Origin of the sequence: Lutimaribacter pacificus (assembly GCF_900142185.1) — a bacterium.
Taxonomy (GTDB): domain Bacteria; phylum Pseudomonadota; class Alphaproteobacteria; order Rhodobacterales; family Rhodobacteraceae; genus Lutimaribacter; species Lutimaribacter pacificus.
In genome coordinates this window covers 1-57,671 of sequence record NZ_FQZZ01000011.1, presented here as the reverse complement: position 1 = coordinate 57,671, position 57,671 = coordinate 1, and the positions used below count along the sequence as shown (strand labels likewise).

General features: G+C 64.3%; 45 protein-coding genes, 2 tRNA genes and 2 riboswitches (1 of these 49 running past the window's edge). Of the genes, 15 read left to right on the top strand and 32 right to left on the bottom strand.

Annotated features, from left to right (window positions below; genetic code table 11):
- The 9 genes from F3H87_RS19420 to F3H87_RS19375 all read right to left on the bottom strand — a co-directional run.
- Nucleotides 1-472: the 5' portion of an SMP-30/gluconolactonase/LRE family protein gene (locus tag F3H87_RS19420; RefSeq protein ID WP_149789578.1), read on the bottom strand. Its footprint begins 593 nt before the window's first position; the window shows 472 of its 1,065 coding nt (coding positions 1-472); it begins with the start codon at nucleotides 470-472; its stop codon lies off the left edge, out of view.
- Nucleotides 469-2,637, bottom strand: a complete 2,169-nt coding sequence (locus tag F3H87_RS19415; protein WP_149789579.1) for an ABC transporter permease — start codon at nucleotides 2,635-2,637, stop codon at nucleotides 469-471. Before F3H87_RS19415 ends, F3H87_RS19420 begins: the two co-directional genes overlap by 4 nt.
- Nucleotides 2,638-2,714: 77 nt before the next feature.
- Complete coding sequence (locus F3H87_RS19410) at nucleotides 2,715-3,725, bottom strand: sugar ABC transporter substrate-binding protein (RefSeq protein ID WP_149789580.1); 1,011 nt, start codon at nucleotides 3,723-3,725, stop codon at nucleotides 2,715-2,717.
- A 58-nt stretch (nucleotides 3,726-3,783) separates the two neighbouring features.
- On the bottom strand, nucleotides 3,784-4,842 hold the full coding sequence (locus tag F3H87_RS19405; protein ID WP_223228140.1) for an ABC transporter permease: 1,059 nt from the start codon (nucleotides 4,840-4,842) through the stop codon (nucleotides 3,784-3,786).
- A gap of 849 nt (nucleotides 4,843-5,691) precedes the next feature.
- Nucleotides 5,692-7,026 (bottom strand): TolC family protein, encoded by a 1,335-nt coding sequence (locus F3H87_RS19395; RefSeq protein WP_188129286.1) that lies wholly within the window; start codon nucleotides 7,024-7,026, stop codon nucleotides 5,692-5,694.
- A 13-nt stretch (nucleotides 7,027-7,039) separates the two neighbouring features.
- Nucleotides 7,040-7,465, bottom strand: a complete 426-nt coding sequence (locus F3H87_RS19390) for an outer membrane protein assembly factor BamE (RefSeq protein ID WP_149789582.1) — start codon at nucleotides 7,463-7,465, stop codon at nucleotides 7,040-7,042.
- 60 nt (nucleotides 7,466-7,525) lie between these two features.
- Nucleotides 7,526-8,701, bottom strand: coding sequence for an HlyD family efflux transporter periplasmic adaptor subunit (locus F3H87_RS19385; protein ID WP_149789583.1), 1,176 nt, complete (start codon nucleotides 8,699-8,701; stop codon nucleotides 7,526-7,528).
- Nucleotides 8,698-10,773, bottom strand: a complete 2,076-nt coding sequence (locus F3H87_RS19380) for a type I secretion system permease/ATPase (RefSeq protein ID WP_149789618.1) — start codon at nucleotides 10,771-10,773, stop codon at nucleotides 8,698-8,700. The genes F3H87_RS19385 and F3H87_RS19380 overlap by 4 nt, the downstream gene beginning before the upstream one ends.
- 67 nt (nucleotides 10,774-10,840) lie before the next feature.
- Nucleotides 10,841-21,094, bottom strand: coding sequence for a VCBS domain-containing protein (locus F3H87_RS19375; RefSeq protein ID WP_149789584.1), 10,254 nt, complete (start codon nucleotides 21,092-21,094; stop codon nucleotides 10,841-10,843).
- A 262-nt stretch (nucleotides 21,095-21,356) separates the two neighbouring features.
- On the opposite strand from F3H87_RS19375, the gene F3H87_RS19370 reads away from it, so the two are divergent.
- The gene (locus tag F3H87_RS19370; protein ID WP_149789585.1) at nucleotides 21,357-22,073 is read left to right on the top strand and encodes a helix-turn-helix transcriptional regulator; all 717 of its coding nucleotides are present in this window, start codon (nucleotides 21,357-21,359) and stop codon (nucleotides 22,071-22,073) included.
- Between the two features lie 999 nt (nucleotides 22,074-23,072).
- Here F3H87_RS19370 and F3H87_RS19365 read toward each other — a convergent pair.
- From F3H87_RS19365 to F3H87_RS21885, 3 genes are all read right to left on the bottom strand, one after another.
- Nucleotides 23,073-23,149 (bottom strand) — tRNA-Met (locus F3H87_RS19365).
- Nucleotides 23,150-23,237: 88 nt separating this feature from the next.
- Nucleotides 23,238-24,200, bottom strand: coding sequence for a hydroxymethylbilane synthase (gene hemC / locus F3H87_RS19360; protein WP_149789586.1), 963 nt, complete (start codon nucleotides 24,198-24,200; stop codon nucleotides 23,238-23,240).
- A 9-nt stretch (nucleotides 24,201-24,209) separates the two neighbouring features.
- On the bottom strand, nucleotides 24,210-24,383 hold the full coding sequence (locus F3H87_RS21885) for a hypothetical protein (protein WP_188129287.1): 174 nt from the start codon (nucleotides 24,381-24,383) through the stop codon (nucleotides 24,210-24,212).
- 108 nt (nucleotides 24,384-24,491) lie between these two features.
- Here F3H87_RS21885 and F3H87_RS19355 point away from each other — a divergent pair, with 108 nt between their 5' ends.
- Nucleotides 24,492-25,190, top strand: a complete 699-nt coding sequence (locus tag F3H87_RS19355; protein ID WP_149789587.1) for a helix-turn-helix transcriptional regulator — start codon at nucleotides 24,492-24,494, stop codon at nucleotides 25,188-25,190.
- 67 nt (nucleotides 25,191-25,257) lie between these two features.
- Nucleotides 25,258-26,292, top strand: a complete 1,035-nt coding sequence (gene hemE, locus F3H87_RS19350) for a uroporphyrinogen decarboxylase (protein ID WP_149789588.1) — start codon at nucleotides 25,258-25,260, stop codon at nucleotides 26,290-26,292.
- Nucleotides 26,293-26,302: 10 nt separating this feature from the next.
- Here the strand turns inward: hemE and F3H87_RS19345 are convergent, their stop codons facing one another.
- Entirely contained in the window at nucleotides 26,303-27,202 is a 900-nt protein-coding gene (locus F3H87_RS19345) for a DMT family transporter (protein ID WP_149789589.1), read from the bottom strand.
- Between the two features lie 170 nt (nucleotides 27,203-27,372).
- On the opposite strand from F3H87_RS19345, the gene F3H87_RS19340 reads away from it, so the two are divergent.
- The 4 genes from F3H87_RS19340 to F3H87_RS19325 all read left to right on the top strand — a co-directional run bounded on the left by F3H87_RS19340 (nucleotide 27,373) and on the right by F3H87_RS19325 (nucleotide 30,976).
- Complete coding sequence (locus F3H87_RS19340) at nucleotides 27,373-28,278, top strand: LysR family transcriptional regulator (RefSeq protein WP_149789590.1); 906 nt, start codon at nucleotides 27,373-27,375, stop codon at nucleotides 28,276-28,278.
- A gap of 119 nt (nucleotides 28,279-28,397) precedes the next feature.
- Nucleotides 28,398-28,871, top strand: coding sequence for an SsrA-binding protein SmpB (gene smpB, locus F3H87_RS19335; protein ID WP_149789591.1), 474 nt, complete (start codon nucleotides 28,398-28,400; stop codon nucleotides 28,869-28,871).
- A gap of 63 nt (nucleotides 28,872-28,934) precedes the next feature.
- Nucleotides 28,935-29,792, top strand: a complete 858-nt coding sequence (gene sseA, locus F3H87_RS19330) for a 3-mercaptopyruvate sulfurtransferase (RefSeq protein ID WP_149789592.1) — start codon at nucleotides 28,935-28,937, stop codon at nucleotides 29,790-29,792.
- Entirely contained in the window at nucleotides 29,792-30,976 is a 1,185-nt protein-coding gene (locus tag F3H87_RS19325; protein ID WP_149789619.1) for an amino acid aminotransferase, read from the top strand. Before sseA ends, F3H87_RS19325 begins: the two co-directional genes overlap by 1 nt.
- Before the next feature lie 74 nt (nucleotides 30,977-31,050).
- Here F3H87_RS19325 and dapA read toward each other — a convergent pair whose 3' ends face one another.
- A complete protein-coding gene (dapA, locus tag F3H87_RS19320) occupies nucleotides 31,051-31,926 on the bottom strand; it encodes a 4-hydroxy-tetrahydrodipicolinate synthase (protein WP_149789593.1) in 876 nt (291 codons plus the stop codon).
- A gap of 160 nt (nucleotides 31,927-32,086) precedes the next feature.
- On the opposite strand from dapA, the gene F3H87_RS19315 reads away from it, so the two are divergent.
- Nucleotides 32,087-34,039 carry a lytic transglycosylase domain-containing protein gene (locus tag F3H87_RS19315; protein ID WP_149789594.1) on the top strand — a complete coding sequence of 651 codons (1,953 nt, stop codon included), beginning with the start codon at nucleotides 32,087-32,089 and terminating at the stop codon, nucleotides 34,037-34,039.
- A 121-nt stretch (nucleotides 34,040-34,160) separates the two neighbouring features.
- Here the strand turns inward: F3H87_RS19315 and F3H87_RS19310 are convergent, their stop codons facing one another.
- Nucleotides 34,161-35,027: a DMT family transporter gene (locus F3H87_RS19310; protein ID WP_149789620.1), complete on the bottom strand. Its 867-nt coding sequence runs from the start codon at nucleotides 35,025-35,027 to the stop codon at nucleotides 34,161-34,163.
- A gap of 14 nt (nucleotides 35,028-35,041) precedes the next feature.
- Nucleotides 35,042-35,722: a tRNA (5-methylaminomethyl-2-thiouridine)(34)-methyltransferase MnmD gene (gene mnmD / locus F3H87_RS19305; protein WP_149789595.1), complete on the bottom strand. Its 681-nt coding sequence runs from the start codon at nucleotides 35,720-35,722 to the stop codon at nucleotides 35,042-35,044.
- 46 nt (nucleotides 35,723-35,768) lie between these two features.
- Between mnmD and F3H87_RS19300 the strand changes: the two genes are divergently transcribed.
- A complete protein-coding gene (locus F3H87_RS19300; RefSeq protein WP_223228138.1) occupies nucleotides 35,769-36,797 on the top strand; it encodes an NAD(P)/FAD-dependent oxidoreductase in 1,029 nt (342 codons plus the stop codon).
- 6 nt (nucleotides 36,798-36,803) lie between these two features.
- Here F3H87_RS19300 and F3H87_RS19295 read toward each other — a convergent pair whose 3' ends face one another.
- The 6 genes from F3H87_RS19295 to thiM form a co-directional block, all read right to left on the bottom strand.
- Nucleotides 36,804-37,748, bottom strand: a complete 945-nt coding sequence (locus tag F3H87_RS19295; protein ID WP_149789597.1) for an AEC family transporter — start codon at nucleotides 37,746-37,748, stop codon at nucleotides 36,804-36,806.
- Entirely contained in the window at nucleotides 37,741-38,406 is a 666-nt protein-coding gene (locus tag F3H87_RS19290) for an HD domain-containing protein (protein WP_223228137.1), read from the bottom strand. The genes F3H87_RS19295 and F3H87_RS19290 overlap by 8 nt, the downstream gene beginning before the upstream one ends.
- On the bottom strand, nucleotides 38,403-39,506 hold the full coding sequence (gene aroC, locus F3H87_RS19285) for a chorismate synthase (protein WP_149789598.1): 1,104 nt from the start codon (nucleotides 39,504-39,506) through the stop codon (nucleotides 38,403-38,405). The genes F3H87_RS19290 and aroC overlap by 4 nt, the downstream gene beginning before the upstream one ends.
- Before the next feature lie 84 nt (nucleotides 39,507-39,590).
- Nucleotides 39,591-40,385: a bifunctional hydroxymethylpyrimidine kinase/phosphomethylpyrimidine kinase gene (gene thiD / locus F3H87_RS19280; protein WP_149789599.1), complete on the bottom strand. Its 795-nt coding sequence runs from the start codon at nucleotides 40,383-40,385 to the stop codon at nucleotides 39,591-39,593.
- Nucleotides 40,382-40,987 carry a thiamine phosphate synthase gene (thiE, locus tag F3H87_RS19275; RefSeq protein WP_149789600.1) on the bottom strand — a complete coding sequence of 202 codons (606 nt, stop codon included), beginning with the start codon at nucleotides 40,985-40,987 and terminating at the stop codon, nucleotides 40,382-40,384. The genes thiD and thiE overlap by 4 nt, the downstream gene beginning before the upstream one ends.
- On the bottom strand, nucleotides 40,984-41,772 hold the full coding sequence (gene thiM, locus F3H87_RS19270; protein WP_149789601.1) for a hydroxyethylthiazole kinase: 789 nt from the start codon (nucleotides 41,770-41,772) through the stop codon (nucleotides 40,984-40,986). The genes thiE and thiM overlap by 4 nt, the downstream gene beginning before the upstream one ends.
- Before the next feature lie 46 nt (nucleotides 41,773-41,818).
- Nucleotides 41,819-41,915: riboswitch (TPP riboswitch) on the bottom strand.
- Nucleotides 41,916-41,980: 65 nt separating this feature from the next.
- A riboswitch (TPP riboswitch) is annotated at nucleotides 41,981-42,084 on the top strand.
- Nucleotides 42,085-42,124: 40 nt separating this feature from the next.
- On the opposite strand from thiM, the gene thiB reads away from it, so the two are divergent.
- The 3 genes from thiB to thiQ are packed head-to-tail and all read left to right on the top strand — an operon-like array spanning nucleotide 42,125 to nucleotide 45,339.
- Nucleotides 42,125-43,108, top strand: a complete 984-nt coding sequence (gene thiB / locus F3H87_RS19265) for a thiamine ABC transporter substrate binding subunit (RefSeq protein ID WP_149789602.1) — start codon at nucleotides 42,125-42,127, stop codon at nucleotides 43,106-43,108.
- Nucleotides 43,068-44,657, top strand: a complete 1,590-nt coding sequence (locus tag F3H87_RS19260) for a thiamine/thiamine pyrophosphate ABC transporter permease ThiP (RefSeq protein WP_394852179.1) — start codon at nucleotides 43,068-43,070, stop codon at nucleotides 44,655-44,657. Before thiB ends, F3H87_RS19260 begins: the two co-directional genes overlap by 41 nt.
- The gene (gene thiQ / locus F3H87_RS19255) at nucleotides 44,644-45,339 is read left to right on the top strand and encodes a thiamine ABC transporter ATP-binding protein (RefSeq protein WP_149789604.1); all 696 of its coding nucleotides are present in this window, start codon (nucleotides 44,644-44,646) and stop codon (nucleotides 45,337-45,339) included. The genes F3H87_RS19260 and thiQ overlap by 14 nt, the downstream gene beginning before the upstream one ends.
- Nucleotides 45,340-45,403: 64 nt before the next feature.
- Here thiQ and F3H87_RS19250 read toward each other — a convergent pair whose 3' ends face one another.
- The 7 genes from F3H87_RS19250 to dapF all read right to left on the bottom strand — a co-directional run bounded on the left by F3H87_RS19250 (nucleotide 45,404) and on the right by dapF (nucleotide 51,814).
- Nucleotides 45,404-46,192 (bottom strand): cytochrome c1, encoded by a 789-nt coding sequence (locus tag F3H87_RS19250; RefSeq protein ID WP_149789605.1) that lies wholly within the window; start codon nucleotides 46,190-46,192, stop codon nucleotides 45,404-45,406.
- Between the two features lie 16 nt (nucleotides 46,193-46,208).
- Nucleotides 46,209-47,531, bottom strand: coding sequence for a cytochrome b (petB, locus tag F3H87_RS19245; protein ID WP_149789606.1), 1,323 nt, complete (start codon nucleotides 47,529-47,531; stop codon nucleotides 46,209-46,211).
- 12 nt (nucleotides 47,532-47,543) lie between these two features.
- Nucleotides 47,544-48,107 carry a ubiquinol-cytochrome c reductase iron-sulfur subunit gene (gene petA, locus F3H87_RS19240; protein WP_149789607.1) on the bottom strand — a complete coding sequence of 188 codons (564 nt, stop codon included), beginning with the start codon at nucleotides 48,105-48,107 and terminating at the stop codon, nucleotides 47,544-47,546.
- Between the two features lie 294 nt (nucleotides 48,108-48,401).
- The gene (locus F3H87_RS19235) at nucleotides 48,402-49,007 is read right to left on the bottom strand and encodes a glutathione S-transferase (RefSeq protein ID WP_149789608.1); all 606 of its coding nucleotides are present in this window, start codon (nucleotides 49,005-49,007) and stop codon (nucleotides 48,402-48,404) included.
- A 51-nt stretch (nucleotides 49,008-49,058) separates the two neighbouring features.
- Nucleotides 49,059-49,679, bottom strand: a complete 621-nt coding sequence (locus F3H87_RS19230; protein ID WP_149789609.1) for an FMN-binding negative transcriptional regulator — start codon at nucleotides 49,677-49,679, stop codon at nucleotides 49,059-49,061.
- 86 nt (nucleotides 49,680-49,765) lie between these two features.
- Nucleotides 49,766-51,028, bottom strand: a complete 1,263-nt coding sequence (mtaB, locus tag F3H87_RS19225; protein ID WP_149789610.1) for a tRNA (N(6)-L-threonylcarbamoyladenosine(37)-C(2))-methylthiotransferase MtaB — start codon at nucleotides 51,026-51,028, stop codon at nucleotides 49,766-49,768.
- 3 nt (nucleotides 51,029-51,031) lie between these two features.
- Nucleotides 51,032-51,814, bottom strand: coding sequence for a diaminopimelate epimerase (dapF, locus tag F3H87_RS19220; RefSeq protein ID WP_394852180.1), 783 nt, complete (start codon nucleotides 51,812-51,814; stop codon nucleotides 51,032-51,034).
- Between the two features lie 136 nt (nucleotides 51,815-51,950).
- On the opposite strand from dapF, the gene F3H87_RS19215 reads away from it, so the two are divergent.
- The 3 genes from F3H87_RS19215 (at nucleotide 51,951) to F3H87_RS19205 (ending at nucleotide 54,474) form a co-directional block, all read left to right on the top strand.
- Nucleotides 51,951-52,026: transfer RNA gene (locus F3H87_RS19215), tRNA-Lys, on the top strand.
- A 448-nt stretch (nucleotides 52,027-52,474) separates the two neighbouring features.
- A complete protein-coding gene (locus tag F3H87_RS19210; RefSeq protein WP_149789612.1) occupies nucleotides 52,475-53,758 on the top strand; it encodes an AAA family ATPase in 1,284 nt (427 codons plus the stop codon).
- Nucleotides 53,758-54,474: a hypothetical protein gene (locus tag F3H87_RS19205; protein WP_149789613.1), complete on the top strand. Its 717-nt coding sequence runs from the start codon at nucleotides 53,758-53,760 to the stop codon at nucleotides 54,472-54,474. Before F3H87_RS19210 ends, F3H87_RS19205 begins: the two co-directional genes overlap by 1 nt.
- A gap of 437 nt (nucleotides 54,475-54,911) precedes the next feature.
- Here F3H87_RS19205 and F3H87_RS19200 read toward each other — a convergent pair whose 3' ends face one another.
- From F3H87_RS19200 to F3H87_RS19190, 3 genes are all read right to left on the bottom strand, one after another.
- Nucleotides 54,912-55,739, bottom strand: a complete 828-nt coding sequence (locus F3H87_RS19200; RefSeq protein ID WP_223228136.1) for a M48 family metalloprotease — start codon at nucleotides 55,737-55,739, stop codon at nucleotides 54,912-54,914.
- 152 nt (nucleotides 55,740-55,891) lie between these two features.
- On the bottom strand, nucleotides 55,892-57,253 hold the full coding sequence (locus tag F3H87_RS19195; protein WP_149789614.1) for a hypothetical protein: 1,362 nt from the start codon (nucleotides 57,251-57,253) through the stop codon (nucleotides 55,892-55,894).
- Nucleotides 57,240-57,461, bottom strand: coding sequence for a hypothetical protein (locus F3H87_RS19190; RefSeq protein WP_149789615.1), 222 nt, complete (start codon nucleotides 57,459-57,461; stop codon nucleotides 57,240-57,242). The genes F3H87_RS19195 and F3H87_RS19190 overlap by 14 nt, the downstream gene beginning before the upstream one ends.
- Between the last annotated feature and the right edge of the window lie 210 nt (nucleotides 57,462-57,671).

Genomic DNA, 57,671 nt, shown 5'->3' with positions numbered 1-57,671 from the left:
ACCCTGTTCCAAGACCGGCCCGTCCGCCTTCCATAAGATCGCGCTTCCAGTCGGCGTTGCGATTGTTCGCCGATCCGTTCGCAACGACCAGCGCATCATCGAGAAAAAGCAAGGCCGTCGGATTTTCCAGATGACTGCAAACCCGCGTCTCGGCCCCGTCCGGCGCAACGATCATGACGCCCGCCCCGTCCAGCCCGACGGCAAGCCGGTCATCGGGGGAAACGGCAAGCGCCGTAATCGCAGCCGGAGCTTCCAGAACGGTCTGCCCATCGCTTTTAAGGATTTTCGAACCCGACGAGAAAACCACCTCGCCGCGATAGGAAACCACGTTATCAGGCGCTTCCGCTTCGCAGACGGTATCTGCTTCTTCGATATCCTGGTTCGGCCGCAACGCCCCATCCAGCAGCGGCACCCGGACCGATGCGTCACCGCGCCCTGTCAGTTCATTGAACACCCGGCGAAAAACGCTCATTTCTTCCCCCAGTAGTGATCGCAAGAAGTCCAGTCGGGGTCGGCGTCTTTCAGGCGATAGCGTCCGATTCTGTTGTTGGACAGCCCCCCAAGAAACAACGAGCCCTTGTGCTCACGCATCGAGGTGATCATCGGGTGGTTGGCGCCCGCCTGATCCCACAGCGCCTCAAGGATGTTGCCCTCTTCGTCGAACTTCACCACGCAACCGGTGTTGATGTTCGGATAGATCCATTCATCCTGCGCCACACGCCGCGACATCCGCCGCCGAAAGCCGGGCATTTCGGCCGCCAGATCCATCGCGGGCGTGCGCATCCCGACCAGGGCAAGCCAGTAATTCCCGTCCGATGCCCGGTTGATATTGTCCGGGTGCCCCGGAAGCGCGCCGATAATGGTCTCGACCGTGCCGGCCTTCGGCCCCTCGATCCAGTAGCGTTTGATGGTGCAGCCGAAGGTTTCTGCATAAAGCACGGACTTGCCGTCGAACGAGACACAGACACCGTTGGCAAAGCGGATGTTCCGAACGACCGTCTTGGTCGATCCATCACGCGGATCGTAACAGAGAATACGGCCATTGCCCCTGGCCTCGATGGAATCCACCGGCCAGTCATGCATCTCGTAACGGATTGTCCCCTCCGAGAAAAACACCCGCCCGTCGGGCGCGATATCCAGATCGTCCGCCAGCCTCAGCCGGGAATCGTCGTTGATCGAGAAAGGTGTCCGATTGGTCTCATCGGTCGCCTTCACCACCTCCCTCTCGGGCGTGATGTAGTAGAGTCCCATACCGCCCACGCAAACGTACAGATTGTCGTCGCGGTCAAAGGCCAGACCCAGCGGCTGCCCGCCGATATGGGCGAAAATCTCTTTCTTCTTATAGTCCGGCGCAAGGAACCGGACGATGTCACCCTGACGCGACCCGCAATAAAGGTTGTCGTTGCGGTCCAGGATCACATCCTCGGGCGCCTCGATTTCGCCAAGCCCGATCAGTTCGACATCATGCAGCCGGTCATTGACCTCGTAGGCCGAGCCGGACCCCGCCTGCGTCGGCGGCGCCGGGGGAAGTTCGTTCACTACGGGTGAGACGTAGACACTGGCCAGCAGCTTGTAGCGGTTCTTCAGGAACCTCACATCGAGCGTCGCAGCCAGCAGCAGGACCGCCCCCAGGGCGATGGAGCCGACGCCGCTCGGCATCCCCATGCGAATGACGCTGTTGGTCACGACAAGAACCGTGATCGCCCCCATGATCGCTTTGGCCGAGGACGCCCGCCCGCCACCAAGCGCATTACCGCCCAGAACAGCGGCGGTCAGGGCCGCCAGTTCCAGCCCCATGCCGGCATCGGCGCCAGCGCTCGACAAACGTGCGGCATACATGAACCCCGCCATGCCAACCAGAACGCCCGCGCCCACATAGGTACCAAAGACGGTCCAGCGCACCGAAATGCCCGAGTTATGTGCCGAACGGCGCGATCCGCCGACAGCCATGATCCGCCAGCCCGGCCGTGTGCGCGTAAGCAGGACGTGAATGACCAGAGCAGCGACCAGCAGAACGATGGCGCTGAACGGAATACCGAAAACCGATCCCATCGCAATGAAATCCCAAACCAACGAGTCGGGAAACCCCGCCGAGATCGACACCGCATGCCGAAGCAGCAGCATATCCACCACGGCGCGCACGATGATAAGCGTGACCAACGTCGTCAGGAAGGCGCGGAGACGCAACAACCCCACAAGAAAACCGTTCAGCAGCCCGACGAACGCGCAGGCGGCCAATGTGGCCATCAGCGCAGCCCAGACCGGCCAGCCCAGAATGTGCATGGTCGCCAAGGCAACGAAATTCGCCAGTGCGAAATTGGACCCGACCGACAGGTCGATGCCCCCCGCTCCGATGACAAGCATCATCGCCAATACGATCAACCCGAACTCGCCAAGCTGGCGCACCATGTTGACAATGCTCGAAGGTGCGAAAAAGCCATCGATCAGGCTGCCGAACAACGCGATCGTCAACACCATGAAAAGGAATGGCGCTACATTCTCAACCCACTTCTTGGCCAGAATTTCACCCAGAAGGTGATCCGGTATCAGATCATAGCGCAGTCGGATCAGCTGGCTTGCCAGAGATTTCTTCCGTGCACCGATAGCCGCGCCCGGATTGGGAGTGTTCGCAGTCATATTCCTACCCAGAAAGAGGGGATGGCGAACCCGGCCACGAAGGTCATGAAAGCCGGGTTCTCACTCTACAAGACGGTTTACCGGCCTTCCGGCAGGCTCCAGCAGCTGTTGGCCTGCAGGCTGTCCTTTGTCAGGACCGTCAGCGGGGAATACTGAAGGATCTTTACCGAGCCCGCTTCGGGCTTGAGCTGGAGAAGGGTCTTGACCATCGTGTTCAGATCCCGGCCCTGCCCCATTGCGTCATAGTTGATCAGCGCGTCGAACACGTCACCGCTTACGGCATCGCAGGCCGACGTAGCGCCACCGCCCGAGGTGATGATATAGACATCGTCGGTCTTTCCGGCTTCCTTGATCGCCGCGGCCGAACCGGTGTCCATGCCATCCCAGAAACCGATCACGCCACAAAGGTCGGGATGCTGCTGCAAAACCGTCTGGGTGATGGCCTTGGCCTTCGAGGCATCCCAGTCGGCGGCCTGGTTCGAAACCACCTCGATTTCGGGATGCTCGGCGAAGACGCGCGACACCCCCTCGATCTGATAGACCGAAGCGCCGCCTGTCAGAACGCCCTGCACGATGGAAACCTTGCCCGATTTGCCGCTTCCCTCACCGCATTGCTCGACAATCCGTTCGGCGGCCATTTCCCCCAGGCGGTTGTAATCGCTGCCGACATAACCTTCTGTCAGGTAAGCGGATTTCATGTTGATCTGCAGAACGTAGATCCCTGCTCTCTCTGCCTGCTTCAGAAGACGCGCATAGGACTGGATGTCGGGGTTCTGTACCACGATCACGTCCGGCTTTTCCGAGATAAGTTGCGTCAGCGCCTGCGCACCGGCATCGGTGCTCCAGTTCGGGTCGCGCACCTCATAACCGTATCCAAGCTCGTTCGCCTGGGTTTCAAGCTGATGGCTCCAGGCCTGGCTCAGGTCGAACCCCATCGAGATCGGAAGAAAGGCGACTTTCCTGCCTTTGAACGTTTCCTGATACCCCGCGCGATCGGGGTCAACGATACCATCGGCTAAGGCCGCGGTTCCTGCTGCAAACGCGGCCAGTCCGATGGCCGTACAGATAGCTCTTGTGAATGAGCGCATAACGTCAAGTCCTCCCATTGGTTTGGTATTTCCACAAAATCCCGTTTTTCGCGGGAAATCAGATATCTCCTTGTTGCGCGGTCTGCTCGTCCCGGGGGTTAAGCAGGCTGTCAACGATGATTGCGATCAGCAGGATCATGCTCTTGATCACGTTCTGCACAGTGTACTGGATATCCATGATCGTCATTGCATTCAGCAACGTGCCGATCAGCAACGTCCCCACAAGAACGTTCCGCACGCCCCCCTTGCCGCCCGACAGCGAAATCCCCCCGATGACGACAACGAGAATGACATCGTAGAGCATGGTCGAGTTCACGATACGCGTGTTCATGCTGCCAACGCCCGTCGCCGTGATGATCCCTGCGCAATAGGCGATGGTCGACGACAGGATATAGGAAAGCACATAGAGCTTGCGCACCGGCAAACCGGTAATCCGTGCCGTGGACGGGTTGTCGCCGATCGCATGAATGAACCGGCCGATCCGCGCATATCGCAGGAAAAGCGCCACAAGCCCGGCAAACAAAAGCAGGAACAGAATCGAGACCGGAATGCCGAACACACGACCGGCACCAAGCCAGCTCAGGCTGCCCCCCTCTGGCGGGATCAGGACGATATCCTGGTTGAAGAACCCGAAGCGGCCCACCCCGTAGATGAACAACCCCATGGCCAGTGTGGCAAACAGTGCCGGAATCTCGACATAGGCGATCAGAATGCCCGAGACCGTGCCGACAAGAACGGCGAAAACAAAACCGGCCAGAAGCGCGACGGGAATACTGTAGCCCTGCTGAAGCAGCACGATCGCCCCAGCGACGGAAACCGCCATCGTCGCAACCATCGCCAGGTCGATCCCACGGCCGATCACAACGATGGCCATCCCGATCGCGAGAATTCCCAGAACCGAAACACTGCGTAACAGGCTAATCAGGTTCCCTTCGGTAAAGAAGTTCGGAAGCGCGACGGAAAGCGCAACGAAACTGATCGCCCAGATGATGAAAACGATAAGTTCCTGATGAATTTTCATGTCGACGCCATCGTCGGCAGGTTGATGCAAGTCATCATATGCAAAGTGAAACTCCCCCTTGGCGCCGCGATGTTTTATCGTCTGTTTGTCAGACATAACTGCAAAGAGCGTCGGCTAGTCAAACAGTTTGTGACGTACTCGGGGTTTTTTTATGCCTGCGCTTCCAGGGGACTTTGCCGGACGCCATCCTGTGATGTGCGGGCCGCGCTTTACGGGTGTTGGGCACGGATCTAACGCAGATCCACAACCTCGACCCATCACTGGCGCTGAAGCTGGTAGCGGAATGCGGCACGGACTTAGGCGCATTCTATCGACGCCTCTCGGCGCGGATCGGTAAGCAAAAGGCGGTGACGGCTACGGCGCGCAAGATTGCCGTTTTACTCTACAATGCAATCCGCCATGGCATGATATATCAAGATCAAGGAGCGGCGGCCTACGATGAGCGTCACAGGCACCGTATGCTGTCGAACCTCCGACGTCGGACCAAGACACTTGGTTGTGCGCCAGCACCTATCCCGAAGGCAGCCGTTATTTCTCAGGAAGGAAGCGCACCTCGTGAGGGCGCTTCAATATGGCGTTACTATGAGCTTGTGAACGACCCGGCCGCGTTGTGTCATCGGCACAAGGGCACTCGCGGTGGCAACCGAAGGCCGAACACTGCAGCCAACAATCAACAAGATAGCGATAAGGGAAGAAATGGTAGCGGAGGAGGGACTTGAACCCCCGACACGCAGATTATGATTTTCCCTGTGAGCAACGCAGTTCACATTTACGTTTCAGCAACGAAAGTGAGACGTACGGAACAATGCGTCAACTCGCTGTCACGGCGACGGGTTGTGATAGACACGTCAGTGGCCCGGCCGGGGATTCAATGCGAAAGACCTTAACCGAAATCGGGGACGTTTCCGGTGATCACACCAGCCTGCCTCCATCCTCCCATTTTAGTCAGATCGACCCTGCGCTCAGCGGAAAGCCATAGATACTGCTGCCCTCCAGCCCCAGTTCCCGGCGGAGCACGCGGCTTCGGACTGCGCAATTCAGGCGGTCCAGGGCAAGTTCGGAGCGTAGTTCGGCAAGTTCGGCCTGGCGTCCGTAATATTCCTCCTCGTTGTCGAGAAGTTCGGACAGTTGCCGCGTTCCCATGTCGAAATACTGGCTGCGATAGAGTTTGCGCGTTTCCGAAAGAAGCCCGATCTGCCGTTGCAGCATCTCGCTCTTTCGCTCTCCCGTCGCCAGCGAGCGAAGCAACCTCCGCTCGTTCAGGCTGTCCTCCAGGCCGGCATTCTCCAGCTTTGCCCGCGATGCGGAAAGGGCGTTGCGCGCCGCGTTTGCCCTGGCCTGAAGCGCACCGCCCTCCAGAAGGTCCGACCGGATATCGACATCGACCCCGGCCGGCAGCCTGCCGGCGCCAATTTCCCCGCGGATCACCGGCTTCAGGGAGATTCGGGGAACACGCGCCTTTTCCGCCTTTTCAAGCGCAAGCTGCGCCCGCGCCAGCTCCAGCCGCGCTATGCGCAGATCGTCGGTTTCGCCCGCGGCTTTGCAGCTTGCGGGCCGTATCCGAACCTGCCCGCCCCGCGACTGGCCCGTCAGCAGAACCAGCCGGTCCCGCGCCTCGGCCAGCGCCAGTTCCGTATCCGTCACCAGGAAGGCCGCGGATTGCACCCTCTTGCGGGTTTCCAGAAGGTCCGTGGACGAGGCGGCACCACTGTCGACGCGCCTTGCGACAAGAGCCTCCAACTCGCTCAGCGCCGTCAGCTGGTTCCCGTAGATTTCGAGCAGGTCGCCCTGCAACTGAACGGCATCATAGGCCGCCAGCAGGTCGATCAGGACCTCATCCACCGTTTTCTGAAAGGTGATATAGTCGATCTGCAGGTCGAAATCGGCCAGCTTGACGGCACGGCGGCTGTTACCCCCGTCAAAAAGCAGTTGCGAGGCTTGCAGCTCCAGGGCCGGATCTCCGCTGCCGGCATCACCGGCGCCCCCGACCATGGTCAGGGCAAGGCCCGGGAACAACGCCGCCCGCTGTACCCGGACCTCGTCCGCGCTGGCGGATACGAGACCCGCGCTTTCCCGAACCGAGGGGCTGAGCAGCAGACCGTTGCGGGCGGCACTTTTGCCGCCACCTCCGTCGGCGGGGGTCAGGGCGGCAAGCCCCTCGGCCTTTTCGATAATCGCCGCTTCCAACCCGTCGGGTTCGGGCAATGCCGCGCATCCCGCCACGAGAACGCACGCGGCGATGAACGGAACCGTCGTCCTGAACAGCCTTAAACGTATCATGCAGGGCTCAGTTCTACCGCCCGAGAACCAGGTCCGCACATTGCGGACGACGCCAGACACCATGGGTAAGCCGGCCCTCGTCGTCGAAGAACACGCGGTACTGGCAGATCAGCCGGTCACGTCCGGTCAGCGGCAGCGAGAGATGATATTCGAAGGACCCGTCATTGTAGCCCACAGCCGGGCTCCCCAGCGTCGCCCGGACATCGTTCAGGGGCTGGCCGACGGCGATGCTGCGCACCTGCGCCACGTTGCGGCGGGTGCCGACCCGGGCATAACGCGCGTCCATTTCGGGGAAGGCCCGCGAAACCGACGTGAACCCGACCCTTGGATTCACCTGGTTGAGCCGGTCGCCCTGCTGCGCCCCGGCAGGGCCAACCGGCAGAAGGGCCACAAGGGCTATCGTCAGAAGCACGCTGCGTGCGCCGAACCATCGTGTCATATCGGAAACCTCTTTTCGATCATGGAAGATGTTGCAGGGAACCGTATGCGGAATAAGCGGTCATCGTTCCCGAAGCGCCTCCTGCGCGCGGTTGAATGGTTTGATGAGGTATTGCCACACGGTCTTTTCGCCGGTCTGGATATCGACCACCGCGATCATGCCCGGAACGATCGGAAACCGGGTTCCGGCCTCGTTGACAAGGTAATCCTCGCGGGTGCGGATATAGGCCCGGTAATAGACCTGTTCGGGCTTCACCTCGTCGCGCACGGTGTTGGGCGAGATCGTGACCACCTCGCCGGTCAACCCGCCGAAGATCGCGTAATCGTAGGCGGATATCTTGACCTGCGCCTCTTGCCCGGGGTGGATGAAGGCAATATCGCGCGGCGAGATGCGTGCCTCGATCAATAGCTGGTCGTCCATCGGCACGATGGTCATGAGCTGCCCGCCGGGCGGGATCACACCGCCGATGGTGGTGACCACGATATCCTTGACGATCCCGCGCATCGGGGCGCGGAACACCAGACGTTCGAGTTGGTCGGACAGGCCCCGCATGACCGATGCCTGAACCTCGGCCTCGGCATTGACGCGCTGCAATTCCTCACCAACCTGCACGCGGGTATCGGCCCGGAGCCGGTCGATCTCAAGCCGGGTCGCGGTCGCTTCGCGGCGCAGGCGGATCACCTCGACCCGGCTCGCGGCGCCGCTGTTCTGGAGCCTTTCGGCAATCTCCAGTTCCTGCCGCGTAAGTTCCAACCCCTCGGTCAGGCCCGACAGCGCCTCGTCCAGGCTTTTGCGGCGCGACCGGAACAATGCCATCTCGTTGGCACGCAATTGCGCGAAACGTTCGCCCGACAGTTCGTCGGGAAATGTCAGGGTATCGCGGTCATCCAGTTCCGCACGCAAACGCGCCGCTGCCGCGATGGCCGCATGGTACTTCGCCGCCACCTCTTCGACGCTCGAGGCCGACCGCGTCGGATCGAGACGTGCCAGGATCTGCCCTTTTTCGACGATATCGCCCTCGCGTACCGAGATCGAGGCAACGATCCCACCCTCAAGCGACTGGATCACCTGCTCGCGCGAACTGGGCACCACCGTGCCCTGGCCGCTGGACACTTCCACCAGCGGAAAATACCACGCCCAGCCCAGGAACAACGCAAGCATGGCGAAAACCAGCCAGACGAGGCGGCGTTCGGGCCGCGCGGTTCCCCGCTCTGCGATCATAACCGAGGCGGTCATGCCGCCACCTTTCCGGCGCGCAGTTGCGCCAGCACCTGATCCTTGGGTCCGTCCATGGCGATCGCGCCGTTATTGACCACGATCAGCCGGTCCACAATCCGCAGCATGGCCGGCCGATGGGTGGCGACGATGACCGATGTGTCGCGCTCCAGATGCCCCAGCATGTCGATCACCGCTGCCTCGGACACTTCGTCGAAAGAGGCGGTCGGTTCGTCCAGCAACAGGACATTGGGACGGCGCAAAAGAAGCCGCGCCAGAAGCAGCCCCTGTTTCTGGCCACCCGACAGGCCCAGCCCGCCCTCGAGCACCATGTGATCCAGCCCTTCGGGAAGCCGGTGGACGAAATCCGCCAGCCCCATCCGGCCGAGTGTTTCCAGAATGGTCCCGTCATCCGCGCCGGGCGCGCCAAGCGTCAGGTTCTCGCGCAGGGTGCCGTGGAACAGCCGCGCGCCCTGCCCCATCAGGCTGATATCGCGCCTCAGATCGGCCGGGTCGATCAGGCCCATCACCACGTCATCCACACGGACCTCGCCCGCCAGCGGCTCCAGCAGGCCGGCCAGACCGGCCAGCAGGGTGGATTTTCCCGCGCCGTTGCGCCCAAGGATCGCGATGCGCTCACCGGGGGCGATGGCCATCTGGCCAACCTTCAGAACGGGGGTCTGCGGATCGTGGCCGAACAGGGCATCCTTCAGCCTGAAATCTCCGTGGATCACCGGCTTGTGGACGCGTTGCTCTTCGGCCGAGGCGTCGACCGGCAGGGCCATCAGCCCGTCAAGCGCCTCGCGCGCGACCTGGGCCTGCTGCCAGCGGTTGATGATCTGCGTGACCGAGGCCAACGGGGCCAGCATCCGCGACGACAGCATCGAGGCGGCGACAAGAACGCCGGTGCTCATCTCGCCGGCCATCACCAGCGGCGCCCCGAAGAAAATCACCACGGCGAACACCCCGCCCTGCACCGTCTGCGCCCAGGACGACAGCCGGTTCACCAGGTCACGCAGCTCCATCGACGATCCGGCGGTGGTTTCGTTGTAGTGGTTCCAGAGGTTCTGAAACCTCGCCTCGGCCTGCAACGACTTGATATCGTCAAGGCCCTGGATCGCCTCGACCAGCATCGCGCTGCGTAATGAGCTTTCGCGGGTATTGGCCTCGGCCAGGCGGCGCAGGCGCTTTTGCGCCAGCAGGCCGGGGGCCACCAGCAGAACCATCGCCACCAGCGGAATCCAGACCAACGGCCCCGCGATATAGTAGAACAACACGCAGAACAGCAGAAAGAACGGCACATCGGCAATCGCCGCCACCGTGCCCGAGGTCATCATCTCGCGCACATGCTCCAGTTCGCGGATTTGCGAGATAAAGGTGCCGGTCGAGCGTGGCCGGACGGTATTGCGCACCCGGAGCGCATGGCCGAAGACCCGGTCGGAAATCCGCAGGTCCGCCGCCTTGCCCGCCAGATCGGTGATCCGGCCGCGAGCGATACGCATCACGAAGGCAAAGACGGTCGCCATCATCACGCCGGCAAACAGCACCCAAAGCGTGCTCATCGACTGGCCCGGAACCACCCGGTCATAGACCTGCATGGAAAAGATCGTGCCCGCCAGCGCCAGCACGTTGGCCACCAGCGAGGCGACCATGACCGCGCGATAGGGGGCCATGTCGGCCAGCACGATGCCGCGCAGCCAGTCCGGGCGCCAGGGCGCGATATAGTGGTCGACCCGGCGGTCGGGGCGGCCAGCGCTCGGGCGCAGCACGAACAGCCGCCGCAACCGGCGCTCCAGCTCATCCCTGGCAAAGGGGGTTTCCAGCCCCCCGTCGCCCGCCAGAACGACGACGAACCCCTCGGTGGTTTCGCGCTCGATCACCCCGATCTCGCCGCTGTCGAACTCGGCCACCAGCGGCAGGCGCAGCGAGGAAACCGCGTCGCGCCCCAGCCCCGCCTCCCGAACGGACAGGCCGGCGGACCGCGCAAGCCTGCCTATCCGGTCGCTGTCCGGCGACCACGCCAGATCGAGCCGCACCCGTTCGGGCGAAACGGCGATACGGTAATGCGCGGCCACGCGCAGCACCGCGTCCATCCACCCCTCGCGGGCAGCGGTGCCGCTGTTTGCGGATCGCAGGGCGTTCTGATCCGCCACCATCGCCTCAGATCTCGTAATGCGCGCCGGACTGGAGGTCGTCGTCAAGCGCAGACCCCGAAGCGTCCCCGCCCCAGTCCGAAGCCCCGGCCGCCCTGCCCGCGTCATCGGACGGGATCGGATCGCCAGCGTCCTCTTCCGGCAGGCCAGCGGTCAGGTCTTCGCCGTCCCTCCCCGAGCCCAGAACATCGTCAAGCCCAAGCGGTGCGGTGTTATCCTCCGCCGCCTCCGGCTCTGCCGCTCCGTCGAGCGACGCCAGGCCGAAACCGTCCGCCGCCCCAAGCGGCAAAGCGAACGGCATCCCGAAGGGCGCGGCGGGCGGCGTGACGGTCACGTCCTCGACCGCCAGGGTGACGCTGCCGCCGGCAAGGGTTCCGGTATAGGTGCCGTCGCCGTTATCGCTCCAGTCGCCGGACAGCGACAGGGCGTCCTCGGACGATCCGCGCACCGTCAGCAGGTTGGCGCCATCGGTCATCGCCTCGACCTGCCCGGGGGTCAGGTCGGTGATCCCGTTGACCCCCGCGATCCCCAGATCCAGCGTTTCGACATTGCTCAGCTGCGCGGCCAGATCGGCACCGCTCAGGCTTTCGCCCTGTCGCAGGTGCACCGTATCCGCACCGCTGCGCCCGTTGATGGCGTCACCGGTCCAGATCAGGTTATCGTCGCCGGTCGTGGGCAATTGCGCCCGGACGTTGAGCGTCAGGGTGCTTTGCGTATCCGCCGACACGTCCGCCCCATCCACGGTACGTGCCGTCACATTGATCTGAAGCCCTGCGGCACTGCCATCCATATCGGTCAGCGCGCTGGCCGCCTGGCTGAAGCCCAGCGCATCCAGATCGGACTGGCTCAACCCGGTCAGGGTGTAGGTGTCGCTTCCCGCGTCATAGCTCACGTTCGCAGTCACGATATTCGTCCCGATATAGAAGGACGCGTGTTCCCCCAGCCCCTGAAGCTGCAGCGTTACCGTTTCGGTGCTTTCATCCGACGCGGCGGTAACCGATGCATCCTCGAAATCGACCATCGAGGCGTTCAGGTTGAGCGGCACGATCGTCCCTTCCAGTCCGAAGGAATTGGTCGGGTTCAGGGTGACCCCGTCGGCAACCGGCGTCACCGTGACATCGCCAAGTTGCAGAACGTCGACACGGGTGTCCGACAGCGTGGTTTCCCCCGAGGCGACGCTCAGTTCCAGATTGTCCAGCGTCCCGCTCCAGTTCTTCGGCGGCAGGATACCGATATAGGGCGGCAGCGGGTTGCCGTCGCTGGTCAGCACCCAAGTGTTCAGCCCCCCGGTGCCGCCCGCGTTCGTCGCCATCGAGGCAAGGCTGGCGTCGTCCGCATCGGTCCCGGTGTAGAGCAGGAAACCCTCCGGCAGGTTCGACAGAAGCACGGTCAGGATCGCCTCGGACCCGTCATCGTCGTTCAGCACCAGCGACGACAGGTCGATCTCGATCAGCGATGCGTTGGTGGAATCCGCCGCCTCGGCGCCGCTGATCGGGCTGGCCGCAAGGCTCACCCCGTCATTGCTTATCTCGACCGTCAGGGTTTGCGTGCCGGTCGAGGTGATCTCGTCCGCACCGGCTTCGACGTTTCGCACCCAGGCATCGACCGTGACATCGCCCGCGGTCATCGTGTCGGGCGTAAAGACCAGATCGAGCGTGTCGCCCATATCGACGCCGGGAATGACGTAATAGGTGCCGTCCGGGATACCGTGGACACCGCTGACGGGTTGCGGCGTGTAGGTGATGCCGCCCAGCGTCAGTTCCCCTGCGCCCAGCCCGTTGGTGCCATCGATCTGCAGGTACAGATCGCTTGCGACCGATCCCGCTGCGCCGTCGGCCGGGTTGGTCACGCTCAGCGTCAGCGGAATCCCGGTATCGGTCTCGGTCAGCACGCCGTCGGCATCCGCCGCGCCCAGCGCGATCGGGATGTCGGCAGGGTCGGTCACCGGATCGACCGGGATTTCCACGGGCGCGATCGTCGCAACGTCGGAACTGCCGCCGATGGCGGCGGTGGTCAGCGTGGCATTGAACGAAAGCGGCCCCGAATTGTTGTCGTTCGCGTTTTCCGGCGCTTCGAGGGAAATGCCATCCATCAGCGCGTCGAGCGTCGCCTGAACGGCGGCCGCGTCGTCGCCCGGATCGGTCGTCACCGAGGCGGTCCAGACCTCCTGGCCGCCCACCACCGAACGTACCATGCCGGTCACCTCGGTGCCCGCAGGCAGGTCGGTGATCGTGACGGTCATGATGCTGGCCGGCGTGCCCGGCGGAGTGGATACGGTCGCGTTGATCATGTCGGACAACAGGAAGCTCGTGTCCTCGGTCGCGACCGCGTCATTGTATTCCCAGGTCTCGATGCTTGGCGGCTCACCGGGCGCACCCGGGGCGAAAATCGTGGTCAGGGACCAGGTAATGCTGTCGTCGAGAATATCCGTCCCGACCCCGGCCTGATTGCCGCGATCCTGCGTTTGCACGGTGACGCTGATCGGCACATCCGTCAGACCGCCGGCGGCCTCGCTGACCGTGAAGGTCACGGGCAGAACCAGCCCGCCCGCATCGTCCACCGGCAGGGCATCGTCCCCCTCGTAGAGCAGCAGCCAGCTTCCGTCGCCCAGCATCTCGCCATCGTCGAGGGTCACGCCGTCGGGCACGCCATCGACGATCACGCGGATCAGGTGTTCGCTGCCGTCGCTGTCGGGCGAAGCGATGTTCAGGTTCAGCGTCACCTGTTCATCCGCACTGGTCACCGTGACATTGTTACCCGTCACGGAACCGGCGCTGCCGCCCAGGCTGATATCGTCAATCGTCAGCACCGGTTGGTCGGTTACCGGCGTCGCGCTCAGATCGAAACGTCCGGGCGTCCAGTCGCTCGTTGCATCGGCCACGCTGCCATCGCCCGGATCGGTGATCCGGTAGAGCAGGTCGAACCTGCCCAAGGGCCCGTCGAAATGCTCCGCGCCCTGCGCTTCCAACTGCGCCGCCTGCGCCGCGGTCAGTTCATAGTAGTCGGCGCCGCCCTCGGTGATGACGGGCAGGCCCGCCGCCGACAGTTCCACGCCGCCGAGGTAGAGCGTGAAATTCGCGCCGGTAAGATAATCCACCCTGATCGCCACGCCCGCCAGCACCTCGTCCGTATCGCCATTCTGGTGGACGATGCCCAGGTTGATCGGCTGGCGCATATCCTCGGTCAGGACCGCCTCGGTGGTGACGGTGGCTTCGGGCGACGGGGTCACGGTGAAGCTGACCGGCTCGGGCGTGCCGGTCAGCGACGCGCCGTCATTCTCGGTCGTGACCGGCACCACGCTGAATTCCACCTCGCCGCTGAAGTTCTGCGGCACCGTGATTTCAGCCGTGGCAAGCTGCCCGGCCTGAAGCGCCCAGACCCGATCCTCACCCGTCACACCGGGGCCGGTCAGCAATGTCCCATGCGACAGACCGAACCCGTCGGGCAGGCCGGTGATCTGCATCGTCAGCGTTTCGGACGTATCGTCATCCGTCAGCATCACAGAAACCAGATCGGCCAGCGCCACGCTGGCGGTGCCGGAGTCGAGATCGGCCTCGACATAGGTTTGCGGGGTCGTGCTAACGCTGGCCGCATCGGCAACACCGCGCATGGTGACATCCATCATCAGCGTGGTCGCATCCGACGTATCGCTATGGACGGTCCCGCCACCGAGATCCAGTTCATCGACCGACCGGGCCGAGACCGTCAGGGTAAAATCATCGTTGCTATTGGGCGGCGGCAGCAGGGTAAGCGGTGCGGAGGGATCGAAATCCGTGATCGTGACGCTGCCACCCGTCACCGTCAGCGGGCTGCCGCCATAGCTCAGAACGGCGCCGTCCGGGATATCCGAGATGGTTATGTTGAAGGTTTCGGACGGGTCAGAACTGGTCGGACGGATCGCCAGCGGAATCTCCGTATCCTCAAGGCCCTGCGCCCGTGCGGCAAGCGACAGGCTCACATCGTCGGCCACCGGCGTGATCAGGACGTTTTCCAGGTAGGCCTGGCCGCTGACCGCCTCGACACTGGTCCCGCCATCGTCGTCGGTATCGACGGTATAGGCCTGCACCCCGATGCGGAACTGCCCCGAGAAATCGGGCGCCGCACGGAATTCCAGCGTGCCCAGCGCACTGACCGGCACGTCGACCGGCGAGCCGTCGAAGATGGCCGTCCTGGTTACACCACCCTCAACCCACCGGAACTGGGAGCCGATGGCATCGGCCTGCGATCCGTCACCGTTAAGCAATTCGGGCGTGAGCCGGGCAAAGGTTTCTTCACCACTGTCCTGGTTGCTCCAGCCCGCGGTCAGGTCGAAACCGTCGCTGTTCAGGTCGAACCAGGCATCCTCTCCCGCCGCGCTGGCATAGGTGACGCCCGGTGTCATGGTCAGGTCGTCGGTGCTGTCACCGTCGGAATCGTCGCCGATCACTTCGGCCACCGGGTTCACCGTCACGACCAGGTTATGCGTTGCCGTGGCGGTATCGGTCACGGGGACGCCATTGACGATGCTCGTGTCCGCGCTGGTGATCGTCAGCGGGATCGTTGCGTCGCGGCTGTCATGGGCGGGCGGCGTGATGCTGAAACCGTCGAGCCAGGCTTCACGCTCGGCCTCGGTGCCGCCGGTGAATGTGATCGTGTAGGTCGATCCTGACTGCCCTGCGGTCGCGTTCGCCCAGGGCGCCGGTGCCGTCACCTCCCAGCCGGGGGACACGTCGAAGGAAATGCCGGTGATGACCTCGGTCCCGCCCGCGCCGGTGCTGGCGTCGGTCAGACTGACACCGGCAAGGAAGGCGATGGGCATGTCCTCGTCACCTGTCGCGGCCCCGACCTGCACGTCATCCGCCACCGGCGTGACATACAGGTTCAGCGTGACGCTGTTGTCACTGGTATCCGCTTCGGGCTGCCCCGCGGCGCCCGGTGTCGGATCGGACAGATAGCCGTCCGCATCGTAATCCTGCGCCTTCAGCGTCACGGTGATCCCTTCCAGATCGCCACTGAAATCCGCGGGGCCGCCGATATTGATCGCAGGGAAGCCGACGGTGTCGCCGCTCAGGCCCGGCGCCGCAATATCCACGCTGGCGCCATCCGCAACGGTATTGCCGTTCACGACAATATCGGACCCGGTGTTGTTGGTGATGGTGAAGGATCGTATTTCGCTGCCGTCGAGATCGTCGAAACTGGCTTCGAGGATATCGGCGATATTGACGGCGCTATCCTCGGCCAGTGTCACGTCGGCCTCGGTGGCACCGGTGAAGTCGATATTGTCGGCATTGGAGACCGAGGACGCATCTGCGGTCGTGTCAAACTCCAGAACGGCCGGGTCAGTAGCAGCCTCGACATAGACCATCACGCTATCGCTGCTGGTCGCGCCCGATATGCCGGGCAGGGCCGCGCCCGTGCCGTCCACCTCGTAGCTGGTGACGCTGTAAGTCACCTCGAAATTCGCCGAGGCATGTTCCGGCGGCAGCACTTCCAGCGCCTCGAAATCGGTGCCGGACATCGTCAGATCGCCGGTTGTGCCACTTACCGACAGGCCGGGATCGCTCAACGCGATGGTCACTGTGCCGCTAGCGTCGACGACATGGCTATTGCCGCCCCAGATCAGCGTCGCACCCTCCGGCAGACCCGTCAGGGTGATCTCGCCAATTCGCTCCGGCGTGGGGTTGTTGCCCGTCCCGGTGCCGTCATCGGTGATGACCGGGGCGTTCAGCCCCAGCGCCACCGCGGTATCCTCAACCGTGTTGATGTTCGCCGCATCGACCGTGACCGTCGCCGCATCAGCCACCGGGGTGACGTCCACCGTCACGGTCGAGGTCACATCCGCGCCCTCGTCATCCTCGGTCACGACGTCGAAGACCTCCTGCCCGCTGAAATTCGGATCGGGCTCATAGCTCAGTTCGCCATCGGGGCTGATGGTGACGGTGCCGTGCTCGGTCTTGTATTCCATGCCACCGCCGGAGGCCGGGGCGCCGGTCAGGGTCAGGCCGTTCTGCACCAGATCGGTATTGTCCGAGGTCGCATCGGCCGAAATGTTGTAGGAAAAGCCGCTGCTGTCCTCGTCGACGGTCCGGTTGATCGTCGTCTCCGGGGTATCGTCCACCACGGTCACGGTGAAACCGGCCGTATCGGTATCGCTGTCGCTGTCCTCGACCTGCACACTGAAGGTCAGGTCCAGATCCGCCGCACCGCCATGATCGAGCGGCCGCAGCAATTCGAACGTGTAGCCCGCCGATGCGTCGGTCGGATTGGTCAGCGTCACGACGAAGACCGGATCGGATACATCGCCGGTATGGGCGGTCAGGGTATGACCATCGGCGGACAGTGTATATTGCACCGGCGCACCGCCGGCCTCCAGCCCGGCCGGCGGCGTATTGCCAGCCGCCAGCGTGACGTCAACGCTATCCTGCCCCGGCGTCAGGTCGAGCGACCCGCTTACCTCACACTGAAGGGCATCGGGGTTACTGCCGGTCGCCAGATGCTCTTCGTCGATGGTCGCATCGTCCGGCGTGCCCAGTGCGGGCACCGTGTCGGTCACGGTGATCGCTTGCGTCGCCGAACCCGGCGAAACGTCGCCATCGGCGTCGATGGTCGTATAGCTGAAATCGTCACGCAGCTCGGTATCGCTGCCCGGCTGGACGTGATCCGCACTCGCCACCGGCGTGTAGGACCATGTGCCGTCGCTGGTGACGGTCAGTTCGCCATATTGCGTCTCGACGGTCTGATCCCCGCCATCGGGGATCACGACCGAGGCGCTTGCGCCCGAACGGTCGGTATAGGTGATCTCGTGCACCCGCCCGCCATCGGCACCCAGCGTGTCGTTGGCCAGCAGGTTCGCCCCGCCATTGGCCGACCCCACGGCGGCACCGCCTTCGGCCACGGATACCGGCGTATCGTCCACGGGCGTCTCTGGCGCATCGTCCTCGACCGCGACGATCAGCCGGTCCACCCGGGTATCGCCATCGGCGTCGACCGCGGCGATCTGGATCGTCTCGCTGACAGCGGCGTCCGACCCCGGGGCGGCGTGATCCTCGGTGTTGTCGTCCAGCGCGTAGGTATAGCTGATCGTGCCGGTCCCGGCATCGTAGCCGGTGATGGTCAGCGTGCCGTATTGCGTCGTGACATCCACCGGCGTGGTCGCGGCATTCTGCAGATCGGCCAGCGACACCGTGGTGCCACCGCTTACCGCGCTGCCGGATACCGCACCGCCGATGATGACGTGATCCAGATCGGGGGCCGCATCGAGTACGAAGGTCGAACTGGCCGTATCCGAGCCGCCGCCGGACCCGCCCGGCAAGGCGGATTCCTGAACCGCGATATCCTCGGGTCCGCCCGCCACGTCGTCGGTGATCCCGACGCCGGTCACGCTGCGATCGGCGGTATTGGTGTTGCCGTAATCATCCTCGGCACTGACCGAAAGCGTGACCTCGTCCGTGCCCAGCGGGGCGGAAAGCGTGACGCTCCAGGTACCGTTAGACTGCACCGTCGTGCTGTAGGGGATGCCGTCCACGTCCAGCGTGATCTCCGCCCCCGGCTCGCCTGTGCCGGTGACCACCGGCGCCTCGCCCTCCACGATCAGGACCGGGTCGATCGCCACGGGCGTCACGGTATCCTTGAGGATCGTGTCGGTGGTCGTCACGGTATTGCCGGCCGCATCTTCGATCCCGGCGGTCACGGTCAGCGTGCCGTCGTCCAGCCCGCTCAGATCGGCCGTCACCGAATAAGAGCCATCAGACCCCACGGTTATGCCAGCTGCCGGAACGGTCACACTGTTGGTGCCGTCCGAAATGGTCAGCGAGGTGACGGTGCCGCCCACCGCCGCATGGCCGGAAATCGCCACGTTTTCCAGATCGTCCACCGAGGAAAGCACATCGTCGGGCACGGTCGCGCCCAAGGGGCTGGCATCGTCGGCAATATCCACGCCGGCAATGTTGATCACCCAATTCGCTGTTGCGGTGGCATTGCCCGTGCCGCTGCCGTCATCGACGGTATAGGGCAGAACAACCCGGCCCGGAGCGTTAGGGCCGGGCACGAATGTCAACTGACCATCGCCGGAAAGCGAGACCGTGCCGACGCCCCCGCCCAGCGTGATGCTGCCGCCCGGTGCAATCGCCTGGCCGTCGACATGGGTGACCACGAGCGTATCATTCGTGTCGACATCGGCGTCATTGTCCAGAACGTCCAGAACCGCCGTATCACCCACCGCGATCAGCGAGGCGTCGTCTTCCGGCTCGGGCTGGTCGTTGGTGCCGTTGATCGTGACCGTCACGGTCACCGTGTCGGTCGCGCCCGCACTATCCTCAACTGTCACCAGATAGTCCTGGGTCAGAACCTCGCCCTCGCCCAGCGCGTCGATATCGGCGTCATCGACGCTGAAGGTCCAGTCGATCTCGCCGGTCGCGGGGTCGATCCCGCCATGCGTGAAGCTACCCAGGTATCCGGCGCCCTGCGGGGTCACATCGACCGACAAGGTATCGCCGGTATCCGCATCGGACGCGTGGATCGTGCCGGTCTGGGTATGGGTGTCGGTGTTCTCTCCGGCCGCGCCATCGGTAATTTCCGTCACCGTGGCGGTGATGTCGGACCCGCCCGAGATAACGGGCGCGTCGTTGCTGCCGGTAATGGTGATCGTCACCACCTGCTCGTCATAGCCGCCGTTATTGTCGGTCACCCGCACGGTGATCTCGTCGGTAATGGTGTCGCCCGCACCCAGCGCCTGCACGTCCGGGTTGCCATTGTCGAGCGTGTAGCTCCATTGCCCGGTCCCGTCGACACTCAGCGTGCCATAATCGCCGGTCCCACCCTCGACGCTCCAGCTGTGCATGTCGGAGGTATCCACATCGGTTTCCGAAAGCTGCCCGGTGATCGGCACGGTTGCACCTCCGGTCACACCGCCGGTGTTGGCACCCGAGATGACCGGATCGTCATTCGTGCCGTTGATCGTCACCTCGATGGTGCTGGTGGCGGTGCCATCGACGGACTCCACCGTCCAGCTTTGGACGATCGTTTCACCCTCGGCAAGCGACTGCACCTCGGTCAGGGAATTGTCGACCTCATAGCTCCAGTTGCCATCGGCATCGACGGTCAGCGTCCCCAGCGGCGTGCCGCCCCCGGTGAAGGTCAGGCTGCCGGGGTCGAATGCGCTTTCACCGGCATCCGGGTCGTCCACCGTCACCCGGCCGGACGTGCCCAGCATACCGGTGCCGCCGTCGGACTCCTCGGTCACTTCGCCTGTGTCATCGGTCACCACCGCCACGTCATTGGCACCGGTGACAGTCACGGCGATGGTTTCGGTCGCCGTTCCGTCGAGGCTGGTCACCACCAGTTCGTCGGTCACGGTCTCGCCATCGGTCAGGGCCTGCGTGGCCGCGCGGTCGTCGTCGAGCGTATAGGTCCACGCCCCGGTTGCCGGATCGAAGGTGAAGGTGCCGTAGGTGCCGCCAAGGCTGGGCGGAGCCTGGAAGACGGACTCGCCCGGATCGGCGTCAGTCACCGTCAGCGTGCCGCTGGCGGTGGCGGTGCCCGGTGTGCCATTGGCAGTGCCGCCGGCCTCAACGGCCGCGCCGGTATCGTCGCCCGTAATATTTGCTGGGCTGGTTACGGTCACAGGAACGGTCACGGTAGTGGTGCCGCCGTTGCCGTCGTCCACCGTCACCTCGAAACTGTCGGGACCGCTGTATCCCGGGTTCGGCGTATAGTCATAGCTGCCGTCCGGGTGCACGATCACCGTCCCGTTGCCGGGGCCACCGCTGACCGTATAGGTCAGACTGTCGCCATCCGGGTCGCTGGCCGTAATCCTGCCGCTGACCGCCTCATCCACGATTGTCGTCACCGGATCGGCCGAGGCCGTCGGCGGGGTGTTGGCGGGTCCGCCGCCACCACCACCGGCAGCTGCACCGGCGGCCAGAGCCCCAAGACCGGCCAGAAGCGGGAACGGAACCGCCACGGCGACAGGATCGTTGATCTCGGCAATGTCGAACCCGCCGGTCCAGTTCTCGCCGTACTGCGCCCACCAGGTAACACCGTTCCCATCCTCGAACACGAGGTCATTGCGCCCATCGGCAGTCACGACAAAGAAGTTCTCGATCACCAGGATCGTGCCGTCTTCAAGGACGAGCACGAGATCATTGCCGTCCCGGTCGAACCGGGCAACCTGCTCGGGGCCGATCTGCACCTGGATAACGCTCGGTTCATCGGGAGAGATACGATCCCCGTCAAAACGTTGCGACGCGCCGTTTCCCGATTTCGGAAATACCTCTGCTCTCATATCGACCACCTGCACGATGCCTGCTGCATATCGCGTGGAATGGCTGCCCAAGGAGATGGGCGGCCGGGACGCGCCAGCCTTGGATTTTCTACGCCCGCTGCGGGCATTTTAACGTTTTATTAACGGTCCCGCCCAACGGGCCAACTGGTATGGCTACCAGTTGAACAACCCTTGCGAGCATACCGCGCAAGGTCGGGGCCGATTGAACCGTCACACCCGGTAAGCTACACTGCGGGTGTGCCGATAGAATTGTGTGCAAGATATGCTGAAGAAGATTTCGCGGTCTGTAGAAGACCTTACCGCCGCGGAGACTCTGGAAGAGTTGCGCTCTTCCCTTGCCGTCGCGGTCTACAGGCTGGGGTTCGTGAACTACAATATCAGCCTGAACAAACGTCATGCCGTGGAGTTCATGGAAGAGCCGACGCTGACCACATGGTCGGCGAATGACCTGACGACATACGCGAATACCGGATGGGCCCCACGCGACCCGTTGCTGCACAATGCGGTGGAGAAGCCGTCGGCTTTCCTCTGGCGCGCAAGCGACTGGGAAGGCACCGAGCACGCCGAATATGCCGAGTACCTGGGGGTCAGCGGTATCAGGGGCGGCGCGACGGTTCCGCTTTCGCAAAAGCCGGGCCGGCTTGGGGCCATGACACTGTTGTCGGTCACCGACGAACCGCTGACCGATGACACGTTGCTTGGTGTCCAGATCATTGCGCATCTGGCCTTGGCGCGTACCTCGGCCTTGACCTACGGCCTTCCGCGGTTTGGGCAGGACCCTCGTGGTCTCCAGACACTGTCCGGCCAGCAGCTTGAAATCCTGCGATGGGTCGCCAGGGGAAAGACCAACCGGGAAATCGCGATCATCATGGGCAGCACCCGGCGCGCCATTGACTATCATATGCAGGAAATCCTCAGCAAACTGGGGGTTTCTTCGCGCACCCAGGCGGTGGCGATCCTTGCAAGCCGCGAGTCCTGACGGCGCAGAAGATGGCATATCATGCGTGGACGCATATGGATCCCGCGCAATTTGGTCTGCCCCGCCTGAATGGTCCGGTTTGCCTGTTAGGGTCGCTTGGTATTTTCTCCACGCACCTGGCGTGACATTGTGCGACTCATCGGAATTCAACCGACTGAACGTTCGGGCGATCCAACGGTGGCTGATCAACAGCTTACTCATCGGGGTGTTCGCCAGCACGTCGGATAGGACGATCACGGCCGCTCGCGCGACCCTGAAGAGAAATCCGCGACAAGCGAGACGCGCCAAGCCGAGGAGGAATGGCTTCTTGGCATCGTGCATGGGTCTGGCGTCAATGTAAGGGTACGGCAGCTCGATAGGGCCTGCTCCTACGAGCGCTCGGAGCTGACGACGGCGATTGGCGGGTTCCTCGGAGGCCTAAAGCGAACTCCCCCGATGTGCCGGACGTCCACAACCGCTTTATCAACAGCCTCATTCAGGGCGAGATCGAGAATTTCGACAGCCGCTTTCAGGACGCGCCTTATGGAGACGGTTCAATCGGGGACGAACAGGCCAGACGGGACAAGTTCAAATTGTTCCGCAAGCAGTTTGAATGCGTTTGCGGGTGGACAAAGTATAAGCGGCCTTTTGGCAAAGCAAACCAGTATGCGCACACGACAAGTGCGAAACGCAGTTCGCTTTCATGCCGCCTGCGGAAGACGTGATTGTAGCCCCCATGGGCGCTGTGTTGGCTCAGTAGAAAATGGGTCTGCCCGTGCAAATGTCAGCGCGGCGTCTCTGTCGAAAGGACATGCAGATCAGTGGGATGGGTTATGTGAATAATTACCGGCCAGGTGAGCGCGGATTGATCACCTTGCCCCAAAACGGTCGTTCGAAGATATCGCAGCGAACCACCGGCACCCGCCCTTCTGAGCTACGAGTCGACCCCGAAGCAAACCAAGGCAACCGAAGGCCGAACACTGCAGCCAACAATCAACAAGATAGCGACAAAGGAAGAAATGGTAGCGGAGGAGGGACTTGAACCCCCGACACGCGGATTATGATTCCGCTGCTCTAACCGACTGAGCTACTCCGCCACTGGGTGACGCGGATTTATGGGAGTCGGTCCGCGCGGTCAAGACCGTAAATCGCGCTTTTTCGCGCCGAAACCGCGCGGTTTGGCGGTCAGCCCTGCCGCCACTCGAAAAATCCCGGCCCCGCCTCGTCCAGCAGGTCGCGCGCCATTGCCTCGGCCATTGCCGCGCCTTCGGCGATCGAACAGCTGCGATCCGCCGCGATCCGTTCCGAGCCGTCGGGGCGCAGAACCTCGCCGCGCAGGCGCAGGGTGTTGCCGTCCAGTTCGGCAAGCGCGGCGATGGGCGTTTCGCACGATCCGTCCAGCGTCGCCAGGAACGTGCGCTCCGCCGCAAGCCGCTGGCCGGTGGGGCCGTCATGGATCGCCTCCAGCATCGCGGCCGAATCCAGGTCGTCCTTGCGCCGTTCGATCCCGATTGCGCCCTGCGCCACGGCGGGCAGCATGTCCTCGGGCGGGATCGCGGCGCGCGCGACATCCGCCATGCCCAGGCGGTTCAGCCCGGCCATCGCCAGAAAGGTCGCCTGCGCCACGCCATCCTCCAGCTTTTTCATCCGGGTCTGCACGTTGCCGCGGAACTCGACCACCCTGAGATGCGGGAACCTGTTGAGCAACTGCGCCCGCCGCCGCAGCGAGGACGAGCCGACCAGCGCCCCCTCGGGCAGATCCTGCAGACTGTCGGCGCTTAGGCTGACGAAGGCGTCGCGCGTATCCTCGCGCGGAAGGTAGCAATCCAGGATCAGCCCCGGCGGCTGTTCGGTGGGCATGTCCTTCATCGAATGCACGGCGATGTCGATGCGGCCCGCGACCATCGCATCCTCGATTTCCTTGGTGAACAGCCCCTTGTTGCCGATCTCTTTCAGCGGGCGGTCGGCGTCGATCATCGCGCGGTTGTCGCCGGTCGTCTTGATCACGACGATCTCGAACGCCTCTTCGGGCAGGGAAAAGGCCCGCATCAGGCGGTCGCGCGTCTCATGCGCCTGCGCAAGCGCAAGGGGCGATCCGCGGGTGCCGATCTTGAGAGGAGAGGCGGGGCTTGGCAATTGCGTGGTCATACGACCCTGTTAGTCCGGCTCGGACGGGCTTTCAACCTTGCTCTGCGGTCCATCTTGACGCGCCCCGGGGCGCCGCGCATCGCAACCGGGCGTGTCCCGTTCCTGCACCGTATTCGCCGGTTCCGCCTGCCGCCAGCGCCCCAGGCCAAGGCGCAACATCGTGATCTCGTCGTAATAGGCCATTTGCATCCTCCAGCCGCTTGCGGTGAGGCTTGCAAATCCCTCCTGACAGGATGCTGTCAGCAGCGCATGGTAACCTGTCAGCAGCACGACCCGACAAAGGCCGCACCGATGCCCCGATCCGACCGCCTGTTCGAACTGATCCAGATCCTGCGCGCCGCGCCAGGATCGCGCACCGCGCACGACCTGGCCGAAGAGCTGGAGGTCAGCGCGCGCACGATCTATCGCGATATCGCCGCGTTGCAGGCGATGCGCGTGCCCGTCGAAGGCGCGGCCGGGCTCGGCTACCTGCTGCGCCGGGGCTACGACCTGCCGCCGCTCAATTTCGACCAGGAAGAAACCGAGGCGCTGCGCGTGGGCCTTGCCATGCTGGCCCGCACCGGCGACAGCACGTTGCAGCGCGCGGCCAAACGGGTCTGCGACAAGATCGATTCCCTGCATGGTCCGGCCGACTGGCTGTTCGTCGCGCCCTGGGGGGCGCCCGTCGACAACCCTGACCTCGGCTGCGTCTCGATCGCCCGCCTGCGCCAGGCGATCCGCGAAGAGGAAACCCTGCGCATCACCTACCAGTCCGAGGCCGGCGACCGGACCGAACGTTGCGTGCGCCCCATCGTGGTAATCTACCACCTCAACTGCACCATTCTGGCCGCCTGGTGCGAGCTGCGCGGCGATTTCCGCCATTTCCGCACCGACAGGATTTATGCCTGCGACCCGACGGGGCGATTTTTCACCGGCGAAAGCGCGGTGCTGCGCAGCCTCTGGCAACAGCGCGAGGCGGTTGCGGCGGATGCGCCCACCACCCCCGCCTGAACCGTGCTTCTGTCTTGACATCCCGTTCCGGGAAAGGGACGAACCCGGGAACATGAAAGGATGCAGCATGGCCGAGTCCAAGACACTCCTCCGCGCCCTGGCGGGCGAAACCCTGCCCACACCGCCGATCTGGATGATGCGGCAGGCGGGGCGTTACTTGCCGGAATACCGCGCAACGCGCGCGCAGGCCGGGGATTTCCTGTCGCTTTGCTACAACCCCGAACTCGCCGCCGAGGTGACGCTGCAACCGATCCGGCGCTACGGGTTCGACGCGGCGATCCTGTTCGCCGATATCCTGCTGGTGCCGCAGGCGCTGGGGGCCGACCTGTGGTTCGTCACCGGCGAGGGCCCGCGCCTGTCCACGATCACGACCGACGCGGAAATGGCCGCGCTGAAACCGGTGTCTGACATCCACGAAACGCTGAACCCGGTTTATGAAACCGTCCGCATCCTCAGCCGTGAATTGCCCAAGGAAACCACGCTGATCGGCTTTGCCGGCGCGCCCTGGACGGTGGCGACCTACATGATCGCCGGCCGCGGCACCAAGGATCAGGGCCCGGCCCATGCGCTGAAATCGGAAAACCGCCCGCTATTCGAGGCGCTGATGGACCGCATCGCCGAGGCGACGGTGGAATACCTCTCGGCCCAGATCGAGGCCGGCGCCGAGGTGGTCAAGCTGTTCGACAGTTGGGCCGGGTCGCTCAGGGGTGACGATTTCGACCGCTACGCCGTCGAACCGGCGCGCTGGATCATCTCGCAGATCAAGGAGCGCCATCCGGGCATTCCCGTCATCGCCTTCCCGCGCGAGGCGGGCGATGGCTATATCGGGTTCCACAAGCGCACCGGCGCGGATTGCGTGGCCGTCGATGACAGCGTCGATGCCGCCTGGGTGGCGAAGAACGTTCAGGTCGATGGCTGCGTGCAGGGCAACCTGAAATCCTCGCATATGGTGACGGGCGGGCAGGCGCTGGTGGACGAAACCCGCCGGATCGTCGAGGCGCTGAAGGGCGGGCCGCATATCTTCAACCTCGGGCACGGGATCACGCCGGATGCCGATCCCGACAACGTGCAACTGATGATCGACACGGTCCGCAACGGCTGAGGCAAGCGCCTCAGCCCGCCCGCGTCGCGCGGTTCACCAGCCAGACGCCGGTGATGCAGACGACCATGCCAAGCATGGCCACCGGCGTCATCGTCTCGCCCAGGATGAACCACGCCACCACCATCGCCAGCGGCGGCACGAGATACAGCAGCGAGGATATGCGCGTGGCGTCCCCCCGCTGCACCAGCCCGACGAACAGGCTGATCGAGACGATGGAATTCGCCAGCACGAGATAGGCCAGCGAAATCGCCAGTTCCGTGCCCCAGTCGATCGCGCCGATCCCGAGATACAGCGCAACCGGCGCCATCACCGCGAAACCCACCGAATATTGCACCACGCCGCCCACCACCGGATCGGTGCGCATCCCGTGCCATTTCTCGAACAACGTCGCGCCGGTGATCGACAGCAACCCGATGACGGCGAACATAACCGCCAGCCACGGGCTGGCCCCCAGCGTCTTGCCGCCCAGGATCACGATCACCACGCCAAGCAGCCCCAGCAGCAGGCCCAGCCACAACAGCGCGCTGCCACGCGCCGCCCCGATCAGCGGCGCCAGCGTCGCCACCAGGATCGGCTGCAACGCCATGATCAGCGCGGTGGTGCCTGCATTCATGCCCCGTTCCAGCGCGAAATAGGACGCGCCGAAATACATGCACTGGATCAGGAAGCCCGACACCGCCACCACGCCCCAGTGCCGCGCCCCCTGGGGCCAGACCGGGCGATGCACCAGCAGCACCGGCAGCAGCACCAGCACCGCCAGCGCATAACGCATCGCCAGCAGCGTCATCGGCTTGATATGCGGCAGCCCCAGTTTTGCGAAACTGTAGCCCCCGGCCCAGAACAGCACGAAGATTACGGGGGCGACGCGCCAGAACAGCGAGTCGTCGGTTGAAGGCGTGGCATGGCTCATGCCCGCCAGATTGCGACGGACGCGGGGAAACGACAATCGCGAAAACGGCGTTTCCCTGCCATTAACGATCCCAGACAAAACCCCGGTATTGTCTGCCCCTTGCCACGGTCATGCCCGATTTCACCACGATACCGTTTCTCGAAAAGAAGGAATGTTTGAGGTATCGACGCATGGACCGACTGACGGAAATGGAGGCATTCGCCACCGTCGTTGATCAAGGGGGCTTCACCGACGCCGCCAAGAAGCTGGGGATTTCGAAATCTGCTGTATCCAAGCATGTTTCGAGCCTCGAGGCACGGCTGGGCGCAAGGCTGCTCAACCGCACGACGCGCCGCGTCAGCCCAACGGAAATCGGGCTGGCCTATTACGACCGCGCCCGCCGGGTGCTGAACGACGCGGGCGAGGCGGACGCGCTGGTGACCTCGATGCAATCGGCGCCCTCGGGCCTGCTGCGGATCAGCGTCGCCACCGATTTCGGCGTCAATCACCTGTCGCCGGTTCTGGGCAACTTCCTGCAGGAATACCCCGATATCACCGTCAACATGGTGCTGAACAACCGCTACGTCGAACTGATCTCGGAAGGGTTCGACATGGCCGTGCGCATCGGCGACCTGGAAGACAGCTCGCTCCGGGCGCGCAAGCTGACCGAGACGACCAAGCGCATGATCGCGTCACCGTCCTATTTCCAGAAATATGGCCGCCCGCAAAAGATCGACGACCTGAACGAACACAAGCTGCTGCATTATTCCAACCAGTCGGCGGGCAACGTGTGGAAACTGACCGCACCCTCGGGCGAAAAGCGCCAGGTGCGCACCGCCGGCTGGCTGAGCGTGAATGACGGGCAGTCGCTGCTGAACGCCTGCATCGCGGGGCTTGGCATCGCTTACCTTCCGTCCTTCCTTTACGCCGACGCGATGGCCAAGGGCCAGGTCGAGGATGCGATCCCCGACCTGCCCGTCGAAACGCAGGGCATCTATGCCGTCTACCCGCCGGGCCGCTTCACGCAGCCCAAGGTTCGCGCCTTCATCGACTTTCTCGTCGACAGCTTCGGCGACAAGGGTCCGACCGACTGGTAAGCGGTGATCTGTTGCGTGAAAGGGCGCGGCCGAGGGGTCCGCGCCCTTTTTCATGGCCGCACCCCGCCCTAGATAGGCGCTGCATGGACAGTATGCGCGCAAGCGGCTAGGGAATGGCGATGGCCAAGGCAAAGACAGATCCGAACTACAGGGTGATCGCGGAAAACCGCCGCGCGCGCTACGATTACGCGATCGAGGAAGATCTCGAAGTCGGACTCATGCTTCAGGGGTCCGAGGTCAAGTCGCTGCGCGAGAACTCGGCCAATATCGCCGAAAGCTATGCCGCCGTGGAAGACGGCGAGCTGTGGCTGGTGAACGCCTATATCGCGCCCTACGAACAGGCCAAGACCTGGGGCCACGAGGAACGGCGCAGGCGCAAGCTTCTGGCCTCGAAAAAGGAACTGGCGCGGCTGTGGAACGCGACCCAGCGCAAGGGCATGACGCTGGTGCCGCTGGTGCTCTATTTCAACCACCGTGGCATCGCCAAGCTCAAGATCGGGATCGCCAAGGGCAAGAAGACCGTGGACAAGCGCGCGACCGAGGCCAAGCGCGACTGGAACCGGCAAAAGCAACGGCTGCTCAAGGAACACTGACGCGCCCTTGCCAGCCCCCCGCCCCCATTGTAGGCAATGGGCAGCATTTTTCGGGGGATCACGATGGCACATGACGACCCAAGGACTCTGGTTTCAACCGACTGGCTGGCCGCGCATCTGAAAGACCCCGACCTGCGGGTGATCGACGCGACATGGGCGCTGCCGCAGATGGGGCTCGATCCCGTCGCCGGCTATAACGAGGCGCATATTCCCGGCGCTCGGTATTTCGACATCGACGAAATCGCCGATCACCGCTCGGACCTGCCGCACATGGCCCCCCCGATCGAGAAATTCATGTCGCGGATGCGCGCGATGGGCGTGGGCGACGGGCACCAGGTCGTCGTCTACGACCAGATCGGCACCCATTCCGCGCCGCGCGTCTGGTGGACCTTCCGCCTGATGGGGCAGGACAATATCGCCGTTCTGGACGGCGGCCTGCCGAAATGGCTGACCGAGGGGCGCGAGACCGAGGATCTGCCCCCCGTCGTGCGCGATCGCCACATGACCGTGCGCCGCCAGGCCCATCTGGTGCGCGACGTCACGCAGGTATCGGCCGCGTCCAAGCTGGGCGATTACGAAATCCTCGACGCGCGCTCGCCCGGCCGCTTTGCCGGAACCGAGCCGGAACCGCGCGAAGGGCTGCGCAGCGGCCATATCCCCGGTTCGAAATGCGTCCATTTCGAAACCCTGCTGAACGCCGACGGCACGATGAAATCGCCCGACGACTTGCGCGCCGCGTTCGGTGCCGCCGGCGTCGACCTGTCGAAACCCGCGATCACCACCTGCGGGTCGGGCATCACCGCCGCGATCATCAGCCTTGCGCTGGAACGTATCGGCAAGACCGACCATTCGCTTTATGACGGCTCCTGGGCCGAATGGGGCGCCTTCCCCACCCTGCCCGTCGCAACCGGAGACAAATGATGTTTTCATCGCTCAAGGAACAACCCGCCGACAAGATCCTCCAGCTCATGCAGCTGTTCAAAGAGGACCCCCGCGACACCAAGATCGACCTGGGCGTCGGCGTCTACAAGAACGCCGAGGGCGTGACCCCCGTGATGCGCGCCGTGAAAGCCGCGGAAAAACGCATCTGGGAAGAACAGACAACCAAATCCTATGTCGGCCTGCCCGGCGATCCGGCCTTTGGCGATGCGATGGTCAGCCTGGTTCTGGACGATGCGGTCGATCGCGGCCAGGTCGCCGCCGCCGCCACGCCCGGCGGCACCGGCGCGGTGCGCCAGGCGTTCGAGATGATCCGCATGGCCAACCCCGACGCCCGCGTTTTCGTGTCGAACCCGACCTGGCCGAACCATGTCAGCATCCTGAAATACCTCGGGATGCCGATGGTCGAATACCGCTATTTCGACAGCGAAACCGGCGGCGTGGATTTCGACGGCATGATGGCCGACCTCGACGGCGTGAAAAAGGGCGACGTGGTGCTGCTGCACGGCTGCTGCCACAACCCGACCGGCGCCAACCTGAACATGACCGAATGGCAGGCGGTGGCCGACCTGCTGAACCGCACCGGCGCGATCCCGATGATCGACATCGCCTATCAGGGCTTCGGCGACGGGCTGGACGAGGATGCCGCCGCAACCCGGCTGATCGCCTCGTCGGTGCCCGAAACGCTGGTCGCGGCCAGTTGCTCCAAGAATTTCGGCGTCTACCGCGAACGCACCGGCATCCTGATGGCGGTGTCGCAGGACGCGGGGCTGAACAAACTGACGCAGGGCACGCTCAACTACCTGAACCGGCAGAATTATTCCTTCCCGCCCGATCACGGGGCGCGGGTGGTGTCGACCATCCTGCACGACCCGCAACTGCACGCCGACTGGGCGGCCGAGCTGGAAGATGTCCGCCTGTCCATGCTGGGCCTGCGCGAACAGCTCGCCGGTGAATTGCAGCGCCTGTCCGGCTCCGACCGCTTTGCCTTCCTGGGCCAGCACCGTGGCATGTTCTCGCGCCTCGGCACCAGCCCCGAGATGGTCGAACGCCTGCGCGCCGAGCATGCGATCTACATGGTGGGCGACAGCCGCATGAACATCGCCGGGCTGAACAGCACGACCGTGCCGATCCTCGCCAGGGCGATCATCGACACCGGCATCTGATCGCCGCATACCCCGCAAAGGAAACGCCCCGCAGTCTTGCGGGGCGTTCTCGTTTCAGCGCATGGCCGGACGTGTCAGTTCATCAGCCCCGCATGGCGCATCGCGGCGTCCACCTTGGCCTTGGTCGCATCGCTCAGCGCCATCAGCGGCAGGCGCACCTCGTCCGAACACAGGCCCAGCTTCCACATGCCGTACTTGGCCCCGCACAGGCCCGGCTCGGTAAAGATGGCGTCGTGCAGCGGCATCAGGCGGTCCTGGTATTCCAGCGCCGTCTTGTAATCGCCCGCCAGCGTCGCCGCCTGGAACTCGGCGCACAGGCGCGGCGCCACGTTCGCCGTGACCGAGATGCAGCCCAGCCCGCCATGCGCGTTGAACCCCAGCGCCGTCGCGTCCTCGCCCGAAAGCTGCAGGAAATCCGGCCCGCAGGTGATGCGCTGGCGCGGCACGCGGGCCAGGTCGCCCGTGGCGTCCTTGACCCCGATGATGCGCGGCAGCCTGGCCAGCTTGCCCATCGTGTCGGGCATCATGTCCACGACCGAGCGGCCGGGAATGTTGTAGATGATGATCGGCAGCTCGCAGCAATCGTGCAGCGCGGTGAAATGCGCGATCATGCCCTCCTGCGTGGGCTTGTTGTAATAGGGCGTCACCACCAGCGCCGCGTCGGCACCCACCTTTTCGGCATGCTGGATGAAACGCATGGCTTCCAGCGTGTTGTTGCTGCCCGCCCCGGCGATCACCGGGATACGGCCGGCGGCGGCCTCGACCACCACCTCGATCACGCGCTCATGCTCCTGGTGGGTCAGCGTGGGGCTTTCGCCCGTGGTGCCGACGGGGACCAGACCGCCCGACCCTTCGCCGATATGCCATTCGACAAGTTTCTTGAGCGTTTCAAAGTCCACTTCGCCGTTCTTGAACGGCGTGACCAGGGCAGGAAGGGATCCCTTGAACATGATACGCTCCTTTTCTCATCGTCACGGGGGGCGGCCGCCACCCCGGTTCTGGTTTCGCGCCGGCCCCGTCAACCGCCGCCCGATCTGCCGAGTTCGTGAATTGCGGCAGCCCGGGGGCGCGGATAGGCTGGCGCCGTTCTATCCTTTGTTCGAGCGGAAAATGCAAGAGACGTTGCGCCGGATCGCGCTGATCATGACCCTGGGCCTTGCCGGCCCCGCCATCGCGCAGGAAGGGCCCAGGCCGCTTGCCTCGGCGCTCGACGCGGTGCGCGGCAGCGACTGGACCACCGCCCGCGCGCTGGCGCAAAGGGCTGGCGATCCGGGGCCCGACATCGTGGAATGGCACCGCCTGCGCGCGGGCGACGGCACACTGGCCGAGGCGGTGGATTTCCTCGACCGCAACGCCGACTGGCCGGGGCTCGACCTCTTGCGCAGGCGCAGCGAGGCCACTGTGGACAAGGCGCCCGACGATCTGGTGCTGCGGTTCTTCGACGGCCAGATCCCGCAGACCGGCACCGGCGCGCTGGCCCATGCCCGCGCCCTCAGCGCCGCAGGGCGCGACGGCGCGGCCGAGATCGGGCTGGTGCTGGCCTGGCGCACGCTGGCGCTGGACGACGAGGAGCAGGCGGCGTTCCTGGACCGCCACGCCACGATCCTGAAACCGCATCACGAGGCACGGCTGGACATGGCGCTCTGGCGCGGCCTGTCGCGCGATGCAGCGCGGATGCTGCCGCTGGTCGGCGACGGGTGGAAGGCGCTGGCCGCCGCGCGGATGGCCCTGCGCGGCGACCGTGACGGCGTCGATGCGCTGATCGCGGCGGTGCCTGCCGATCTGGCGGACGATCCCGGCCTGGCCTATGAACGGTTCGACTGGCGCATCCGCAAGGGCCGCACCGACGACGCCATCGCGCTGCTGCTGGAACGCTCGGCCTCGGTCGACGGCCTGGGCCAGCCCGAATCCTGGGCCGGCTGGCGGCGCTACCTGGCGCGGGCCGAGATGCGCGCCGGTCGGGCGGAAAACGCCTATGCACTGGCCGCGTCCCACTGGCTGACCGGTGGGTCGAACTATGCCGACCTGGAATGGCTGTCGGGCTATATCGCCCTGCACTACCTGAAAGAACCCGCACTGGCGCTGGACCATTTTCAGCGGTTTCGCGCGGGGATCGAGACACCGATTTCGCTGGGCCGCGCCGGATACTGGATCGGCCGCGCGCAAGAGGCGCTCGGCGATACCGAGGCCGCGCGCTTCGCCTATGCCGAAGGGGCCGAACACCAGACCAGCTTCTACGGCCTGCTTGCCGCCGAGCGCGCGGGCCTGCCGCCGGACCCGGCACTGGCCGGCACGGAAACCTTCGCCCACTGGCGCGATGCGCCTTTCACCCGCTCCAGCGTGTACCGCGCCGGTATCCTCGCCCTCAATGCGGGTCAGCTTTCGATGGCCGAACGTTTCTTCGCCCATCTTGCCGAAACGCTGGACCGCACGCAGCTCGGCCAGCTCGGGCAGATGGCGCAGGAGCTGGACCAGCCCCACCTGGCGGTCATGATCGGCAAGGCGGCGGCGGGCCGCGGCATCACCCTGCCGGGCCCCTATTACGCGCTGCACCCGCTGAAGGACATGAAACTGCCGGTGCCGGTGGAACTGGCCCTGTCCATCGCCCGCCGCGAAAGCGAATTCGACCCGAACGTGGTCAGCGGCGCGGGCGCACAGGGGCTGATGCAGCTGATGCCCGGCACCGCCGCCGAGGTGGCCATCGGCCTCGGCTACGACCACCAGCCCGCCCGGGTGCTGAACGATCCGTCCTACAACGCCATCCTGGGCAGCGCCTATCTGGGCGAACTCGCGGTGCGGTTCGACGCCAATATCGTCATGGTCGCGGCGGCCTACAACGCCGGCCCCTCGCGCCCCGAACGCTGGATGGCGGAAAACGGCGATCCGCGCGACGGCGGCATGGATATCGTCGACTGGATCGAACACATCCCGTTTCGTGAAACCCGGAACTACGTGATGCGGGTCGCCGAAAGCCTGCCGGTCTACCGCGCAAGGCTGGGCCGCGATCCGCACCCGATGCCGTTTTCAAGGGAGCTGGTGGGCCGCACGCTGCTCGGACAATGACCGCCGCGCCCATGGCCCGCGCGGACGCCTCCGGCGGGAGTATTTCGGGAACGATGAAGGGCGGGGCGCGCCCCTGGCTTCATCGTTCGTCAAATACTCGAAATCCGCACATCTGCCACGATCACCGCGCCTGCCGTTCCCGCCAGAAGGTGAACAGCCCCGCCGCCACGATGATCGCGGCGCCCACGGCGACGTTCGTGCGGATCACCTCACCGAACAGGATCACTCCCATGACCGAGGCAAAGACAAGCTGGAAATAGGCAAAGGGCTGCACGACGCTGGCCTCGGCCACCTCGTATGTCTTGATCAGCAGGTAATGCCCGCCCGCGCCGGTCAGGCACAGCAGGCCCATCCACGCCCAGTCGCCGCCGCTCATCGGCTCCCAGAACCAGGCGCCGACGGCGGTCATGGCGACCATGCCCACCGTGCCGGTCCAGAAGAACGAGGTCGCCGCGCTGTCGCGGCGCGCGGCATAGCGCGTCAGCAGGCCGTAAAGCGCGAACATCAGCGCCGAGACCAGCGGGATGATCGCCGCCGGCTGGAACACGCCGAACCCCGGTTCGAGGATAACGACGATCCCGACGAACCCCACCCCGATCGCCGCCCAGCGTCGCCAGCCCACGGATTCGCCCAGCACCGGGCCGGACAGCGCCGCGATCAGCAGCGGGTAGCAGGCAAAGACGGCGTGGCTTTCGACCAGCCCGAGGATGGTAAAGCCCCAGATCGCCACGCAGATTTCCGCCACCAGCAGAACCGCGCGAAAGGATTGCAGCCAGGGTTGCCGCGTGGCGGCGGCGGCGCGCAGACCGCCGGCCTTGCGCGCGGCCAGTGCCGTGACGAAGGCGGCGAAGAACCAGTAGCGGATCATCACCACCATCAGCACGTTGTATTCCCCCGCCAGGTGCCGGCTGATCCCGTCCTGCATGGCAAAGACAAAGGTCGTCGCCACCATCAGCAGGATGCCGAGGCGGGCATTCGATTCCTTCATCACGTAGGTGCTGGTCATGGCGCGGGCATCCTGGCGGCGGTCATGTGGCGTTTGCGCCCGTATCCGGGGCGGCGCTCGACCGTAAACCCGGCATCGGCCAGCGCGCGGCGCACATGGCCCGCCGCGGTATAGGTCGCGGCGGTGCCGCCCGGCACGGTGTGACCGGCCACCGCCCGCATCAGCGCCTCTTCCCAAAGCTCGGGGTTTCGGGCAGGCGAAAAGCCATCGAGGAACCATGCGTCGGCACGCCCGTTCCACGCCGGCAGGGTCTGTCGTGCGTCACCCGCGATGACTTCCAGGTGCATCCCGTGGCCAAGGTCGATCTCGCCTGCGCTATTCCCCCACGCATCCAGCAGCGGGACAGCCAGCGGCGCAAGCTCAGGAAACGCGGCCAATGCCTGCGCCATCGCATCGGGCGCCATCGGAAACGCCTCGAAACTGGTGAAATGCAACCGCCCCGGCGCACCTGCGGCGATCCAGCCTTGCAGCGTGGCCAGCGCGTTCAGCCCGGTGCCGAAGCCCAGTTCGGCAATGTGGAACCCGTCGCGGAACCGCGCGGGCAGGTCGTTGCCGGCCAGAAAGGTATGGCGCGTTTCCGCAAGCCCGTTTTCAAGGCTGAAATACGGGTCGTCGAACCGGGTCGAAACCGGCACCCCGCCCTCACGCCATTCCAGTTCCGCCCGCTGGTCTTGCATCGCCCGTTCCCTTAAACCGGGCCGAGGATGAACCGGCAGCAGGGTAATGGCAATGGTGGACGTGACGGTGCGCGGGGCGGGGATTTTCGGCCTGTCGATCGCCTGGGCCTGCATGGAACGGGGGGCGTCGGTGCGCGTGGTCGATCCGCATGGCCCCGGCGCGGGCAGCAGCGGCGGGCTGGTGGGGGCACTGGCCCCGCATGTGCCGGAAAACTGGAACGACAAGAAGGCGTTTCAGCTCGACAGCCTGCTGATGGCCGAAACCTTCTGGGCCGGGGTCGCAGCGGCGGGCGGTGCCGATCCGGGTTATGCGCGGACGGGGCGGTTGCAGCCGGTGATGGACGCGCGCGGGCTGGAACTGGCGCAGGAGCGCGCGAAAGGCGCGCAGGCGCTTTGGCAAAACCGCGCGGTTTGGGAGGTAAAGCGCGCGGTCTCGGTGGGCGACTGGGCGCCGACCTCGCCCAGCGGCTGGCTGATCCACGACACGCTGAGCGCCCGGATGCACCCTCGCCGCGCCTGCGCAGCGCTGGTGGCGGCATTGCAGGCACGCGGCGCCGGGATCGTGGCCGAAGCGGCGGATGAGGGCGTGGTGATCTGGGCCACCGGCGTTGCCGGGCTGGAGGCGATAAGCCGCGCCACCGGCACCACCTTCGGCAACGGGGTCAAGGGGCAGGCGGCGCTGTTGCGGCTGGACCGCCGCGATGCGCCGCAGCTTTTCGCCGACGGCGTGCATATCGTGCCCCATGCCGACGGCACCGTCGCCGTGGGATCGACGAGCGAGCGCGATTACGACGCGCCCGGCACCACCGATGCGCAGCTCGATACCGTGCTGGACAAGGCCCGCGCCGCCGTGCCCGCCCTGCGCGATGCGCCGGTGATCGAACGCTGGGCCGGGGTGCGGCCACGTTCGAAATCGCGCGCGCCGGTGCTGGGGGTGCATCCGCTGCGGCCCGGGCAGTTCATCGCCAATGGCGGGTTCAAGATCGGCTTCGGCATGGCGCCGAAGGTGGCGCAGGTCATGGCCGACCTGGTGCTGGACGGGGTGGATGCGATCCCCGACGGGTTCCGCGCATAGAGCGCCCTACACCATCCACGCCAGAAGAACCGACAGCGTGACCGCCGCGCCCGTCGTCGCCAGCATCAGCGAGAGCGAGGCCAGCCCCTCATGCCCGTACTCCTGCGCGAGGATCGGATAAATCCCGAACATCGGCATCGCCGCCGACAGCACCACCGCCGTGGCCAGCGCACCCTCGGGCACCGGCAGGCCCAGCATCGGCAGCAGCATCAGCGCACCCGCCACCAGCGCCGGGTGCAGCACCAGCTTGCCCAGCGCGATCTGCGTGCCCAGGAGCCTGTCGCCCGCCAGGCTGAGCCCGGCCAGCGAGCCGCCGATCACCACCAGCGCCAGCGCCGAGGACGAGGCCGCCAGCATGTCGAGCACGCGCAGCACCGGCCCCGGCAGGTCCAGCCCGCTGAGCGAGATGGCGAACCCGGCCAGCAGGCCCAGGACCATCGGGCGTTTCAGCAGGTTCAGGAACACCGCGCCCAGGACATGCAGCAGCGACCGGCCATCGCGGGGGCGCGACAGCTCCATCAGCATCAGGCAAATCGGGATCAGCAGGAAATTCTCGACGATGAAATTCAGCGCAAGGATCACGCCGGCGAGGTCGGGAAAGACCAGCAGCATCACCGGATAGCCCACATAGCCCGAATTCGGGCAGGAGGCCCCCATCGCCGCCACGCCGCGCCGCGCGGGCCCCACCCCCTGCGCCCAGACCCACAGATACATCAGCGCGATGGTCGCAAGCCCGCCCAACGCGCAAGCCCACAGGTAACCGGCGTTCAGCACCTCGGACAGGTCGCGCCGCGCAATCGCCCCGCATAGCAGCGCAGGCAGCGCGATGTTCAGAACGTAGCGGCCCAGAACACGCATGTCCGACGGGCTGAACACCGAAAACCGGACAAGGCCAAAGCCAAGGGCCGCTGCCGCAAAAATCGGGAACACGATGCCCAGCACATCAAACACCGGCGCCGCTCCATCCGTCGGGGGCATGGCCGATCTCGTCCGCCAGATCGCGGGCGAAGCGCAGCATCGTGGCGATCCGCGCGCGGGCCAGCCGCCGGCCCGTGGCGGTCGTCATGCCATCGGGCAGGCGCAGCAGCTTGGCGGGCCAGTGATCCAGCGCAAAGCTCTGATCGTCGGGCGCACGCGTGGCGGCAAAGGGATCGCCGGGGTCGTAAAGCGCGCGATCCAGCGCCCCCGACACGGCAAAGGCACGCGCGATACCGATGGCGCCCAACGCATCCAGCCGGTCGGCATCGCGCAGGATGCATGCCTCGGGCGTTTCGGGGGCGATCCCGGCGGAAAAGCTGTGCGCCGCGATGGCATGTTGCGCCGCCGCGATGCGCTGCGCATCGAATCCCAGCGTCTGCAAATGCGGCCCTGCCGCCCTGGCCGACAGGGTCGAGGCCTGCGCGCGGTCGGGCGCGTCCTTGGGCAGGTTCACCAGGTCGTGCAGGTAGGCGGCGGCGCAAAGCACATCCATGTCTGCCCCGCCCTCACCCGCGGCGATTGCCTGCGCGTTGGCCCAGACCCGGTCCAGATGGGCAAGGTCATGGGCGCTGTCCTGCGCCATCCCGGTCGCGGCGATGGCGCGAACCTTCTGACGCAGGCCTTCGGTCACCCGATGCGGCCCCGGTTTTCCCCGATCTGGCCGCGATGCAGCAGCAGGTGGTCCAGCAGAACGCAGGCCATCATCGCCTCGCCCACCGGCACGGCGCGGATACCCACGCAGGGATCGTGGCGGCCCTTGGTGATGATCTCGGCCGCCTCGCCCGACTTGGTGATGGTCTGGCGCGGCTTCAGGATCGAGCTGGTGGGCTTTACCGCGAACCGCACCACCACGTCCTGCCCGGTGCTGATACCGCCAAGGATACCGCCCGCGTGGTTCGACGAGTAAACCGGCTGGCCATCGTTGCCCATGAAGATTTCGTCGGCATTGTCCTCACCGGTCAGGGTGGCGGCGGCCATGCCTTCGCCGATTTCCACGCCCTTGACGGCGTTGATGCTCATCATCGCGGCGGCAAGATCGGTGTCGAGCTTGCCATAGACCGGCGCGCCCAGCCCTGCGGGCACGCCGCGCGCCACCACCTCGACCACGGCGCCAACCGAATTGCCGGATTTGCGCAGCGCGTCGAGATAGCCCGCCCATTCGCCCGCCGCCTGCGCATCGGGGCACCAGAACGGGTTGGCGTCGATCTGGTCGCGGTCAAAGCGGTCGCGGTCGATCCCGTGCGGGCCGATCTGCGTCATGTAGCCCCTGATCTCGATCCCCGGCACAAGGGCGTTCAGCGCCGCGCGCGCCAGCCCACCCGCCGCCACCCGCGCGGCGGTTTCGCGCGCGCTGGAGCGTCCGCCGCCGCGATAATCGCGGATGCCGTATTTCTGCCAATAGGTGATATCGGCATGGCCGGGGCGGAACTTTTCGGCGATCTCGGAATAATCCTTGGACCGCTGGTCGGTGTTCTCGATCATAAGCTGGACGGGCGTGCCGGTGGTCTGGCCCTCGAACACGCCGGACAGGATTTTCACCTGGTCGGGTTCGCGCCGCTGGGTGGTGTATTTCGACTGTCCCGGCTTGCGGCGATCCAGCCAGTGCTGGATCTGCGCCTCGTCTATCGTGACGCCCGGCGGGCAGCCATCCACCGTTGCGCCCAGCGCGGGCCCGTGGCTTTCGCCCCATGTGGTGACGCGGAAAAGATGGCCGAATGAATTGAGCGACATGGGCGCCTGTCCTTGGATGTGGTCAGGGCGGGGTTACCCGATTGCCGCACGCGGCGCAATTGTCGCGGGTTGCCGGTCGGTCGTTCACCGCAGCGCGTGGAAATGATCGACCGGCCCGTGGCCCTGCCCGACCTGCAGGCCATCGGCCCCGGCAATCGCCGCGTGGATATACGCCTTGGCCGCCCGTGCCGCCGCCAGCGGATCGCCGGTCAGCGCAAGCTGCGTCGCCAGCGCCGAGGACAGGGTGCAGCCCGTGCCATGCGTGTTCCGCGTGGCGACACGCTGCGCCGGCAGCCAGTGGGCGGCATCGGCCGTCACCAGCAGGTCGGGGCTGTCGCCGCCCGCAAGGTGCCCGCCTTTCAGCAGCACCCCCTGCGGCCCCAGCGCAAGGATCGTCCGCGCCTGTAGGATCATCCCGGCCTGGGTATCGGCCTCGTCCATGCCCAGCAGATCGGCCGCCTCGGGCAGGTTGGGCGTGACCATTGTGGCCAGCGGCAGCAGCACATCGCGCAGCACCGCCACGGCATCCGCCGCCAGCAGCCGGTCGCCGCCCTTGGCCACCATCACCGGGTCTAGCACGACAGGCACACCCCGCCCCTGCAACACATCTGCCACCGCCAGTGCGATGTCCGCGCTGCCCAGCATCCCGATCTTCACCGCATCCACGCGGATATCGTCGAAAACCGATGCGACCTGCGCCGCCACGACATCCGGCGCAATCAACTGCGCGCCCTGGACGCCGCGCGTGTTCTGGATCGTCAGCGCAGTGATCGCGGCCATACCATAGCCGCCATTGGCGCCGATCGCCTTTATATCGGCCTGGATACCGGCCCCGCCCGACGGGTCCGAGCCTGCGATGGACAGGATGTTGGGAATCATGCAGTTCTCCATGTTTCGACAAGGACGCGGGTTGCTGCGGCCGGATCGGGGGCCGCAGCGATGGCCGAGACAACGGCGATCCCCGCGCATCCCGCGCGTTTCAGGGCAGGGATATCGGCGGTTGAAACGCCGCCGATGGCCACGGCGGGCACCGGGCTGCGGGCGATGAGCCGCGCCGCCCCGTCAAGGCCCAGCGGCGCGGCGTGATCGGGCTTGGTCGCGGTGGCATGAACCGGGCCCACGCCGATCAGGTCGACCGCCCCGGCGGGCATCGCATCCAGTTGCGCGGCGGTTTCGATGGACAGGCCCAGATGCCTGCCCGGCCCCAGCGCCGCGCGCATCTGCGCCGGGTCGCCGTCGCCCTGCCCGATATGCAGCCCGTCCGCCCCGCTGGCCAGCGCGACCTCAAGCCGGTCGTTCACGATCAGCGGCACGGCGGCAGCACGGCAGAGCGGCAGCAGGCGGCGGGCCTGCGCCACCATTTCCGCATCGGTCGCCGCCTTGTCACGCAGCTGGATCATGCCCGCCCCGCCCGCCAGCGCGGCGCGCACCAGCGCGTCGTCGCAGCCGTCGGGGGTGACGAAATAGACACCGATGCTCATCCCGGCATGACCTTTGCGCCAGCGCTCACCTCGTCAGGTGTCAGCGAGTAAAGCGCATCCAGAAACGCCGGCTGGAACGAGCCCGGCCCATCGGCCCGCGCACCCGCGCGCTCACCCGCCAGCCCGTAAAAGGCCAGCGCGGCGACGGTGGCCCGCAGCGCGTCCTGCCCCACCAGGAACGCGCCCACCACGCCGGTCAGCGAACAGCCCATGACGGTGATCTTCGGCATCAGCGGATGGCCGTTGTCCACGCGCCACGCCCTTTCGCCATCGGTCACGAAATCCTGCGCGCCGGTCACCGCGACCACGCCGCCGGTGCGGCGGGCAAGGTTGCGGGCGGCTTCCTCGGCGGTGGCGACGCTGTCGGCGGCATCGGCCCCCTTGCCCGCCGCATCCGCCCCGGCCAGCGCCAGCACCTCGGACGCGTTGCCCCGGATCACCGTGGGCCTCAGCGCCAGCAGGCGCGCGCCCGCGTCGCGCCGCATGGCGGTGGCCCCCACCGCCACCGGGTCCAGCACCCAGGGCGTTCCCGCCTCGTGCGCGACGCGGGCCGCCGCCTCCATCCCGCGCAGCCAGTGCGGGCTGAGCGTGCCGATATTCACCGTCAGCGCCTGCGCGATGGCGGCGAATTCCCCGGCCTCGCCCTCGTCATGGACCATCGCGGGCGATGCGCCCGCCGCCAGCAGGACGTTGGCCATGACGTTCATCGCCACGTAGTTCGTGATGTTCTGCACCAGCGGCGCGTTGGCGCGCATGGTTTCCAGGTGATTGCCCCAGTCGGTCATATCCACTCCTTCCGAGGCGGAGAGACGGACCTTTCGGCCCCGACCGGGGCCATGAACCGCGACTTCCTCCGCCAGCATGATCTGGTTCAGGTTCAAAGGGTGCATCTCAGCCCCGGTTTTCCGGGACGCCCCTGTCGTGCGCCCGAGTTAATGCGATTCTTTCGCCGACCGCCACCCCTTGAAGTGCGCCGGTGCAAACACTACCGTCTGCGGCACCTCGGGGTGCCCCGGCAAAGGGCTGAGATGCGGCGATGCGAACCCGTTGAACCTGAACCGGTTAATACCGGCGGAGGGAAGGGATTGGACATCCTCCAAGGCTCTCGCCCCGTCCGTCGCAATCAAGGAGGATGCCATGCGCCATCTGATACTTGCCACGGGACTGATCGCAACCGCCACGGCGGCGGCAGCGCAGGACCGGCCCGTCCTGACCGTCTATACCTATGACAGCTTCGTATCCGACTGGGGCCCCGGCCCCGCCGTGGAAAAGGCGTTCGAGGCGGAGTGCGCCTGCGACCTGCAATTCGTCGGCGCGGGCGACGGCGCGGCGCTGCTGTCGCGGCTTCGGCTGGAGGGCGACCGGACCGAGGCCGATATCGTTCTGGGCCTCGACACCAACCTGACGGCGGCGGCGCGCGAAACCGGGCTGTTCGCGCCACATGGCATCACCGCCGAATTCGACATGCCGGTGGACTGGGCCGACGACACCTTCCTGCCTTTCGACTGGGGGTATTTCGCCTTCATCACCGGCAAGGACACCGACGCGCCCGGCGATTTCCGCGCCCTTGGCGACAGCGACCTGAGCATCGTGATCCAGGATCCGCGCAGCTCGACCCCCGGTCTGGGGCTGGTGATGTGGGTCAAATCCGCCTATGGCGATCAGGCCGGGGCGATCTGGGACGGGCTGGCCGACAATATCGTCACCGTCACCCCCGGCTGGTCCGAGGCCTATGGCCTGTTCCTCGAGGGCGAGGCCGACATGGTGCTGTCCTACACCACCTCGCCCGCCTATCACCTGATCGCCGAGGACGATGCCGGCAAGATGGCCGTGCAGATGGACGAGGGCCATTACATGCAGGTCGAGGTGGCGGGCAAGCTGGCCGGCAGCGACCAGCCGGAACTGGCCGACCAATTCCTGGCCTTCATGCTGACCGACGCGTTCCAGTCGGTGATCCCCACGACCAACTGGATGTATCCGGCAAAGACACCTGCCGACGGCCTGCCTGAAGGATTCGAGACGCTGATCGCGCCGGACAAGGCGCTGCTGTTCGACCCGGAACAGGCCCGCGCGCTGCGCGATGCGGCGATTGCCGAATGGCAAGCGGCGCTGGCGCGCTAGGGTGACGCGCCACGCCCCCCTGCCCGCCTGGCCCGGCCTTCTGGCCGGGCTTTTCCTGTGCGCGCTGATCCTCGGGCCGCTGGCCGCGGTGACGTGGCGCGCGGGCGGGGGCGGCTGGCCGGTGGCGGCGGACTGGGCGGCGCTGCGGTTCACCGTCCTGCAGGCGGTGTTGTCGGCGCTGATCTCGGTCGCGCTGGCGGTGCCGGTGGCGCGCGCGCTGGCGCGGCGGCGGTTTCCCGGGCGGGGGCCGCTGATCACGCTGCTGGGCGCACCCTTCATCCTGCCGGTGATCGTGGCGGTGCTGGGCCTGCTGGCGGTGTTCGGGCGCGGCGGGGTGCTGAACGACCTGCTGCTCTGGCTCGGCCTGCCGCGCGTGCAGATATACGGGCTGCATGGCGTGGTCCTGGCGCATGTGTTCTTTAACCTGCCGCTGGCGACCCGCATGATCCTGCAGGGCTGGCAGGCAATCCCTGCGGAACGGTTCCGGCTGGCGGCCAGCCTGGGCATGTCGCCCGGCACGGTGCTGCGCGTGCTGGAATGGCCGATGCTGCGCGGTGTGCTGCCCGGTGCGGCGCTGATCATATTCGCGCTGTGCCTGTCCAGTTTCGCCGTCGCGCTGACGCTGGGGGGCGGGCCACGGGCGACAACGCTGGAACTGGCGATCTACCAGGCGTTTCATTTCGATTTCGACCTTGGCCGCGCGGCGGTTCTGGCGGTGATGCAGCTTGCGCTGGTCGTGGCCGCCGCCGCTCCGGCCCTGCGTTGGGGCGCCGCCACGGGGTTCGGCGCGGGGCTGGATCGCGTGCAGCGCCGGTGGGAGGCGGAAACGCCCCTGCTGCGCGCGCAGGATGCGGCACTGATCGCGCTTGTGGCGCTGTTCCTGCTGACGCCGCTGGCGGCGGTGGTCTGGCGCGGACTGGCGGGGGTCGCCGACATGCCCGCGCAGGTCTGGCGCGCGGCGGCGGTGTCGCTGGGCGTGTCGCTGGCGGCGACGGTGCTGTGCCTTGCGCTGGCGCTGGCCCTTGCCGTGCTGGCGCTGCGCCGCCCCTGGATCGAGGCGCTGGGGCTGATGGGCATCGCGGTCTCGCCGCTGGTCATCGGCACCGGGCTGTTCCTGATCGTGAACCCCTGGGCCGATCCCGCACGGCTGGCGCTGGCGGTGACCGCGCTGGTCAACGCGGTGATGGCCCTGCCCTTTGCCCTGCGCATGATCCTGCCCCGGCTGCGCGAGGTCGAGGACAGTCATGGCCGGCTTGCGACCTCGCTGGGGATGACCGGCGCGGCGCGGCTGCGGTGGCTGATCCTGCCAAGGCTGCGCCCGGTTCTGGGGTTTTCCGCCGGGTTGACGGCGGCGCTGGCGATGGGCGACCTGGGGGTGATCGCGCTGTTCGCCGACATGGAAAACGCCACGCTGCCGCTGCAGATCCTGCGGCTGATGGGGGCCTACCGGATGGAGCAGGCCGCCGGGGCGGGGCTGCTTTTGCTGATCCTCAGCCTGGCGCTGTTCTGGGCTTTCGACAGGGGAGGGCGCGACAATGCTGCGGTTTGAGGATGTGCAGATCACGCAAGGCGATTTCACGCTGCGGGCCGACCTGTCGGTCGATCCCGGCGCACGGGTGGCGGTGATCGGGCCCAGCGGCGCGGGGAAATCCACGCTGCTGAACGCGGTGGCGGGGTTTCTGGACATCGCCGCCGGGCGGATTTCGTGGGATGGCGGGGACATCACCGCAACACCGCCCGCCGCACGGCCGGTGGCGATGCTGTTTCAGGACAACAACCTGTTCCCGCACCTGACGGTGGCACAGAATATCGGGCTGGGCCTGCGCCCCGACCTGCGCCTTTCCACCGACCAGCGCGTTCTGGTCGACGGCGCGCTCGACCGCGTGGGCCTTGGCGCGCTGGGCGACCGGCGGCCCGGGCAACTCTCGGGCGGGCAGCAGGGGCGCGCGGCGCTGGCGCGGGTGCTGATCCAGCGCAAGCCGATCGTCTTGCTGGACGAACCCTTCGCCGCGCTCGGCCCCGCGCTGAAAACCGAAATGCTGGACCTGGTGGCCGAGCTTGCCTCCGAAACCGGCGCGACGCTGCTGATGGTCAGCCACGACCCGGCCGACGCGCGGCGCATCTGCCCGCAGACGATCCTGGTGGATGAAGGCCGCGCCGCGCCGCCCACCGACACCGCGCATCTGCTGGACAACCCGCCCCCGGGCCTGCGCGCCTATCTGGGAAACTGAGCGCCCGGCAAGGAAAAACCCCGCGCGATGGCGGGGTTTTCCGATTTCTCGTCCGACCCGGGGATCAGGCGGTTTTCTTGCCCTTCACCGGCGCCCAGATGCGCTTGTTCGTGAGGTAGAGCAGAACCGACAGCACCACCAGGAACAGCACGGCGACGAACCCGGCCTGCTTGCGTGCCATCATCTTGGGTTCGGCCGCCCACATCAGGAAGGCGGATACATCCTCGGCCATGTGGTGAACCGAGTTGTCGTGCCCGTCGTCGAATTCCACCGCCTCTTCGAACAGCGGCGGCGCCATGGCGATCCAGCCACCCGCGAAGGCGGTGTTCTCATAGTAGAGCGTGCCGGCCTCTTCCTTTTCCTCGCCGGTATAACCGGTCAGGATCGAAACGATGTATTCCGGTCCGCCGATGCCCTGGAACAGCTGGTTCAGGCCGGTGCCATACGGGCCGTGGAACCCGGCGCGGGCCTTGGCCATCAGCGACAGGTCCGGCGCGTTCGGATCGCCGCCCTCGGGGAAGTGGTCGGTCGGCAGGGCCGGGCGAAAATCGTCCAGCTCGGCGTCGAACACCTCGTACCGCTCGGCATAGGCGCGCACCTCGTCCTCCGAGTAATGCGGGCCGCCCTCGTCACCGAGCGTGCGCAGCGGCACGTATCTCAGCCCATGGCAGGCCGAGCAGACCTCGGTATAGACTTTGAGGCCGCGCTGCAGCTGGTTCTGGTCGAACGTGCCGAACGGCCCTTCGAACGAAAAGTCGACATCGTGCACGTGCCCCTCGTCGCCGGCGGCCAGCACCGCACCGGCCGAAAGGGCCAGGGCTGCCGTTGCGGAAATCGCAAGTTTCTTCAGCATTTCCTTTGGTCCTTTCTTACTCGGCCGGAGTTTCGGCTTTGCCGTAATGGGCGTTGAAGTCGTCCTCGATCGTGGCAGGCAGCGCGGCCGGCTTCTCGATCACGCCCAGCAGCGGCAGGATGATCAGGAAGTAGGCGAACCAGTAGGCCGCCGCGATCAGCGAGAAGGTCGCATAGGGCTCTTCCGCGGGCATGGCGCCCAGCCACATCAGCACGATGAAATCGACGCACAGCAGCGCGAACCACCACTTGAACATCGGGCGATACCGGCCCGAGCGCACGCGGCTGGTATCCAGCCAGGGCGCCAGCGCCATCACCGCGATCGCGCCGAACATCGCCAGCACGCCAAAGAACTTGGCGTCGATGATGCCCCCGGTGATCCAGCTTGCCGCGATCACGACCCAGACGTCGCCGGTAAAGGCACGCAGGATCGCGTAGAACGGCAGGAAGTACCATTCCGGCACGATATGCGCGGGGGTCACCAGCGGGTTGGCCTCGATATAGTTGTCGGGGTGGCCCAGGTAGTTCGGCATGAAGCCGACGATGGCGAAGAACACCACCAGGATCACCGCCAGCGCGAACAGGTCCTTGATCACGAAATAGGGCCAGAACGACACGGTGTCCTTATCGGCCTCTTCCTTCGAGCCGCGGCGCACCTCGACCCCGGTGGGGTTGCTGTTGCCAGTGGTGTGGAAGGCCCAGATATGCACCGCCACCAGCGCCGCGATCACGAAGGGCAGCAGGTAGTGGAGCGAGAAGAAGCGGTTGAGCGTGGCGTTGTCCACTGCCGGGCCGCCCAGCAGCCAGGCCTGGATCGGTTCGCCGACCCACGGGATCGCGCCGAAAAGCCCGGTGATCACCGTGGCGCCCCAGAACGACATCTGCCCCCAGGGCAGAACGTAGCCCATGAAGGCAGTGGCCATCATGCACAGGTAGATCAGCATACCGATGATCCACGTAACCTCGCGCGGGGTCTTGTACGACCCGTAATAGAGGCCGCGGAAGATATGCAGGTAGACCGCGACAAAGAACAGCGACGCGCCGTTCGCATGAAGGTAGCGCAGCATGTGGCCGCCGTTCACGTTGCGCATGATGTGTTCGACGCTGGCGAAGGCCATGTCGACATGCGGCGTGTAATGCATCACCAGGACGATGCCGGTAACGATTTGCAGCACAAGGCAGAAGGTCAGGATGATGCCCCAGATCCACATCCAGTTCAGGTTCTTGGGCGTGGGGATCATGATGGTGTCATAGAGCAGCCCGAGGATGGGCAGGCGGCTGTGCAGCCATTTCTCGGCGCCTGTCTTGGGCTCGTAATGATCGTGCGGAATTCCGGACATGAGCGCGTTTCCTTATCCCAGTTTGATCGTCGTCTCGTCGACGAATTCGGCGACGGGAATATCGAGGTTGCGCGGCGCGGGGCCTTTGCGGATGCGGCCAGCCTCGTCATAGTGCGAGCCGTGGCAGGGGCAGAACCAGCCACCGAAATCGCCGGAGCCGTTGCCGATCGGCACGCAGCCCAGGTGGGTGCAGACGCCGATCATCACCAGCCATTCGCCGGCTTCGTCCATCGCCCGGTTTTCATCGGTCGCGGGGGAGGTTTCGTCGATATTGGCGTTCTGCGCCAGCGGATCGGGCAGGCTGTCCACCTCGACGGCGCGCGATGCGTCGATCTCTTCGGGGGTGCGGCGGCGGATGAACACCGGCTTGCCGAGCCATTTCACCGTCAGCTGCGATCCTTCCGAAACGCCCGAGACATCGACCCGGATCGAGCTGAGGGCCTGCACATCGGCCGAGGGGTTCATCTGGTTAACCAGCGGCCAGACGGCGGCGCCGGTCGCAACGGCACCTGCGCCAGCCGTGGCGTAGTAGAGGAAATCTCTGCGGGTGCCTTCGTGATCTTCTGCGTGGGACACGAGGTTCTCTCCTTCTTCAGCCGTCACCGGCCAATGCGGGTTGGGCCGCATGGGCTGCAGCCAATTCCGTGCGCGTGTTTAACCGTGCTTTTCCCTACAGTCCAGCGGACAATGCCGCGCAGTTTAGTTGCCTGCGCACCATACCCTGCCGGACCGGGCAATTGCCCGGGAAGCCCGACGATTTCCTGTCGCCTGACGGTAGCAATAATGAAGCTGCGCCAACCCTCAAGGGAAAGATTGACGCAGGCGCCGCACCTCCTGCCGCACCGCCGGGCAGGAAAGACTCCGATACGCTCAGTCTCGGGGTTCGGTCGCCTTCATCGACGGGATTTCGGCGAAAGCCGCGTACCAGTCGTCCAGCGCCCCGCGGCCCTTGCGCCATTTCCGCGCATCGTGCCGGAAATCGAGATAGCCCAGCGCGCAACCCACCGCGACCTGCCCCATGTCGAGCGGGCCGCTCAGGTGGCTCATCCACTTGGCGCCCAGCGCATCGAGCGCCCGGTCGATCTTGGCCCATTGCGCCTCCATCCAGTCCTCGGACAGCATGTTCTCGGGACGGAACCGTTTTTCATAGACGATGCCGATGGCGGAATCGAGGATGCCGTCGGCGGTCGCCTCCAGCGTCAGAACCTCCCACAGGCGTGATTCGGGGTAGAGCCCGGCCTGCGCATGTGCGTCCAGGAACCGGCAGATCACCCGGCTGTCGTAGATCGCCGGGCCCTCGTCGCGGATCAGCGCGGGAATCTTGCCCAGCGGATTGGCCGCGGCGACATCGGCGGCGGTGTCCATCGGGGTGGTCTTGACGGGCAGTTCCTGCACCTCGTCGCCAAGGCCCGCCTCGTGGATCAGGACGCGCACCTTGCGCACATAGGGCGATGCGGGGGAAGAGATCAGTTTCATGGGGCCACCCTGTTTCTTGTCGGTCCGCCGCAGGTTAGCGTGGCCGCGCGCTTATGCAATGGGCTTGGCATCCGGCGGGTCGCGCATCAGCGCGGCAAGCTGCGGATCGCTGTCGGCCAACGCCGCGGCAGCGCCCAGCCGGGCCGCCTCGGGCTTGTTCTGGCCCAGCTTCCAGGTGCCCTGCACCTCTTCGACCGCCATGCGGAACGGCAGGATCTGCCGCATCATCCGTTCGATCACGCCCGGCGTCATCTTGTCGGTGCGCCAGCGCGGCTTGGGGTCGAGCATGGCCTCGAACCGCTCGGACAGCGCGTCCAGCATAGGGCGCAGCGCATCATCCGGCAACGGCTGGACCTGGCCGACCAGGTGGACGGCGACGTAGTTCCAGGTCGGCACCTGGTCGTCCATGCCGTACCAGTCCGGCGAGACATAGCCATGCGGCCCCTGCACCGCCAGCCGCGCGGAAAGGCCATCGCCCACCAGCCGACAGATCGGATTGGACCGGACAAGGTGAAACGTCACCTCGATTCCGTCATCGTTCAACAGGAAAGGGATGTGGCTGATCAGCGGCGCCCCGTCGGACGGGACGGCAAGGGTGCCAAAGCCCTGGTCGCGGGCAAAGGCAAGGTTGCGGTCGGGCGGCATCTGGCGGAAGGCGGGGTTGGGATGCATCGGTGCGGTCCTTTTCGGGGTAACGGGAAATTAACCCGCGAAACCGCGCGATAACAGGACCAAACCGCGCGGTTTTCGGCAGGCCGCTATCCGGCGGTAAGCTGGTGCCCCCGGGTGCCCGTGATCGTGGCGGTGACGATCTGCCCCTCGTCCCGGTCGCTGGCGAACGCCACCTCGGTGAACTGTTCGGTCCGGCCCATGCGCGGGTTTTCCATCAGCACCTTGTGGCTGCGCCCCTGCTGCGCGGCCAGATGGCGGGCGACCTGCGCATCGCCTGCCGCACGCAACCTTGCGGCACGCTCCTTGATATCCTTGCCGTTCACCTGCTGCGGGATACGCGCCGCCGGTGTGCCCTGCCGTTTGGAATAGGGAAAGACATGCAGCCAGGTCAGGCCGCATTCATCGACCAGCCGCAGCGAGTTTGCGAAATGCGCCTCGGTCTCGGTCGGGAAGCCTGCGATGATGTCGGCCCCGAAGGTGATATCGGGCCGCAGCCTGCGCGCCTCTTCGCAGAACCGGATGGCGTCGTCGCGCAGGTGGCGGCGCTTCATCCGTTTCAGGATCAGGTCGTCACCGTGCTGCAGCGACAGGTGCAGATGCGGCATCAGGCGCGGCTCGGTCGCGATGGCCTGCATCAGGTTCTCGTCCGCCTCGATCGAATCGATCGAGGAAATCCGCAACCGCGGCAGATCGGGCACCAGCCGCAGGATGCGCATCACCAGGTCGCCCAGCCGCGGGCCGGCCGGCAGGTCGGCGCCCCAACTGGTCAGGTCGACGCCGGTCAGCACCACCTCGTTATAGCCGCGATCGACCAGCCGCCTGATCTGGTCCACCACCACACCCGCCGGCACGCTGCGCGAATTGCCCCGGCCATAGGGGATGATGCAGAAGGTGCAGCGATGGTCGCAGCCGTTCTGCACCTGCACGTAGGCCCGGCTGCGCGTGCCGAACCCGTCGATCAGGTGCCCGGCGGTTTCACGCACCGACATGATGTCATCGACCTGCACGCGCTCGGTTTCACCGACGAAATCGGGCGCCAGCCGCGTCCAGGTTTCGGGCTGCATCTTTTTGGAATTGCCGATGACATGATCAACCTCGTCCATCGCGGCAAAGGTTTCCGGCTCGGTCTGGGCGGCGCAGCCGGTCACGATGATCCGGGCGGCAGGGTTGTCGCGGCGCAGCCTGCGAATCTCTTGCCGGGCCTTGCGCACGGCCTCGGCGGTGACGGCGCAGGTATTGACCACCACGGCATCCCCGATCCCCGCCTGTTGGGCGAGGTCTTTCATCGCCTCGGTCTCATAGGCGTTGAGCCGGCAGCCGAGCGTTGCGAAGATCGGAGGGTTGGTCATGGCTCAGCCCCGCCAGACGCCATCGAACACATGCGCGGTCGGGCCGGTCATCCAGACGCCGTCATCGGCGATGCGCACACGGATTTCGCCCCCGTCGAGGTGAATGGTCACCTCGGGCCCGGTCAGCCCGCGCCGATGCGCCGCCACCGCCACAGCGCAGGAGGACGAGCCCGAGGCCAGCGTGATGCCCGTTCCACGCTCCCACACGCGCATCCGCAGGATATCGGGGGCGATGACATGCGCGAACTGCACGTTGGTGCGTTCGGGGAAAAGCGGGTGATGCTCGATCCCGGGGCCGCGCGTGGCAAGATCCACCGCCCCGGCATCCGCAACGAAAAAGGTGCAATGCGGGTTGCCCATCGAGGTCGCGGTGGGCGCACCGTCGATCGGCAGCGCCAGCGTATCCACCTCTTGCGCAAGGGGGATTTCATCCCACCGCGTCATCGGGTGGCCCATGTTGACCGAGGTCAGCCCGCCGCCCGCATCCCGCGCGACAAGCGTGCCGCGATCGGTGGCGAGCGTCAGATCGGTCTTGCCGGTCTCGTCCATGATATGCCGGGCGATACAGCGTGTGGCATTGCCGCAAGCGGCCGAAAGCGACCCGTCGGCATTGTAGAACACCAGCCGCGCATCGGCGGTATCCGAGGGCTCGATCACCGCCAGCTGATCGAATCCCACGCCGCGATGCCGGTCGGCCATCGCCCGCGCCAGACCGGGCGTCATGGCCACGGCCCGCGCGCGCGCGTCGAGAACCACGAAATCATTGCCGAGTCCGTGCATCTTCATGAAGGGAATATGGTCCGCGCGCGCAGTCATGGGCCGGCATATACGCCCGGCACGGACATGAATCCAGAGATCGCGCGAAAAACCTGCTTTTCGGGGTTGACCCGGCAGACGCGTCTTTCTAATTACGCCGCCTAGTGGGCCGTTAGCTCAGTTGGTAGAGCAACTGACTTTTAATCAGTGGGTCGCAGGTTCGAATCCTGCACGGCTCACCACTTTACGAAGAAAAATCAATGGCTTAAGGCGCGCCTCTCTGTGTGTGCGATTTTTTGATCTTCGCCGGAAGCAATACGGAAGCACCGTAGACAGCGGCCATGCGTTGCTGGATTATCACAAGGCATCATGTGCCTGTGTAAAAAATGAATCGCCAATAATGACCAGAAGCGGCCCAAAGCTGCAGTTCACCAACCAGCCGATTGCTGCCGTGCAGCTCAATCAAAGCGGATTTTTCTGCCGACACGATGCATCGCGAGGACATCTGCTCACCGAGTTGGGTCTCAAGTTTCGAGACGCATCCAAACTGAACAGGATCGAAGCGGGATAAAACTTGCCTCTTCAATGGCTTAACGGCACGGAGGTCCAAACGCCGCATTTGCCATCCGGCTCAAAGGCGTGTAGAGCTTTGTTCAACGACCCCTCACCGGGCCAAATTGAGGCAGACCCGTGATCACAGAAATCGAAATCGAGCGCTTCAAGTCGATCCGCGCGCTAAAGCTTGAGCTTGGTAGGGTCAATATTTTTATCGGTGGCAACGGTAGTGGGAAATCCAACTTCCTTGAGGCAATAGGTATCATCTCTGCGGCTCTAAGCAGAGGTCTCTCAGATAGCGATTTTCGTCGCAAAGGCGTCAGAATTACACCGCCCGCCTTGATGAAGTCGGCCTTCAAGTACCAAGATCTCCCGCGAACATTTACTTTGAAAGCTAAAGCCTCCTGTGATGTGCAGTATACTTGCACCTTGAGTTCATCCGAGATCGACACTGCGCTTTCATTCTCGCACGAAAACTTTCAGCAATCAGGAGAAAAGCTTTTCGCGAGAAGCACGAATGGTGCGACCGCTATGGGCAGCCGCTTGAAGCGCGGAATGGACAAATACAGAGGCATTTGGGATCAAACACGAAGTATCTTTGATTATCCGGAAGAGGCTTCTGAAGAAATTGAGAAAATCTCCAAATACGCCATCTACTCGCCTCAAACTGAATTTTTGAGAGGGCGTAGAGTAGGTTCGGTAGATACACCTCCAATTGGACTGCATGGTGAAGGCCTGCCAAGCGCGGTAAGGACCTTTCTTCATGATTTGCCTGTCCCAAACCGGACAAGAAAAAAAGGTGACAGAAGTGATCCGGAGGTAACCCTTGTCAATCGAGCGGCACATTTGCCGTTTGCTCCTGGCTGGGCGTCCTCTTTCCAAGTCGGTAAGCTTTCTGAATTAACCACCTCCAGCGACATGGAGCTGGCAAATGAAGATATGGTATACTTTGTTGACAGCTTTATGCACGCCAAACGCAATAAGCTCTCCGTGTATGATAGTAGTGAGGGAACGCTGTTCCTATTGTTTGCTGCAATGCTCATCGCACACAAGCAATCCCCAAAGATTTTCGCGATGGACAATGTAGATAGCGCGCTGAATCCGAGATTGACGCGCCTTCTTCTGGATGAAATAATTTATTCTACTGAGGCGAAATCCAAATACTCGCTCAACAGGGGGCCGGAGCAGGTTTTCCTCACGAGCCATAATCCGACGTCTTTGGATGCATTCGACATTTTTGACGACGCTACCCGTATTTTTGTAGTTTCAAGATCTGAAGATGGTGAAACCATGATCGAAAGGCTGCAGCCTCCAAGTGGCATGTCGCCATCTGAATGGCATGAAGTTAGTCAAGGGCGCCGATTGTCCGAGATGTGGATCGATGGTGAAATCGAGGGCGCATTAGGGAACGATATTTAATGCGCTTTGGTCTCGTATGTGAGGGTGCCACGGATTTCATTACAGTGGCAAATTTTCTTTCAAAAGCACTTTCCGACAGGGGCGTTTCTGCAGATTTTATTGACCTGCAGCCAGGGCTCGACAAGACAAGCGAAATGAATTGCGGGTGGTCGAATGCGCTTCTCTGGCTCAAAAATAATAACCTCAAGCAAAGGCAAGTGTCTATTTTAGGCCGAGGACTTTTCAGTGGTCGACTAGCCTCAAAAAAGTGCGATGCTATAATAATCTCTTTGGACTCCGATTGCGCGGCAGATGAAGGATTTCTGAATTTTTGCAAAAAGCATGCAGAGGAAATCCCCGAGGGGCTCTCCCACATCGATACCGTGAAACGTGCGATTGTGAATTTTAGCGAGTTATCGCTGGAAGGTGCTAAAGCTGAAAAACACGTGATTTGTGCAGCTTTGCACAACTCAGAATCATGGTGCGTGGGTGTCTTGCCCGATGATCCAGAGCGACAAGTCGAGCAAATTCCAATCGAAGAAACCAACGCATTGCTTCTTGCTGCGCTATCTGCGCTACCGAATGCAGTTCTCGTCGATGAGGGGCGAAGAATTAAAGATAGAGCTTTGCGAAATGATTTTTGCCAGGCGAACCTCGGAAAGATAGATCACTTGATTAGAAGGAGCGGTAGCTTCAATCAGATGCTCGATGATGCCCGTGAAATTGCTGTAGCTTAGTGGCGCCGCAACATGTGGGCTCATTGCCAGTCATCGCGTCTCCTCAATTAAGTTTTTAGTCGGGTTGGATGTTCGCGCAGATAAGCTCGGTCTTGGGGTTTGGAGTCTTGGATCTCGGCTTGGAGAGAGCATCAAAATTTGCGGATTACTTAGCGAGTTCCGTTAATAGTCTCAGACGGCCTGCTCAACTGAAACGAATTCAAGATCGATCACGAGGTGGTCTGCATGAAAAAGGCAACATTATATTTTTTCCATTCAGGTCGCGCTTTGCTCTGATACTTATTATCGTCCGAACGTCCGCCCCCATGATCTGGTGAGGTTGAATTCGCACGTGCAGAGAAGGTCCGGTTTCCGCGCCCTCAGTTCACTGTCACCACCGCCCCTGCCGGACGAGGACAATCGGGCGATGCCACACACCGCCCGGTGCGGAAGCTCAACTACTGCGCTTTCTGTTTTCGCTGAAGCCCCTGCTGCGCGTCGATCTGCGCGTCAACGGCAAGAACGGTGGCGATCCGCCTTTCATCGGGCGGATGCGTGCCCCAGAAGCTGAGATTGCCTGAGTCTGTTCGTGCCTTTTCGGGACGCGCGAAATAGCGGGCGCCCTTCACCGGATCATAGCCGGCCGCTCTGGCAATGCGGGTTCCGAGTGTGTCGCTTTCAAGCTCATAAGATTGAGAATAGGCCATTGCCCCTGCGGCGGCACCAAGCTCAATATTTCGCCCCACCGCATTGGGATCATAGTGCATACCGGCGGCGGCTGCCTGAGCATTTGAATACGCCGTAAGCATCCCGAGAATCAGTGCACCAGCCATTGCCTGCTGTTGCTGCTTTTCGATGTGGCGACCGACAAGATGACCGTATTCATGCCCCATGACGAAAGCCACTTCATCGTCGCTTTGCATGTCCTGCAAGATCGGCATCGTCATGCGGATCACTGGCTGGTCTTTCACATAAGTGAAGTAGGCATTGCGCACTTTCATCTCGCGGTCGATCTCGATCCGAACCTTGCAGTCGAAATTCTCGATCGTTGCCGTCTCAGCTTTGCAAAATTGTTCTGCAACCGGCTTTACGCGGCTGGCCACACGTTGAAACCGGCGTTCGGCCGCTGCCGGCTGCATCGTATTGCGGCTTGTGTCGGTCCGGGCCTCCGCAAACATGTTTTGCGCCCGTATCGCGGTGGTTTCGTCGATATCCGGCAGAACGTAGGTTGTTCCGCATCCGCTTAGAAATATGATCGCGCTTAACGTTGAAATTTTTCGCAACACAGTTGAAATCCCTCTTGAAGTTAGCGCCAAGCGTGTCTCGAAAAATCATGTCTTCATATTGATTTGTATGTGGAAAAATTAAGTCGCAGGCTCGCATTCAGGACATACGCAATCGAAAGGCGACCCGACCTGGCATCGGGTCGCGATTGGTTTTAGCGGGAAGGCTGGGAGGCGGATTTATTCCCTGAGGCATTGATGAAAACATACCTGTCCCGCGCATCCTGCAATTGTTTTGCGGTGCGTTCCGGCTCTGCATCAATCTGATCTGACAGCTTTTTCGCCGTGTCCTTGAAAAACCGCTGCAGATCGTCCTGTTCGACCCCATGCAGCGCGGCAAGCGTGATCGTGCTGCCTTTGATGTTTTTCAGAAGGATGCCGATGTGATGGCTGCGCTGCACCTCTTTGACCGGGGTGGGGTCGGTGCCCTCGTACATCTCGATCAGGTCGGTGTTGATTTCGCCTAAAGCGATATCCCAGATCGGATGGTTGGGCCACCGCGCGCGATTGCTGTCATGGCCGGAAGGTTCGGTGTAACGGATCACCCGGCCTGTTTCGTTGGACAGGTCCCCGAACCGCGTGAACAGGTCTTCCCAAGTGCGGATGTTCCAGCGGTCTTTCAACAGGTCTTTGCCCGCGCGGAATTCGATGCGCCAGATACCCAAGCCACCTGTCTCGGGGCCGACCGGCGGATCACCGGCGTTTTGGCGGGTCTGATTCCACAGAAGCCACCAATGCGCCTTGTGTTTCTGGATCACTTCGGCCCGCTTGTCATAAACGATCACCTGACGGGCCCGCGTGCTGCCGATGGTGACAGACGTGGTGCGCCCGGATTTCCCGCTGACTGCCATATCCGCATTTGCGACATGATCGCGCCGGTTCGTGCTGGAATGCATGACGAACGCCTCGGGATCGAGGATGAAGCCTGCTGCTGTCAGGATATCGACACAGTAATCGACGCGGGAAATGCTGAAATCCTCGGGGCGGGTCCGAATACCCAGCCGGTCCAGAACCGTATCGAGATGGGCACGGGCTGCGCCAAGACCCAAGGTTGCCATGAACGCCGATCCAAAAATCACACGGATGCCCCACGGGTCTTTCGGGTTCGGCTTCTTGAACGCCCATTGCGCACCCATCGGGCCACCATTCGCGAGATATCGGTAGCCCGCCCCACCATGCCCTTTCATGTGAAGTTGAACGCCATTGTAGTCGATCAGAATGTCTTGCTGTTCCTTCTCGGCCAGTTCCTTCTGCGCGTCGAAATAGGCGACAACCTCGGGCGGTAACTGAGCCTGCACCGCTACGGTCAGTGTGTCGAACCCTTTGTGCAAGACCTGATAGGCATCGGGGTGGTCTGTATTTCTGGAGAGGGGTGCTACTATCCCCCCTCTCCGGGTCGCACCCGGATTGCCATCGGTGGCTTTGCTTGGCTGGCCTACGCCTCCGGCGGGGTAGCTTTTGTTTTGGGGCCGGGTCGTGGACCCGGCTTCGATGTGTTTGATGTTATTGTGCTGCATGGGTCTTCCTCGAAATCCAGATTTCCGCGCGCTCGGCGCATTTGGCGATGTTGAGAAGATCGGCCTGCGAGAACGTGGCCGTGTTCTGCCAGTTCCCGTCCTTGTCTCGGTATGAGCGGGACAGATCGACGGAATAGAACCCGTCATTGTCCCAGATCGTGGCCGTGATCAGGCCCAGCCTGATCTTATGTATCGGTTGGTGTGTCATGTTGCCTTTCTTCCTGGCTGTTTCGGTTTGGCAGGCAAAGAAAGGGCGCGAGGTGCGTTTACCCCGCGCCCCTTTTCAGGCCGTCCGGCCCCAAAATCCCGCGCTGCGCTACCAACTGTCAACGGCGGAGTAAAATTCGGCCATTGTGGCGGAGCAAAAGTCGGCCAGTTTGGGGCGAGCGCCTTGGAGCGTGCGGCCCTCATATAGCAA

Bases quoted from the DNA above. Each gene is read 5' to 3' on its own strand.
- F3H87_RS19415 (WP_149789579.1), bottom strand. From the start codon at position 2,637: ATGACTGCGAACACTCCCAATCCGGGCGCGGCTATCGGTGCACGGAAG.
- F3H87_RS19410 (WP_149789580.1), bottom strand. From the start codon at position 3,725: ATGCGCTCATTCACAAGAGCTATCTGTACGGCCATCGGACTGGCCGCG.
- F3H87_RS19405 (WP_223228140.1), bottom strand. From the start codon at position 4,842: ATGTCTGACAAACAGACGATAAAACATCGCGGCGCCAAGGGGGAGTTT.
- F3H87_RS19395 (WP_188129286.1), bottom strand. From the start codon at position 7,026: ATGATACGTTTAAGGCTGTTCAGGACGACGGTTCCGTTCATCGCCGCG.
- F3H87_RS19390 (WP_149789582.1), bottom strand. From the start codon at position 7,465: ATGACACGATGGTTCGGCGCACGCAGCGTGCTTCTGACGATAGCCCTT.
- F3H87_RS19385 (WP_149789583.1), bottom strand. From the start codon at position 8,701: ATGACCGCCTCGGTTATGATCGCAGAGCGGGGAACCGCGCGGCCCGAA.
- F3H87_RS19380 (WP_149789618.1), bottom strand. From the start codon at position 10,773: ATGGACGCGGTGCTGCGCGTGGCCGCGCATTACCGTATCGCCGTTTCG.
- F3H87_RS19375 (WP_149789584.1), bottom strand. From the start codon at position 21,094: ATGAGAGCAGAGGTATTTCCGAAATCGGGAAACGGCGCGTCGCAACGT.
- F3H87_RS19370 (WP_149789585.1), top strand. From the start codon at position 21,357: ATGCTGAAGAAGATTTCGCGGTCTGTAGAAGACCTTACCGCCGCGGAG.
- hemC (WP_149789586.1), bottom strand. From the start codon at position 24,200: ATGACCACGCAATTGCCAAGCCCCGCCTCTCCTCTCAAGATCGGCACC.
- F3H87_RS21885 (WP_188129287.1), bottom strand. From the start codon at position 24,383: ATGGCCTATTACGACGAGATCACGATGTTGCGCCTTGGCCTGGGGCGC.
- F3H87_RS19355 (WP_149789587.1), top strand. From the start codon at position 24,492: ATGCCCCGATCCGACCGCCTGTTCGAACTGATCCAGATCCTGCGCGCC.
- hemE (WP_149789588.1), top strand. From the start codon at position 25,258: ATGGCCGAGTCCAAGACACTCCTCCGCGCCCTGGCGGGCGAAACCCTG.
- F3H87_RS19345 (WP_149789589.1), bottom strand. From the start codon at position 27,202: ATGAGCCATGCCACGCCTTCAACCGACGACTCGCTGTTCTGGCGCGTC.
- F3H87_RS19340 (WP_149789590.1), top strand. From the start codon at position 27,373: ATGGACCGACTGACGGAAATGGAGGCATTCGCCACCGTCGTTGATCAA.
- smpB (WP_149789591.1), top strand. From the start codon at position 28,398: ATGGCCAAGGCAAAGACAGATCCGAACTACAGGGTGATCGCGGAAAAC.
- sseA (WP_149789592.1), top strand. From the start codon at position 28,935: ATGGCACATGACGACCCAAGGACTCTGGTTTCAACCGACTGGCTGGCC.
- F3H87_RS19325 (WP_149789619.1), top strand. From the start codon at position 29,792: ATGTTTTCATCGCTCAAGGAACAACCCGCCGACAAGATCCTCCAGCTC.
- dapA (WP_149789593.1), bottom strand. From the start codon at position 31,926: ATGTTCAAGGGATCCCTTCCTGCCCTGGTCACGCCGTTCAAGAACGGC.
- F3H87_RS19315 (WP_149789594.1), top strand. From the start codon at position 32,087: ATGCAAGAGACGTTGCGCCGGATCGCGCTGATCATGACCCTGGGCCTT.
- F3H87_RS19310 (WP_149789620.1), bottom strand. From the start codon at position 35,027: ATGAAGGAATCGAATGCCCGCCTCGGCATCCTGCTGATGGTGGCGACG.
- mnmD (WP_149789595.1), bottom strand. From the start codon at position 35,722: ATGCAAGACCAGCGGGCGGAACTGGAATGGCGTGAGGGCGGGGTGCCG.
- F3H87_RS19300 (WP_223228138.1), top strand. From the start codon at position 35,769: ATGGCAATGGTGGACGTGACGGTGCGCGGGGCGGGGATTTTCGGCCTG.
- aroC (WP_149789598.1), bottom strand. From the start codon at position 39,506: ATGTCGCTCAATTCATTCGGCCATCTTTTCCGCGTCACCACATGGGGC.
- thiD (WP_149789599.1), bottom strand. From the start codon at position 40,385: ATGATTCCCAACATCCTGTCCATCGCAGGCTCGGACCCGTCGGGCGGG.
- thiE (WP_149789600.1), bottom strand. From the start codon at position 40,987: ATGAGCATCGGTGTCTATTTCGTCACCCCCGACGGCTGCGACGACGCG.
- thiM (WP_149789601.1), bottom strand. From the start codon at position 41,772: ATGACCGACTGGGGCAATCACCTGGAAACCATGCGCGCCAACGCGCCG.
- thiB (WP_149789602.1), top strand. From the start codon at position 42,125: ATGCGCCATCTGATACTTGCCACGGGACTGATCGCAACCGCCACGGCG.
- F3H87_RS19260 (WP_394852179.1), top strand. From the start codon at position 43,068: ATGCGGCGATTGCCGAATGGCAAGCGGCGCTGGCGCGCTAGGGTGACG.
- thiQ (WP_149789604.1), top strand. From the start codon at position 44,644: ATGCTGCGGTTTGAGGATGTGCAGATCACGCAAGGCGATTTCACGCTG.
- F3H87_RS19250 (WP_149789605.1), bottom strand. From the start codon at position 46,192: ATGCTGAAGAAACTTGCGATTTCCGCAACGGCAGCCCTGGCCCTTTCG.
- petB (WP_149789606.1), bottom strand. From the start codon at position 47,531: ATGTCCGGAATTCCGCACGATCATTACGAGCCCAAGACAGGCGCCGAG.
- F3H87_RS19235 (WP_149789608.1), bottom strand. From the start codon at position 49,007: ATGAAACTGATCTCTTCCCCCGCATCGCCCTATGTGCGCAAGGTGCGC.
- F3H87_RS19230 (WP_149789609.1), bottom strand. From the start codon at position 49,679: ATGCATCCCAACCCCGCCTTCCGCCAGATGCCGCCCGACCGCAACCTT.
- mtaB (WP_149789610.1), bottom strand. From the start codon at position 51,028: ATGACCAACCCTCCGATCTTCGCAACGCTCGGCTGCCGGCTCAACGCC.
- dapF (WP_394852180.1), bottom strand. From the start codon at position 51,814: ATGAAGATGCACGGACTCGGCAATGATTTCGTGGTTCTCGACGCGCGC.
- F3H87_RS19205 (WP_149789613.1), top strand. From the start codon at position 53,758: ATGCGCTTTGGTCTCGTATGTGAGGGTGCCACGGATTTCATTACAGTG.
- F3H87_RS19195 (WP_149789614.1), bottom strand. From the start codon at position 57,253: ATGCAGCACAATAACATCAAACACATCGAAGCCGGGTCCACGACCCGG.
- F3H87_RS19190 (WP_149789615.1), bottom strand. From the start codon at position 57,461: ATGACACACCAACCGATACATAAGATCAGGCTGGGCCTGATCACGGCC.